This window comes from Rhodococcus sp. IEGM 1305, assembly GCF_030058635.1.
Lineage (GTDB): Bacteria > Actinomycetota > Actinomycetes > Mycobacteriales > Mycobacteriaceae > Rhodococcus_F > Rhodococcus_F opacus_D.
Map to the genome: position 1 here is coordinate 57,672 of NZ_JASHKX010000004.1, position 57,671 is coordinate 115,342.

The 57,671-nt window shown below is 68.4% G+C and carries 47 protein-coding genes and 1 pseudogene (2 of these 48 cut by a window edge); 15 read left to right on the top strand and 33 right to left on the bottom strand.

The window, feature by feature from the left end; translation table 11 throughout:
* From QM693_RS10030 to QM693_RS10060, 7 genes are all read right to left on the bottom strand, one after another.
* Positions 1-1,411, bottom strand: the 5' portion of a protein-coding gene (locus QM693_RS10030; RefSeq protein WP_502942623.1) for a transglycosylase domain-containing protein. Its footprint begins 809 nt before the window's first position; the window shows 1,411 of its 2,220 coding nt (coding positions 1-1,411); its start codon is at positions 1,409-1,411; its stop codon lies off the left edge, out of view.
* 132 nt (positions 1,412-1,543) lie between these two features.
* Entirely contained in the window at positions 1,544-1,735 is a 192-nt protein-coding gene (locus QM693_RS10035; protein WP_105420079.1) for a hypothetical protein, read from the bottom strand.
* A gap of 62 nt (positions 1,736-1,797) precedes the next feature.
* Positions 1,798-2,691 (bottom strand): carbohydrate ABC transporter permease, encoded by an 894-nt coding sequence (locus QM693_RS10040; protein ID WP_005249640.1) that lies wholly within the window; start codon positions 2,689-2,691, stop codon positions 1,798-1,800.
* A complete protein-coding gene (locus tag QM693_RS10045) occupies positions 2,688-3,737 on the bottom strand; it encodes a carbohydrate ABC transporter permease (RefSeq protein WP_283352217.1) in 1,050 nt (349 codons plus the stop codon). Before QM693_RS10045 ends, QM693_RS10040 begins: the two co-directional genes overlap by 4 nt.
* Before the next feature lie 15 nt (positions 3,738-3,752).
* Positions 3,753-5,027 carry an ABC transporter substrate-binding protein gene (locus QM693_RS10050; RefSeq protein ID WP_283352218.1) on the bottom strand — a complete coding sequence of 425 codons (1,275 nt, stop codon included), beginning with the start codon at positions 5,025-5,027 and terminating at the stop codon, positions 3,753-3,755.
* A gap of 159 nt (positions 5,028-5,186) precedes the next feature.
* Positions 5,187-6,260 (bottom strand): ABC transporter ATP-binding protein, encoded by a 1,074-nt coding sequence (locus QM693_RS10055; RefSeq protein WP_283352219.1) that lies wholly within the window; start codon positions 6,258-6,260, stop codon positions 5,187-5,189.
* Positions 6,261-6,595: 335 nt separating this feature from the next.
* Complete coding sequence (locus QM693_RS10060; RefSeq protein ID WP_283333296.1) at positions 6,596-7,525, bottom strand: ferredoxin family protein; 930 nt, start codon at positions 7,523-7,525, stop codon at positions 6,596-6,598.
* A 62-nt stretch (positions 7,526-7,587) separates the two neighbouring features.
* Here QM693_RS10060 and QM693_RS10065 point away from each other — a divergent pair, with 62 nt between their 5' ends.
* The 3 genes from QM693_RS10065 to QM693_RS10075 all read left to right on the top strand — a co-directional run bounded on the left by QM693_RS10065 (position 7,588) and on the right by QM693_RS10075 (position 9,969).
* Positions 7,588-8,556 (top strand): ABC transporter substrate-binding protein, encoded by a 969-nt coding sequence (locus tag QM693_RS10065; RefSeq protein WP_283352220.1) that lies wholly within the window; start codon positions 7,588-7,590, stop codon positions 8,554-8,556.
* A gap of 73 nt (positions 8,557-8,629) precedes the next feature.
* Positions 8,630-9,448, top strand: coding sequence for a DUF2786 domain-containing protein (locus QM693_RS10070; protein ID WP_280779340.1), 819 nt, complete (start codon positions 8,630-8,632; stop codon positions 9,446-9,448).
* A complete protein-coding gene (locus tag QM693_RS10075) occupies positions 9,445-9,969 on the top strand; it encodes a TIGR04338 family metallohydrolase (protein ID WP_041811575.1) in 525 nt (174 codons plus the stop codon). The genes QM693_RS10070 and QM693_RS10075 overlap by 4 nt, the downstream gene beginning before the upstream one ends.
* A gap of 6 nt (positions 9,970-9,975) precedes the next feature.
* Here the strand turns inward: QM693_RS10075 and QM693_RS10080 are convergent.
* Positions 9,976-10,454: pseudogene (locus QM693_RS10080) on the bottom strand (nitroreductase family deazaflavin-dependent oxidoreductase).
* A 237-nt stretch (positions 10,455-10,691) separates the two neighbouring features.
* Here QM693_RS10080 and QM693_RS10085 point away from each other — a divergent pair.
* Positions 10,692-11,486, top strand: coding sequence for an LLM class F420-dependent oxidoreductase (locus QM693_RS10085; RefSeq protein ID WP_005264455.1), 795 nt, complete (start codon positions 10,692-10,694; stop codon positions 11,484-11,486).
* A gap of 68 nt (positions 11,487-11,554) precedes the next feature.
* Here the strand turns inward: QM693_RS10085 and QM693_RS10090 are convergent, their stop codons facing one another.
* On the bottom strand, positions 11,555-12,769 hold the full coding sequence (locus tag QM693_RS10090; protein ID WP_283352221.1) for an acetyl-CoA C-acetyltransferase: 1,215 nt from the start codon (positions 12,767-12,769) through the stop codon (positions 11,555-11,557).
* Positions 12,770-13,024: 255 nt separating this feature from the next.
* Between QM693_RS10090 and QM693_RS10095 the strand changes: the two genes are divergently transcribed.
* The 4 genes from QM693_RS10095 (at position 13,025) to QM693_RS10110 (ending at position 19,116) form a co-directional block, all read left to right on the top strand.
* The gene (locus QM693_RS10095; RefSeq protein ID WP_283352222.1) at positions 13,025-14,491 is read left to right on the top strand and encodes a class I adenylate-forming enzyme family protein; all 1,467 of its coding nucleotides are present in this window, start codon (positions 13,025-13,027) and stop codon (positions 14,489-14,491) included.
* A gap of 64 nt (positions 14,492-14,555) precedes the next feature.
* Positions 14,556-16,376 (top strand): DUF3556 domain-containing protein, encoded by a 1,821-nt coding sequence (locus tag QM693_RS10100; protein WP_283352223.1) that lies wholly within the window; start codon positions 14,556-14,558, stop codon positions 16,374-16,376.
* Positions 16,373-17,806, top strand: a complete 1,434-nt coding sequence (locus QM693_RS10105) for a phytoene desaturase family protein (RefSeq protein WP_283352224.1) — start codon at positions 16,373-16,375, stop codon at positions 17,804-17,806. The genes QM693_RS10100 and QM693_RS10105 overlap by 4 nt, the downstream gene beginning before the upstream one ends.
* On the top strand, positions 17,803-19,116 hold the full coding sequence (locus QM693_RS10110; protein ID WP_477953090.1) for a PucR family transcriptional regulator: 1,314 nt from the start codon (positions 17,803-17,805) through the stop codon (positions 19,114-19,116). The genes QM693_RS10105 and QM693_RS10110 overlap by 4 nt, the downstream gene beginning before the upstream one ends.
* Positions 19,117-19,184: 68 nt before the next feature.
* On the opposite strand, the gene QM693_RS10115 is transcribed toward QM693_RS10110, so the two are convergent.
* Genes QM693_RS10115 through QM693_RS10125 form a run of 3 tightly spaced genes read right to left on the bottom strand, consistent with a single transcriptional unit; the run spans position 19,185 to position 23,059 of the window.
* Positions 19,185-20,876 (bottom strand): acyl-CoA dehydrogenase family protein, encoded by a 1,692-nt coding sequence (locus QM693_RS10115; protein ID WP_283352225.1) that lies wholly within the window; start codon positions 20,874-20,876, stop codon positions 19,185-19,187.
* Between the two features lie 18 nt (positions 20,877-20,894).
* Complete coding sequence (locus tag QM693_RS10120) at positions 20,895-22,400, bottom strand: class I adenylate-forming enzyme family protein (protein ID WP_283352226.1); 1,506 nt, start codon at positions 22,398-22,400, stop codon at positions 20,895-20,897.
* A 23-nt stretch (positions 22,401-22,423) separates the two neighbouring features.
* Positions 22,424-23,059 (bottom strand): TetR/AcrR family transcriptional regulator C-terminal domain-containing protein, encoded by a 636-nt coding sequence (locus QM693_RS10125; protein ID WP_280779321.1) that lies wholly within the window; start codon positions 23,057-23,059, stop codon positions 22,424-22,426.
* Positions 23,060-23,193: 134 nt separating this feature from the next.
* On the opposite strand from QM693_RS10125, the gene QM693_RS10130 reads away from it, so the two are divergent.
* Together QM693_RS10130 and QM693_RS10135 are read left to right on the top strand one after the other, a co-directional pair.
* Positions 23,194-25,005 carry an ABC transporter substrate-binding protein/permease gene (locus QM693_RS10130; protein WP_283352227.1) on the top strand — a complete coding sequence of 604 codons (1,812 nt, stop codon included), beginning with the start codon at positions 23,194-23,196 and terminating at the stop codon, positions 25,003-25,005.
* A gap of 4 nt (positions 25,006-25,009) precedes the next feature.
* Entirely contained in the window at positions 25,010-25,735 is a 726-nt protein-coding gene (locus tag QM693_RS10135) for an amino acid ABC transporter ATP-binding protein (RefSeq protein WP_005249317.1), read from the top strand.
* A 68-nt stretch (positions 25,736-25,803) separates the two neighbouring features.
* Here QM693_RS10135 and QM693_RS10140 read toward each other — a convergent pair whose 3' ends face one another.
* From QM693_RS10140 to QM693_RS10165, 6 genes are read right to left on the bottom strand one after another with little or no spacing between them, the layout of a single operon-like run.
* Entirely contained in the window at positions 25,804-29,196 is a 3,393-nt protein-coding gene (locus QM693_RS10140) for an NAD-glutamate dehydrogenase domain-containing protein (protein WP_283352228.1), read from the bottom strand.
* 43 nt (positions 29,197-29,239) lie between these two features.
* Positions 29,240-30,103, bottom strand: a complete 864-nt coding sequence (locus QM693_RS10145; protein WP_280779315.1) for a 5-oxoprolinase subunit C family protein — start codon at positions 30,101-30,103, stop codon at positions 29,240-29,242.
* On the bottom strand, positions 30,100-30,750 hold the full coding sequence (locus QM693_RS10150) for a 5-oxoprolinase subunit B family protein (protein ID WP_283352229.1): 651 nt from the start codon (positions 30,748-30,750) through the stop codon (positions 30,100-30,102). Before QM693_RS10150 ends, QM693_RS10145 begins: the two co-directional genes overlap by 4 nt.
* Positions 30,747-31,502, bottom strand: a complete 756-nt coding sequence (locus QM693_RS10155) for a LamB/YcsF family protein (RefSeq protein ID WP_283352230.1) — start codon at positions 31,500-31,502, stop codon at positions 30,747-30,749. The genes QM693_RS10150 and QM693_RS10155 overlap by 4 nt, the downstream gene beginning before the upstream one ends.
* Positions 31,492-32,280 (bottom strand): putative hydro-lyase, encoded by a 789-nt coding sequence (locus QM693_RS10160; RefSeq protein ID WP_283333312.1) that lies wholly within the window; start codon positions 32,278-32,280, stop codon positions 31,492-31,494. Before QM693_RS10160 ends, QM693_RS10155 begins: the two co-directional genes overlap by 11 nt.
* The gene (locus QM693_RS10165; RefSeq protein WP_005571253.1) at positions 32,273-33,541 is read right to left on the bottom strand and encodes an MFS transporter; all 1,269 of its coding nucleotides are present in this window, start codon (positions 33,539-33,541) and stop codon (positions 32,273-32,275) included. The genes QM693_RS10160 and QM693_RS10165 overlap by 8 nt, the downstream gene beginning before the upstream one ends.
* 169 nt (positions 33,542-33,710) lie before the next feature.
* Here QM693_RS10165 and QM693_RS10170 point away from each other — a divergent pair, with 169 nt between their 5' ends.
* Positions 33,711-34,409 (top strand): GntR family transcriptional regulator, encoded by a 699-nt coding sequence (locus QM693_RS10170; protein ID WP_144288899.1) that lies wholly within the window; start codon positions 33,711-33,713, stop codon positions 34,407-34,409.
* Between the two features lie 30 nt (positions 34,410-34,439).
* Here QM693_RS10170 and QM693_RS10175 read toward each other — a convergent pair whose 3' ends face one another.
* From QM693_RS10175 to QM693_RS10195, 5 genes are all read right to left on the bottom strand, one after another.
* Positions 34,440-35,306, bottom strand: a complete 867-nt coding sequence (locus QM693_RS10175) for a hydroxymethylglutaryl-CoA lyase (RefSeq protein ID WP_283352231.1) — start codon at positions 35,304-35,306, stop codon at positions 34,440-34,442.
* A gap of 28 nt (positions 35,307-35,334) precedes the next feature.
* Positions 35,335-36,666, bottom strand: a complete 1,332-nt coding sequence (locus QM693_RS10180; RefSeq protein ID WP_283352232.1) for an SLC13 family permease — start codon at positions 36,664-36,666, stop codon at positions 35,335-35,337.
* An 81-nt stretch (positions 36,667-36,747) separates the two neighbouring features.
* Positions 36,748-37,968, bottom strand: a complete 1,221-nt coding sequence (locus QM693_RS10185) for a CaiB/BaiF CoA transferase family protein (RefSeq protein WP_280779306.1) — start codon at positions 37,966-37,968, stop codon at positions 36,748-36,750.
* Positions 37,969-38,135: 167 nt separating this feature from the next.
* A complete protein-coding gene (locus QM693_RS10190) occupies positions 38,136-38,783 on the bottom strand; it encodes an IclR family transcriptional regulator (protein WP_005571245.1) in 648 nt (215 codons plus the stop codon).
* A gap of 172 nt (positions 38,784-38,955) precedes the next feature.
* Positions 38,956-39,651 carry a FadR/GntR family transcriptional regulator gene (locus tag QM693_RS10195; RefSeq protein WP_283352233.1) on the bottom strand — a complete coding sequence of 232 codons (696 nt, stop codon included), beginning with the start codon at positions 39,649-39,651 and terminating at the stop codon, positions 38,956-38,958.
* A gap of 79 nt (positions 39,652-39,730) precedes the next feature.
* Between QM693_RS10195 and QM693_RS10200 the strand changes: the two genes are divergently transcribed.
* The 3 genes from QM693_RS10200 to QM693_RS10210 are packed head-to-tail and all read left to right on the top strand — an operon-like array spanning position 39,731 to position 42,572.
* Complete coding sequence (locus tag QM693_RS10200; RefSeq protein ID WP_283352234.1) at positions 39,731-40,486, top strand: (Fe-S)-binding protein; 756 nt, start codon at positions 39,731-39,733, stop codon at positions 40,484-40,486.
* On the top strand, positions 40,483-41,964 hold the full coding sequence (locus QM693_RS10205; RefSeq protein ID WP_005571241.1) for a LutB/LldF family L-lactate oxidation iron-sulfur protein: 1,482 nt from the start codon (positions 40,483-40,485) through the stop codon (positions 41,962-41,964). Before QM693_RS10200 ends, QM693_RS10205 begins: the two co-directional genes overlap by 4 nt.
* On the top strand, positions 41,961-42,572 hold the full coding sequence (locus QM693_RS10210; protein WP_283352235.1) for a LutC/YkgG family protein: 612 nt from the start codon (positions 41,961-41,963) through the stop codon (positions 42,570-42,572). Before QM693_RS10205 ends, QM693_RS10210 begins: the two co-directional genes overlap by 4 nt.
* 43 nt (positions 42,573-42,615) lie before the next feature.
* Here QM693_RS10210 and QM693_RS10215 read toward each other — a convergent pair whose 3' ends face one another.
* Together QM693_RS10215 and QM693_RS10220 are read right to left on the bottom strand one after the other, a co-directional pair.
* Positions 42,616-43,437 (bottom strand): alpha/beta hydrolase, encoded by an 822-nt coding sequence (locus QM693_RS10215; RefSeq protein WP_283352236.1) that lies wholly within the window; start codon positions 43,435-43,437, stop codon positions 42,616-42,618.
* Positions 43,434-44,450 carry a PHP domain-containing protein gene (locus QM693_RS10220; RefSeq protein WP_133985771.1) on the bottom strand — a complete coding sequence of 339 codons (1,017 nt, stop codon included), beginning with the start codon at positions 44,448-44,450 and terminating at the stop codon, positions 43,434-43,436. Before QM693_RS10220 ends, QM693_RS10215 begins: the two co-directional genes overlap by 4 nt.
* A gap of 157 nt (positions 44,451-44,607) precedes the next feature.
* Here QM693_RS10220 and QM693_RS10225 point away from each other — a divergent pair, with 157 nt between their 5' ends.
* Positions 44,608-46,677 carry a PhoX family protein gene (locus QM693_RS10225; protein WP_283352237.1) on the top strand — a complete coding sequence of 690 codons (2,070 nt, stop codon included), beginning with the start codon at positions 44,608-44,610 and terminating at the stop codon, positions 46,675-46,677.
* Between the two features lie 42 nt (positions 46,678-46,719).
* Here the strand turns inward: QM693_RS10225 and QM693_RS10230 are convergent, their stop codons facing one another.
* From QM693_RS10230 to QM693_RS10265, 8 genes are all read right to left on the bottom strand, one after another.
* Positions 46,720-47,532 (bottom strand): NmrA family NAD(P)-binding protein, encoded by an 813-nt coding sequence (locus tag QM693_RS10230; RefSeq protein WP_283352238.1) that lies wholly within the window; start codon positions 47,530-47,532, stop codon positions 46,720-46,722.
* Between the two features lie 4 nt (positions 47,533-47,536).
* Positions 47,537-49,486, bottom strand: coding sequence for a hydantoinase B/oxoprolinase family protein (locus QM693_RS10235; RefSeq protein ID WP_283352239.1), 1,950 nt, complete (start codon positions 49,484-49,486; stop codon positions 47,537-47,539).
* A complete protein-coding gene (locus QM693_RS10240; RefSeq protein ID WP_283352240.1) occupies positions 49,483-51,585 on the bottom strand; it encodes a hydantoinase/oxoprolinase family protein in 2,103 nt (700 codons plus the stop codon). Before QM693_RS10240 ends, QM693_RS10235 begins: the two co-directional genes overlap by 4 nt.
* A gap of 181 nt (positions 51,586-51,766) precedes the next feature.
* A complete protein-coding gene (locus QM693_RS10245) occupies positions 51,767-52,423 on the bottom strand; it encodes an SRPBCC family protein (protein ID WP_283352241.1) in 657 nt (218 codons plus the stop codon).
* The gene (cutA, locus tag QM693_RS10250; protein ID WP_283352242.1) at positions 52,420-54,918 is read right to left on the bottom strand and encodes an aerobic carbon-monoxide dehydrogenase large subunit; all 2,499 of its coding nucleotides are present in this window, start codon (positions 54,916-54,918) and stop codon (positions 52,420-52,422) included. Before cutA ends, QM693_RS10245 begins: the two co-directional genes overlap by 4 nt.
* Entirely contained in the window at positions 54,915-55,589 is a 675-nt protein-coding gene (locus tag QM693_RS10255; protein ID WP_283352243.1) for a (2Fe-2S)-binding protein, read from the bottom strand. The genes cutA and QM693_RS10255 overlap by 4 nt, the downstream gene beginning before the upstream one ends.
* Before the next feature lie 2 nt (positions 55,590-55,591).
* Positions 55,592-56,503, bottom strand: coding sequence for an FAD binding domain-containing protein (locus tag QM693_RS10260; protein WP_280779292.1), 912 nt, complete (start codon positions 56,501-56,503; stop codon positions 55,592-55,594).
* A 76-nt stretch (positions 56,504-56,579) separates the two neighbouring features.
* Positions 56,580-57,671, bottom strand: partial view of a uracil-xanthine permease family protein gene (locus QM693_RS10265; RefSeq protein WP_283333327.1) — the 3' portion only. 336 nt of this gene lie beyond the right edge of the window; 1,092 of the gene's 1,428 nt are visible here — the last part of the coding sequence; its start codon lies beyond the right edge, outside the window; the stop codon is at positions 56,580-56,582.

A 57,671-nucleotide genomic window follows, 5' to 3' on the forward strand; every position in this document is an offset into this window, starting at 1 on the left:
CGTCGGCGATGGCTTGCGGACCGTTGTCCAGCGACATCATCAACCGGTAGAAGCTCGTGTTCAGCGACCGCTTCGTCGCCTCGGCGATGGTGCACGTGCCGCAGGACTCGCCCTCGACGTTGCCGATCTGCACGCTGCCGACCGTCAGCGGAGCACTGCTGAAGCGGGCGGAGAGGGGGATGCCCTGTTCCAGTGCGGCGGCCAGGCCGAACACCTTGAATGACGACCCGGTCTGCAACGGCGCCTGGGCGTAGTCGAAGCCGGCGCCGTCCTCGCCGCCGTAGTACGCGCGCACCCCGCCGGTGCGGGGATCGATCGACACGACTGCGGTCCGCAGCCCCGGATCCTCCCCTTCGAGGTTGTCGTGGACGGCCTCGATCGCGGACTGCTGCGCCCTCGGATCGATCGTGGTGGTGATCTGCAGACCCTCGGTGTTGAGAGTCTGCTCGGAAATCCCCGCGTCCGACAATTCGCGCAGCACCTGGTTGCGGATCAGGCCGTCGGGCCCCGGCGCGGAGTTGGCGTCGGTGGGCCGGTTGGACGGGGCGGTGACCGGGAATTCGGTCGCGCTGCGGTCCTGCTGAGCGAGCACACCCATCGCGACCATGCCATCGAGGACGTAGTTCCAGCGGGCCTGCAGCTGGTCGAGGTTGGCCTCGGGGTCGAGGTAGGACGGGCTCTGGATCACGGAGGCGAGCACCGCGCCCTCGGCCACCGACAGGTCGCCGACGGGCTTGTCGAAGTAGGCGCGCGACGCCGCCTCGATGCCGTACGCGCCGCGGCCGAAATAGATGGTGTTCAGGTAGGCGGCGAGGATCTCGTCCTTGGACCACTCGCGGGCCATCTTGGTGGAGATCACGAGTTCGCGCATCTTGCGGTACACGTTGCGGTCCGCGCCGACCAGCACGTTCTTCACGTACTGCTGCGTGATCGTCGACCCGCCGCCCGCGCTTTCCTTGCCGAGGACGTTGTCGCGGGCGGCACGCATGAATCCGGTGACGGAGAAGCCGGGGTTGGAGTAGAAGTTGCGGTCCTCCGCCGACAGGACGGCGTCGCGGACGTGCTGAGGAATGGCGTCGAGCGCGATCTCGGTGCGGTTGCCCTCCGGCGGGATCACCTTGGTCAGCTCGGTGGTGCCGTCGGCGGCGAAGACGGTGGCCACCTGATTGGTCTTCATGTCCGACGGGCGCGGGACCTCGGCGCGGACGTAACTGACCAGGAACCCGACGAGGGGGACGACCAGCAGCAACGCGATCACGACCAGGCTGACCCGGCGGACCGTGCGCCACCGGTTGCACTTCTTCTGCCCGTCCGGTGGTGGAGTGGTCGTGTCAGCCGCACCGTCGTCCACGGGCGGTGTGCCCCCCGGTTCGGAGGCATGATTGCCCGTCGCGTCGTTGCCAGAACTCACTTCCACACTCCCGGTCAGTTATCCGGTCACGGAGGATCATCGCACCCACCCGTACGTATGTTATGTGAACGGCCTCGAGTGTGACGCTCGCCGCGCTAACGGTCAGCAAATATCCATACCGACCGTACTGTTTCAGTGCACCCGATTCCGGGCGACGATCGCCAGCCCCGACAGCACCAGGCATCCGAGCAACACCAGCGCGGGGGTGACGCCGGGGTCGCCGCGGACGACCTCGACGACAGCGGCGATGAACGCCATCACCGTGAAGAACCCGAGGACGCCGATCAGAACCTCGAGCCGCTGCCGCTTCGCCACCGGATGCATGGCCGAACCCTATTCCCCTCGCTCCGCTCGACCGACACCTTTCCCCTCGCTCCGCTCGACCGTCAACTCTTCACGCCGCCGGCCGTCAGGCCCGACACGATGCGACGCTGGAACAGCAGCACCATGATCACCAGCGGAATGGTGACGATCGTGCCCGCCGCCATGATCGCCGCGTACGGCACGACGTGCGGGTCGTTGCCGGAGAACCGGGCGATCGCGACCGTGACCGGTTCGGTGGCGTCGCTGGAGAGCTGGCTGGCGAGCAGGTATTCGTTGACGGTCGCGATGAACGCGAGGATGGCGGTGGTGAACAGGGCGGGCGCCGCGAGCGGCAACATCACCAGACGGAACGCCTGACCGCGGCTGGCGCCGTCGATCCGGGCCGCCTCCTCGAGCTCCCAGGGGAGTTCCTTGAAGAACGACGTCAGCGTGTAGATGGTCAGCGGCAGGACGAACGAGATGTTCGGGATGATCATCGCCTGGTAGGTGCCGATCCAGCCGATGTTCGTGAACAGCTGGAACAGCGGGGTGACGAGGGCGACGACGGGGAACATCGACGCGCCGAGCACGATCCCGACCACCACGTATTTGAACCGGAACTCGATGCGGGCCAGCGCGTAGGCGGTGAAGATGCCGACGGCGAGGGCGACGACGGTGGTGATACCGCCGATGATCATGCTGTTGACGACGGCCCGGGTGAAGTTGTTGCCGCTGCTCGTCGACAACGCGTTCTGGAAGTTCTCGAGCGTGACGTGCGTGGGCCAGGGTGTGGTGTCGAACGTGTAGTCGGGGTCGCGGAACGCCGTCACCATCATCCAGTAGAACGGGGCAAGCCCCCAGACGAGGATGATCGCGACACCGATGTAGATGCGGGAGTTCTTGAAAGCGAACCGCTTCGGACGGTTGCGGCGGACGGGCCTGCTCGGGAGTTCGAGCTCCGGGGCGCGATGGGTCACGACTTCGGCCCCTTTCGCTGGGCTTCCTGAGTCTCGACGGCGTTGGCACCGAGGAATTTCACGAGGACGAACGCCACCGCGAAGATCAGGAGGAACGTGATGGTGGAGAGCGCGGACGCGCTGTTGAATCCTTGCCGCACCTGGTCGACCACGAGGATCGACACCGTCGTGGTGGCGGGGTTGCCGCCGGTCAGGATGGCGGGGAGGTCGTACATGCGCAGGGCGTCCATCGTGCGGAACAGGATCGCGACCATCAGCGCCGGCTTCACCAGCGGGAGCGTGATCTGCCGGAACCGCTGCCACGCGGAGGCGCCGTCGACCCGAGCCGCCTCGTACACGTCCTGCGGGATCATCTGCAGGCCGGCGAGGATCAGCAGGGCCATGAAGGGGGTGGTCTTCCAGACGTCCGAGATGATCACCGCGAATCGCGCGGGCCACGCGTCCGACGTCCACAGAATTTCGGTGCCGAGGAGGCGGTTGGCGATGCCGTCGTAGGCGAAGATGAAGTACCAGAGCTTGGCGGTGACCGCGGTCGGGATGGCCCACGGGATCAGGACCGCCGCACGCAGCAGGGCGCGGCCCTTGAACGTCTTGCCCATGATGATCGCCATCCACAGGCCGATCGCGACCTCGAGGCCCACCGTGACGACCGTGAAGAACGCGGTGTTCCCGACGGCCGACCAGAACTGCGAGCCGAGCGTGCCGGGCGGACACGCCACGGCCACCCCGCTCGGGGAGGTGCACTGCTGCAGAATCCAGTGCGTGTAGTTGGTGAACCCGGCCCAGCCGCCCTCGACGAACATGCCGGTCGTCGGATCGAGTCCCGCGTCCTTCTGGAACGACATCACCACTGCCCGGATCACCGGGTAGCCGATGACGACGGCCAGCACGGCCAGCGTCGGGACGACGAACAGCCACGCGCGGCGACTGCTCAGCCCAAAGCGTCGCCTGTTCTCGTTCACCTCACGCGAACCGCGGCCGGGGTCGTTATCCCCGGCCGCGGGACGGGCCGGCGCTCCACTGGTGGTCCCAGTCGGAACGGCCATGTTCACTCCTGTGCTCTACGAGCCTGCGGACTGGATGCCGGACTGCATGTCCGTGATCGCCTGATCCACCGACTTCTCACCCTTGATGGCAGCGTAGGCGTTGTCCTGCACGGCCTTCGACACGGCGGGGTAGAACGGCGTGACCGGACGGGGGACGGCGTTCTCGATCGACACCTTCAGCGTCGGCATGAACGGGTAGGCCGCGATGATCTCCGGGTCGTCGTACAGCGCAGCGCGGACCGGCGGCAGCGAGCCCAGCGCGATGATCCGCTGCGCCTGCTCACCCTGCAGGAAGGTCAGGAAGTCGCGGGCCGTGGCCTTGTTCTCGGAGTACGCGCTGATGGCCGCGTTGTAGCCACCGAGGGTCGAGGCGCCGATGCCGTCCTTGCCGGGCAGCGGGGCGACCGCGAACTTGCCCTTGACCGCGGACGAATCCTTGTCGGCGGTGCCGTACACGTACGGCCAGTTGCGCAGGAACAACGCCTTGCCGTCCTCGAACGCCTTCTGGCTCTCGGGCTCCTTGAACGTGGTGTCCTGGGCCGGGATGTCACCGTTCTTGAAGTTGTCGACCAGCACCTGCAGGCCTGCGCGGGCCTCGGGGCTGTCGACGGTCGGCGTCTTGCCGTCCTCGCCGACGAACGAGCCGCCGTACGCGTTGATGACCTCGGCGGTGTTCACCGTCAGGCCCTCGTACGGTGCGAACTGACCGGCGTAGCAGTCGATGTTGTTGGTCTTCGCGACCTCACACGCGGCGGCCAGCTCGGCCCACGTCTTCGGTGCGGCGGGCAGCAGGTCGCTGCGGTAGTACAGCAGGCCGCCGTTGGTGTTCTTCGGCGCGGCGTATTGGGTGCCGTTGTAGGTGGCGCTGTCGACCGTGGCGGGGAGAATTCCGGTGTTGTCCACCGCGAACTCGCCGGTCAGCGGCTGCAGCCAGCCCTTGGCCGCGAACTCCGCGGTCCAGGGGACGTCGAGCGCGACGACGTCGTAGTCGGACTGCTTGGCCTGCAGGTGCTGGACCAGGTCGTCGTGCGCCTGATCGGCGTCATTCGACTGCTCCTTGAACGTCACCTGCTCGTCCGGGTGCTCGGCGTTCCACACGTCGATGATCTGGCGGACGACACCGGTCTCGGTGGTGTCCTTGCCCTCGACGTACGTGATGGGTCCGCGACCGTCGAGGTTCTCCGACGTGGAGTCGCTGCCGCTGTCGCTCGAGCAAGCGGTGAGCGTGACCAGCGAGGCAGCGGTGGCAAACACCGCGGCGCGCCGGACCGCTCTCGAAATCTGAACCATGGAGTCTCCCCGTAGGTAGATGTGGATGAACCCGTTACCGGCACGACAGAACTCGCGGCACCGGCGCGGTGTCGGAACATACTGTGGCATGGAACACCGTCGAAGTGCCGCATTACCCCCGACCTGAATCGGTCACGAGCCGTTCCGTTCACCGCCGGTTCAGCTCAGCCGGTAGCCCTCGGACGCCGAGAACAGGTGCACCTGGGACGGGTCGACGTGCAGTTTCACCAGGTCACCCTTGCGGGGCGGGTTCCGCCAGTCGGCGCGGGCCACCAACTGCTGCGTCTCCCCGTTGACGGTGCTGCGGCCGTAGATGTAGGCGTCGGATCCGAGTTCCTCCACCACCGCGACCTCCATCGGGATACCGGTGGTCGACAGTTCCAGGTGTTCGGGGCGGATCCCGACGACGACCTCACGTTCGTCGGTATCCGCGCGCAGCTGCCGGGGCAGCGGAATGGTCGCGTCGCCGAGCACGACCCCGTCGGGGGTGATCGGCAGCGTGAAGAGGTTCATCGACGGCGACCCCATGAAGCCGGCGACGAACACGTTGGCGGGCCGGTTGTAGAGGTCGCGGGGCGACGCGCACTGCTGCAGCACCCCGTCCTTCAGCACCGCCACCCGGTCGCCCATCGTCATGGCCTCGACCTGGTCGTGCGTCACGTACACCATCGTCGTCTCGAGCCGGCGCTGCAGCTGCGCGATCTGGGTGCGCGTCTGCACGCGGAGCTTCGCGTCGAGGTTGGACAGCGGCTCGTCCATCAGGAACACCTGCGGCTGCCGGACGATGGCACGTCCCATCGCGACGCGCTGCCGCTGACCGCCGGACAGCGCTTTCGGCTTGCGGTCCAGGTACGGCTCGAGGTCGAGGAGTTTCGCCGTCTCCTCCACACGCGTGCGGATGTCGTCCTTCGCGGCGCCGGCGAGCTTGAGCGCGAAACCCATGTTCTCGGCCACCGACATGTGCGGGTACAGCGCATAGTTCTGGAACACCATCGCGATGTCGCGTTCCTTGGGTTCCTGGGTGGTGACGTCGCGGTCACCGATGAGGATCCGTCCGCTGTGGACGTCCTCGAGCCCGGCCAGCATCCGCAGCGACGTCGACTTGCCGCAGCCGGACGGGCCGACGAGGACCAGGAACTCACCGTCCTCGATCTTCAGGTCGAGCGTATCGACGGCCGGTTTGTCCGAGCCGGGGAACAGGCAGGTGGCACCGTCATAGGTCACTGTGGCCATGAACGTCGAAGTCCCTTCTACCCGGCGCCGCGCACAGGTGCGTGAGAATGTACCTGTTGACGCACTTTCTCACTCACCTACGGGTCGGTGGATGATCGGCTCGCGCAACCGCCGTCAGGCCTCGTCGCGAAGCCACCGATGACGATTCGGCCGAATTAGCCTCGGTCCGAATCATGTTGGTGGCATTCATCTACAGGTTTCTCCACAGCTGGGGATGAATGTGCCGATGAATCGGCGCGGTGAATTCCGCGTGAACACCACGAGTCGCCGGCGCAACCGCAACGAGACCTCCTGCCGCAAGGGGCGCTTCGCGCCCGTGCGCCTTTATGGTTGCCCTAGCTACCAGAACGGCGCACGGGTGGCGGAGCCGCCTCGAACCGGTCCGGGCTGTCCACGACACCCGCGCTGCAGGCGGTCAGGCGGGGTTCGGCGCGGGTCGTGCGAACCCGAACCAGGTCGGTGCCGTCCGGGTGCCGGACCAGGACGTCGGTGTCTCCGTCCGGGCGTGGGACCGCCGACAGCGGGATCACGTCGTCGAGTCCGAGCAGCGACCGCTCGGCCCGCACGGTGTGCTCGGCGAACTGCATCACCGGGTCGTCGGTGCACCGGCCGCGATAGTGCTCGAGCACCACGCGTCCGCGATCGTGTTCGGCGACAATGTGTTCCGCGGACTCCGCGGTGACCCGGCCGTAGTAGATGCCCGACGGCAGGCACACCACGGTCGCGGCGAACCGGTCGCCGCCGACGTGCGTCGACTCCCAGACCCGTCCGTCGCGGTGGCCGAGGCCGGTGACGACGGGGCGTCCGAACGACGCGCAGCAGGCGTCCTTCTTGCCGTGGGTGCAGACGAGGAACAGTGACTCGGTGGGGTCGAGGCGTTCCCCCACTCCGGGTGGCAGGTCGAGATCGAGGTCGAGCAGCTCCCGGTCCTCACGCACCAGCAGACGCTCCGCCCAGCCGTCGGCTCGTCCGGGACGCACGAGGTAGACGTGACGTCCGGCGGCGACGTCGCGGCGCTGCCGGGTGCGGATCAGCACCGGACGCACTCCCGCGTCGGCGCACCGGGCGGCGAGCGCGTCGCCCAGGACAGGGTCGAGGCGGCTCTGCCGGAGCCGGTCGCGGCCCCACGGTCCGGGTTGCTCGATCAGCAGCCAGCCGCGCACCCGGGGCGCGGTGCCGCACAACGGCTCCTGGAGTGACCGGGAGAGCGCCGCGCAGGCCGGTGGCCTCCACCCCTCGGGCGACATCGTCGTCTGCACGCTCACGCAGCAGACTGTATAAGGTTAGGTTCGCCTATCTTCTACCCCCTTCGAGATCGAGGTCCAGGATGCGTTCAGCCACGTGCTCTCCGAATGTCACCGACGTCCAATGGCAGGAGATCGTCGACGCCCTGACGCGACGCGAATTCGGGGCCGGGCTGGGAGCAGCCGCACTGGCCGCCCTCACCGCCGCCTGCGCGCGACCCGACGCGGCAACCGGCAGTGACAGCGGCGCCCAGCGCACCGTCACCCACGCCATGGGCACGACGACGGTGAGCAACCGGCCCAGTCGCATCGTCGCCCTCGACAGCCTGCCTATCGACACCGTCGTCACGCTCGGGAAGACACCGGTCGGGGCTGCTCAGGCCGGTTCCGCCGACGCGCTGCCCGCCTACCTGGGCGGCGGTCTCGACAGCACCACCGTCGTCGGATCGATCGCCGAACCGAACCTCGAGGCGATCGCCGCGCTGCAGCCCGACCTCATCCTCAGCAGCAAGCAGCGGCACGGCGACCTGTACGACGCGCTGTCCGCGATCGCGCCCACCGTCTTCTCCGTGTCGCCTGCGGTCGACTGGCAGGGGACGCTGCGGCTGTTCGCCGAGGCCATGGGTGAGACGGAAGCAGCCGAGCAGAAGCTGTCGGCGTTCCACGCTCGCGCCGCCGCGTTGACCGAAACCAACCGGGGACGCACCGCGCACGTCATCCGCGTGATGGACGACGGTCTGCGCCTGCACGGGCCCGGCACCTTCTCCGGTTCCGTGCTGACCGCGGCCGGCTACACCATCACCGGGCAGCCGTGGGACGCGAAGAACGACATGTCCGAGATCTCGCTCGAGAACGTCGGCCAGATCGACTCCGACATCGCGTTCGTCGCCAACACGTCCGCACCGGGAGAACTGGGGATCGACCCCGTACTCATCGGGCAGATGGGGCCGTCACGACGCGACGGTGTCCGCCAGACCGACTACCGGGTGTGGATAACCGGCATCGGCCTCACCGGCGCAAACCTGATCCTCGACGACCTCGAGCGGCTGTAGGCGGCTCCGCCGCCCGTGCGCCTTTTTGGTAGCGCCGACGACCAGAAAGGCGCACGGGGGCTAGCCTGCCTGGGTGAGTTCCGACAAGATGCTGACCCGCATCGGTGGGCTCCTCCGGCAGGCGGAATCCACCGACAACCCGCACGAGGGCGAGGCCTTCATGGCCGCCGCCCAGCGGCTCGCCACCGCCTCCTCGATCGACCTCGCGGTGGCGCGCGCACACGCGGCAGGCCGGGAGAAGCGCGCCACTCCCACGCAGCGCCTGATCACCATCGGTGAACCGGGGAAGAAGGGGCTGCGCACGTACGCGCAATTGTTCCTGGTGATCGCCGCCGCCAACGACGTCCAGTGCGACATCGCCCAGACGTCGGCCGTCATCTACGCGTACGGGTTCGCCGGCGACATCGACGTCTGCGAAGCCCTGTACGCGAGCCTGCTGATCCAGATGGTCCGGGCGTCCGACGCCTACATCAAGTCGGGGGAGTACCGCGGCGAGACGACGGTGCGGACGCAGGTCGAGACGCGCGGACGCCGCCGCGTCGCGACACGGGTGCGGCGCCCCGTCGCCGGTGTCACCGCCCGGTTGAACTTCCAGCTCGCCTACGCCGCGCGGATCGGGCAGCGCCTCGCCGACGCCAAGAAGGAGGCCGAGGAGCAGGCGGTGTCCGTGCCGGAGTCGTCGGCGGAGACGGCGCTGGTCCTGCGCGACAAACAGCTCGAGCTGAAGGACTACTACTCGGAGAACTCGCAGGCCCGCGGCACGTGGCGCGGAGGGCGGGCGTCCGCAGGACATTCGTCGAGCGCCCGCCGGGCAGGCGACCGCGCCGCCCGGACCGCCCGCCTGAGCAACTCACCCGAACTGTCGACCGCCCGCAAGCAGATCCCGTCGTGAAGCGACCCCGCGACACTCAGCGGACCGCCGTGTACGACGCGGAAGCCCTCGTGCGCACCATGTTCGACCGCGCCGACGAGCGCGGGCTGCGCGTCGTGGACGTGATGGGGTCGCAGGTGACGCTGCCGGTGGAACGCAAATTCGCGTCGATCGACTCGGTGCAGGACTACGTCGACCGGGTGCTCGCCCTGAACTGGGTGCGGTCGACGTGGACGCGGGCGGCCACCCCGGTTCACGTCCGCGCGCGGTCGGGCAACAAGGCCGCCCACTACGAAAGCGATTGCGCCACAATCGCGGTCCCCGAGCATCGGAACGGAAATGCCTGGGCGTTCCGCGAACTGGTGGTGCTCCACGAGGTGGCCCATCACCTGGATCCGTCCGACCCCGAGTACCCGACGGTCGCACCGCACGGACCGGAGTACGTGGACCGCTACCTCACCCTGGTCGGGGAGATCATCGGCCCCGAGGCGGCTTTCGTCCTACGGACCATGCTCCTGGCGGGCGGGGTACGGCTGAACTGAGGTGCCTCAGGCGCGGGGGCGCAGCCGGACGAAACGGATCCCACGGCCGGCCGCCCGGAAGTCGGCCGCGCTGCCGTCGACGTCGAAGCCCATGCCTCGGGCGATCCGCATTCCGAGTTTCGGATGCTCCGACCCGTAGTGCGCCATGAAGTCCGCACCGGTCTCGGGGTCGAGGAATTCGGCTGTGACGACAGTCGCCGGCGGCCCAGCTGGATCCTCGCGTTCGGCTGCGCCCGCAGGTTCCGGTACCAATCGGACTTGGGACCGAACCCGGCGGCCAGCACGTAGCCGTCGCCGACGGCGTCGTGGTTGACCACCTCGAGCACGACCTGCCGCCGGGCGCCGGTCTTGCGCCCGACGTGTTCGAGGAGCAGGAATCGGCCCCCGAGGAGAAAACCGAGGTGGACGCGGTAGAGGTAGATCGGCGCGCGGAAGAACGCCCGCCGGATGCCGGTGGGCGGGTCAGGCCTCTGCGTGACCTTCACACACCCAGTCTTCCACGTCCGCCGTGCAGTCGGGTGGTGATGCGTCCTCGTCCAATTCGGAGACGATGGGCGGAAGACGCGCCGACAACCGGGTGAATGTACCGCTTGGCGTATCTGGGGCGCCGGACGGTACATTCGCCCGCTCAAATCGCCCGCTCGGCGGGTTCGTTGTGCGCCCGACCGTCGCGCGAGCACTATGGATCGAGAAGGCCCAACGTCTACTCCGAGGAGCCACGAATGACTCGTCCAGTTCGCATCGGTGTCCAACTTCAGCCGCAACACGCGCCCGACTACGGGCTGATCCGCGACGCGGTACTGCGCGCCGAGGACGCCGGCGTCGACATCGTCTTCAACTGGGATCATTTCTATCCGCTGTACGGCGACCCGGCCGGCGCCCACTTCGAGTGCTGGACGATGCTCGGGGCGTTCGCCGAGCAGACGGAGCGGGTGGAGATCGGCGCACTCGTCACGTGTGCCGGCTACCGGAACCCGGATCTGCTCGCCGACATGGCCCGCACCGTCGACCACATCAGCGGCGGACGGCTGATCCTGGGCATCGGCTCGGGCTGGTTCGAGCGCGACTACGACGAGTACGGCTACGAATTCGGTACCGCGGGATCGCGGCTGAACCTGCTCGCCGAGTACCTTCCGCGGATCACCGCCCGGTTCGGCAAGCTGGAACCCGCACCCACCCGGCACATTCCGATCCTCATCGGCGGTGGCGGCGAGAAGAAGACACTGCCGCTGGTCGGGCAGTACGGCGACATCTGGCACAGCTTCAGCGACATGGACACGTACAAACGTAAGTCGGGGATCCTCGCCGGGTACGCACGGGATGCCGGACGCAGCCCCGACAGCATCCAGCACTCCACGTCGTGGCCGGGTGTCGACGACGCGGCAGCCCACGTCGACGCCGGCGTCACCCTGTTCACCGTCGGTGTGGGCGGACCCGACTACGACCTCGGCACGCTGAAGGAGGCCATCGCCTGGCGCGACGAGAACACCCCGCCGCCGCTGTCGGGCCTGGCGTAGGCGCTTCGCACCCGTGCGCCTTTGTGGTTGTTCTGGCTACCAAAAAGGCGCACGGGCGGCGGAGCCGCCTACAGCCGCTCGAGGACCATGGCCATGCCCTGTCCGCCTCCGACGCACATGGTTTCGAGGCCGAACTGCTTGTCGTGGGTGGTCAGGTTGTTGAGCAGGGTCGCGGTGATGCGGGCACCGGTCATGCCGAACGGGTGGCCGAGGGCGATCGCGCCACCGGACACGTTGAGCTTGTCCTCGTCGATGTTCAGCTCCCGCGCCGACCCGATCACCTGCACCGCGAACGCCTCGTTGATCTCGACGAGGTCGATGTCGGAGATGCCCAGTCCCGCGATGGCGAGGGCCCGCTTGGACGCCTCGATCGGGCCGAGTCCCATGATCTCCGGCGACAGACCGGACACCCCGGTGGACACGATCCGGGCGAGCGGGGTCAGCCCCAGCTCCTTGGCCTTGGTGTCGGACATGATCACCAGGGCGGCGGCGCCGTCGTTGAGCGGGCACGCGTTGCCGGCGGTGACGGTGCCGTCCGGCCGGAACACAGGCTTGAGCTGGCTGACGGCCTCATAGGTGGTGCCGGCACGCGGGCCGTCGTCGGTGGACACGACGGTGCCGTCGGGCAGGGTCACCGGGGTGATCTCGCGGGCGAAGAAGCCGGCGCCTATGGCCTCCTCGGCGCGGTTCTGCGAACGCACCGCCCACCGGTCCTGCTCCTCGCGGGTAATGCCGGTGATCTGCGCGACGTTCTCGGCGGTCTGGCCCATCGCGATGTAGGTGTCGGGGACCAGGCCCTCCTCACGCGGGTCGACCCACTGCTGGCCGCCCTGGGCGAGCTTCTCGGTGCGGGTCTGCGCGTCGGCGTACAGCGGGTTCTGGGTGTCGGGCAGCGAGTCGGAGTTGCCCGCGGTGAACCGGGACACGGTCTCGACGCCGGCGGAGATGAACACGTCGCCCTCACCGGCCTTGATCGCGTGCAGTGCCATGCGGGTGGTCTGCAGCGACGACGAACAGTACCGGGTGATGGTGGTGCCGGGGATGAAGTCGTAGCCGAGCTGGACGGCGACGTTGCGGCCCATGTTGAAACCCTGCTCGCCGCCGGGCAGGCCGCAGCCCAGGATGAGGTCGTTGATGTCGGTGGGGTCGAGGGCGGGCACCTTGTCGAGTGCCGCCTGGACCATTTGCGCGGCGAGGTCGTCGGGGCGCATGCCCTTGAGCGATCCCTTCATGGCGCGACCGATCGGGGAACGAGCGATGGAAACGATGACGGCCTCGGGCATGAGTAACTCCTACCGATTGACGTGGTGGACGGCAGTCGGTGCGGACCTGCAGCCCCTCAGTTCTAAGCATGTGCTTATTTTCTAAGCGTTCGCATATATTGACCACGCCCGCGGCACGGTGTCAACCCCCGGACGGTCGCGATTGTGCTCAACCGACAACGAACCGCCCGAACTCGAGCCCCCGAGGCCGTTTCTTGCACGAAACCCCGTCGATAGTGTTGTGGATCACACCACAAAGAAAGGGCGGACGAAATCGTGTCGCACATCGGCTATTTCGCTTGGGACCTCGCCGCGCAGCGCGGAGATGCGCCATGCCTGCGCGACGACCGACTCGAACTGACCTACGCACAGTTCGCGGAGCGGGTCGACGCCTTCGCCGCACAGTTGTCCGAGAACGGTGTCGGTCGTGGCGACGTCGTCGCGATCATGCTGCCGAACCGGGCGGAACTGCTCATCGCCCTGATGGCCTCCTGGCGGATCGGTGCGGCCGCGACCCCGGTCAATCCCACGTTCACCGCCAGCGAGGCGGAGTACCAGATCGACGACGCCACAGCGGTTCTCGTCGTCAACGAGGGACCCGGCGCACCGACCGGTGGCCGTCCCGTGATCGCCGTCGACGACATGGCGACCACCCCCGACCCCGCCTGGGCACCCGGCACCACCGCCGGCGGAGACGACCTCGCCCTGCTGATCTACACGTCCGGGTCGACCGGACGGCCCAAGGGCGTGATGCTCACCCACGACAACCTGCAGTTCATGAGCTCCTCGATGGTGCAGCATTTCTCGCTGACCGCCGACGACCACTGCCTCCTGATCCTCCCGCTGTTCCACGTCAACGCGATCTGCGTCAGCTTCCTGACCCCGATGCTCGCCGGCGGTCAGCTGAGCGTCACCGGACGCTTCTCACCGGCCCGGTTCTTCGACGACGTCGCCCGCCTGCGGCCGACGTACTTCTCCGCAGTCCCGACCATCTACGCCCTCCTGGTCTCCCAGGACACCGTCGGCGACACCTCCTCGCTGCGCTTCGCGGTCTGCGGGGCCGCACCGATTTCCAAGGAACTCCTCGACCACGCCGAGCAGCGTTTCGGACTCGTCATCGTGGAGGGCTACGGGCTGACGGAGGGCACCTGCGCGTCCGCGTGCAACCCGCCGGAGGGCCTTCGCAAGCCGGGCACCGTCGGCCCCGCACTGCCGGGGCAGACCATCGCGATCGTCGACGAGTCCGGCGCACCGGTGCCGGCGGGGGCGGTCGGTGAGGTGGTGATCCGGGGCGCGAACGTGATGCGCGGCTACCTCGGCCGCCCCGAGGAAACGGAACGCACCGTCGTCGACGGCTGGTTGCACACCGGCGACGTCGGCCGACTCGACGAGGACGGCTACCTCACCCTCGTCGATCGCATCAAGGACATGATCATCCGCGGCGGAGAGAACATCTACCCCAAGGAGATCGAGAACGCTCTCGCCACTCACGACGACGTCCTCGAGGCGGCCGTGATCGGAGCCCCGCACGACGTGTACGGCGAGGTGCCGGTCGCATACGTCGTCACCTACCCGGAGACCGCCGTCACCGACGTCCTCCTGGCCGACCACCTGAGCAGCCGGCTCACGAAAGTCAAACTGCCAGTGGCCATTCACATCGTCGACGCGCTGCCCCGCAACCCCGTCGGCAAGATCGACAAACCGGGACTGCGGAGTCGCCACCGGCCTGCCGCCGTCAGCTGATCCAGCAAAACCCTGCACCTCGGGACACACCCGAGGCGATGCCCTCTACCCTCAGGAGCCTCCCATGGGATTCAAGACCGGGAACTTCCCCGAAGTCGACCCCGCCACCTTCCTCGACCTTCCGTTCCGCGACCGCCTGCGCGCCATGTCGACCCATTGGGTCGACTACGGTTTCGGAACCCCGAAGATGGTGCACACCATCTACATTCTGAAACTACTCGTCCTCTACCTCGGTATCGGGCTGACGTTGGCGACGTTCACGTCCGGCCTGAACGTCCTCGACGTGGGTGCCTGGTGGAACGAGCCGATCGTCTACCAGAAGCTGATCCTGTGGACGGTGCTGCTCGAAGCGGTGGGTCTCGCCGGTTCGTGGGGTCCGCTCGCCGGGCACTTCAAGCCGATGACCGGCGGCATCCTGTACTGGCTGCACCCCGGGACCATCCGGCTCCCACCGTGGCCGGGGAAGGTGCCGCTGACCTCGGGCGACACCCGCACCGTCGGCGACGTCCTGATCTACTCGGCCCTGCTGATCAACATCATTGTGGCGCTGTTACTTCCGGGCGTGCACACGTCGTCGATCGACGCGGCCCTCACCGACAACTCCGGACTCGTCCGCCCCGCGGTGTTGTTTCCCCTGATCGCGCTGCTGGTGCTGATCGGTCTGCGCGACAAGGTCATCTTCATCGCCGCCCGCAGCGAGCAGTACCTGCCCGCGATCGTCTTCTTCGGGGTCCTGCCGTTCGTCGACATGATCATCGCGCTGAAGCTGCTGATCGTCTCGGTGTGGGTCGGGGCGGGCGTCTCCAAGCTCGGACACCACTTCTCGATGGTGGTGCCGCCGATGCTGAGCAACACCCCGTGGATGCCGTTCAAGAAGATCAAGCGCGCGCACTACCGCAACTTCCCCGAGGACCTGCGCCCGTCGATCGTCGCCGGAGGTGTCGCCCACGTGCTCGGGACGGTCGTGGAGGTGGTGACCCCGCTGGTGCTGCTGTTCTCCACCAACCGCACGCTGACGCTGCTAGCGGTCGCGCTGATGGTCGCGTTCCACCTGTTCATCCTGTCCACGTTCCCGCTGGCGGTGCCGCTCGAGTGGAACCTGCTGTTCGCCTACGCGTCGATCTTCCTGTTCCTCGGATTCCCCGCCTGGGACGGGTACGGCGTCGCCGACATGTCCTCGGTGTGGTTGACCGCGGTGATCGTCGCCGCCCTGGTGTTCTTCCCGATCCTCGGCAACCTGCGCCCCGACCTCGTCTCGTTCCTGCCGTCGATGCGTCAGTACGCCGGCAACTGGGCGTCCGCCACCTGGGCCTTCGCACCGGGCGCCGAGGAGAAGCTCGACGAGCACATCATCCGTCCCAGCAAGAACACGCGCACCCAGCTGCTCGCCACCTACCCGCCCGAGGTCGCGGACGTGGTGATGCACCAGCTGCTCGGCTGGCGGTCGATGCACAGCCAGGGACGGGCGTTGTTCTCGCTGATGATGCGCCACCTCGGCGACGACATCGATACCTACTCGCTGCGCGAGGCCGAGTTCAGCTGCAACTCGCTGGTGGCGTTCAACTTCGGTGACGGTCACCTGCACAACGAGTTCCTGATCGCCGCACTCCAGCGGCGTTGCAACTTCGCGCCCGGCGAGTTCGTCGTCGCCTGGATCGAATCGCAGCCCATCCACAGGGGCACTCAGCAGTACAAGGTGATCGACGCCGCGCTCGGTGTCATCGAGCGGGGAACGTACAAGGTGTCCGACGCGATCAACGAGCAGCCGTGGCTGCCGAACGGTCCCATTCCGTTCGACGTGCAGTGGACACTGGACGGAGACGACTCGAACGTGCGGACGCGGGAGGCGACGATGCAGAAGACAGATCTGGTGGTGCGGCCGTGACCACCGCAGTCGTCGTCGGCAGCGGGCCCAACGGGCTCGCCGCCGCGGTCCACCTCGCCCGGCACGGCGTCGACGTCCAGGTCCTCGAGGCCGCCGACACCATCGGCGGCGGCACCCGCTCCGGCGAACTCACCGTCCCCGGCCTGCTGCACGACGAGTGCTCGGCGTTCCACCCGATGGGTGCCGGGTCGCCCTATCTGCAGACCCTCGACCTCGGCCGGTACGGCTTGACGTGGAAGTGGCCGGAGATCGACTGCGCCCACCCCCTCGACTCCGGTGAGGCGGGGTTGCTGCACCGGTCGATCGCAGCCACCGCCGCCGGACTCGGCGAGGACGGCGGCCGCTGGCAGCGCATGTTCGGCGGACTCGCCGACGGCTTCGACGACCTGGCCGCCGACCTCATGCGTCCGATCGCGAACGTGCCCCGGCATCCGCTGCGGCTCGCCGGCTTCGGGCCCCGAGCCCTGCTCCCGGCCGCGGTGACGGCCCACTGGTGGCGCACCGACAAGGCCCGCGCACTGTTCGGCGGCGCCGCCGCGCACGCCTACTACCGTCTCGACCGGCCCGCGACGTCCGCGGTCGGGATGATGATCGTCGCCGCAGGCCACCGCTACGGGTGGCCGGTCGCCGAGGGCGGATCGCAGTCGATCACCGGCGCACTCGCCGCCCTGCTGACCGACCGGGGCGGCAAGATCACCACCGGTGTCCACGTCCGCGATTGGACCGAACTTCCGCCCGCCGACGTCGTCCTGCTGGACGTCGCGCCGTCCGCCGCGCTCGGCATCCTGGGCGCTCGCCTGCCCGACCGGGTGGCCCGCGCATACCGCCGGTTCAAGCACGCGCCCGCCGCGTTCAAGGTCGACTTCGCCATCCAGGGCGGGGTGCCGTGGGCGGACCCTGAATGTGGACGCGCCGGAACCGTCCACCTGGGTGGGAGCTTCGCCGAGATCGCGGCCGCCGAGCGCGACGTCGTGGCGGGCCGGATGCCGGAGCGGCCGTTCGTGCTCCTCGGTCAGCAATACCTCGCCGATCCCGGTCGTTCGAACGGCGATCTGCATCCGCTGTACGCGTACGCCCATGTTCCGCACGGCTACACGGGCGACGCGACCGAGGCGATCACCGCACAGATCGAACGGTTCGCCCCCGGTTTCCGGGACCGCATCGTCGCCACGGTGAGTAGCGGACCGGCGCGTCTGGCCGCGTCGAATCCCAATTACGTCGGTGGCGACATCATCGGCGGGGCGAACACCGAAACCCAGGTCGTGCTGCGTCCGCGCATCGCCCTCGACCCGTACAGCACCGGGGTCCCCGGCACCTACCTGTGTTCGGCCTCCACACCGCCCGGCGCCGGGGCACACGGGATGTGCGGATACAACGCGGCGCAATCGGCCCTGCGCTATCTGCGCAAGGGCGGAGGGGACGTGCTGTGAGCAGTCCCGCCCCCGGCGACCGCGGCGCCGGTGCCAGGCGCCGCATGGCGCGGGTGCCCGCGATGGCGGAGGCCGAGGTCCTCGACATCGTCGCCGGCATCGCCCGGAAACTCGATGCGCGGCAGGCGGAGATCACCCGCACGATGAGCGCGCTGCTCGCGCACGAGATCGACCAACTCGACGAAGACCCGCAACTCGTCGAACTGCTCGAGGCGAGCGTGAACGGCAACGTCTCGACGATCGTGCACGTCCTCGCCAACGACATTCCCGTCGATCATCTGCAGCCCACCACCGCCGCCGTGGAGTACGCGCTGCGACTGGCGCAACGCGACGTGTCGTCGAACTCGCTCGTCCGCGCGTACCACATGGGTCAGGACGACCTCATCAAGATCTGCTACGACGAGGTCAGCAACCTCCAACTGTCCGGACCGCTGACACTCGCTGTGCTCAAACATATTTCGGAGGTCGTGTACAGCTACATCGACTGGATCACCCTCTACGTGTTCGACGCCTACGAGCAGGAACGCCGGCGATGGCTGGGTGCCCGCGGCAACGTCCACTCGTCGACCATCCACACCCTCCTCACCGGAACCGGCAACGACGGGTCCGCGTTCGAGGCCGAGACCCACTACCGGCTCGAGCAGACGCACGTCGCGATGATCCTGTGGTCCACCGGTCCCGACACCGAGGCGAGCCTCAACACCCTCGACCACTACGTGCGGGATCTCGCCCGCCACCTCGCCACCGACTCCGCACCCATCGTCACCGCCATCGACCGCCGAACACTTTGGGCCTGGCTGCCTTTCGGCCGCCGGAAACCCGTCCTCGACACCACCGAACTCGCCGCGGCCCTGCCCGCGAACCCGGGCATCCGGACCGCGATCGGACTGCCCGCGTCCGGGGTCGCGGGATTCCGGCGGTCACACGAACAGGCGCGTGCCGCCTACTCCGTCGCCACCGTGCCCAACACCCCGGCCCGGCCGATCGTCGGCTTCGGCGACCGCGGCGTCGCCGTCGTCTCCCTCCTCGCCGAGAACCTCGACTCCACCCGGGCCTGGGTGTGGGAGGTCCTCGGCCCGCTCGCGGAGAACACCGACCAGGCCGCGACACTGCGGTCCACGCTCAGCACCTACTTCGCGACCGGCGAAAGCCACCTCCACACCGCCCAGCAGATGAACCTCCACCGCAACACCGTCAAATACCGCATCACCAAAGCCCTCGGTGAGCCCGCCACCGGCACCCACAGCAAGCTGGATCTCGCTCTCGCCCTGCAGGTGTGCGAGTTCTTGGGGCCGACGGTGCTGAAGTAGGCCCTCCGGGCTTGTGCGCCTTTCTGGTTGTTCCAGCTACCAAAAAGGCGCACGGGCGGCGGAGCCGCCTACGCCCGACTGAGGATGGACCCGAGATCGGCGGAGGGGGAGAGGGTGCCGTACTCGTGCGTGCGGTCGGGGCCGAGGCGGGCGTCGACGAATGCATCGGCGACGGCGGCAGGCGAGAACCGGGTCAGCAGCGACGCCTGGAGTGCGAGGGCCATCGATTCGACGACGGTGCGGGCGCGCAACTGGGCGCGGGCAGGGTCCTCAGTGGCGAGTTCGCCGAGCTGGCGACGGACCCGGTCGAGGTGCTCGTCGAGCACCGCGTTGCTGCCGCTGGCCAGGTTCACCTCGGCGTCGAATGCGGCGACGCTGTCGGGTTCGCGGGTCATCGCGCGCAGGACGTCGAGGGCAATGACGTTGCCCGACCCCTCCCACACGGCCATGACGGGCTGCTCCCGGTAGCGGCGGGCGAGCGGGAAGTCCTCGGTGTACCCGTTGCCGCCCAGGCATTCCAGCGCCTCGTAGGCGTGGTGCGGGCCGCGCTTGCAGACCCAGTACTTCGCGACCGCGGTCGCGAGCCGGCGGAAGCTGCGTTCCTGTTCGCTCGCGTCCTCGTCGTGTGCCCGGGCGAGGCGCAGCGCGGTGACGGTGGCCGCCTCCGACTCCAGTGCAAGGTCGGCCAGCACCGATGTCATCGCGGGCTGATCGGCCAGGACCTTCCCGAACGCGGAACGGTGACGGGCGTGCCACACCGCCTCGGCGACGGACTGCCGCATTCCGGCGGTGCTGCCGAGCACGCAGTCGAGGCGGGTGCGCGCGACCATCTCGATGATGGTGCGGACGCCACGCCCCGGTTCGCCGACCATGACGCCGACTGTGCCGTCGAGTTCGATCTCGGATGACGCGTTGGACTTGTTGCCCAGCTTGTTCTTCAGCCGCTGGATGCGGAAGACGTTGCGGGTGCCGTCCGGGAGGATGCGGGGCAGCAGGAAGCACGAGAGACCGTCGCCGCCCGCCCCTTCCGCTTGCGCGAGGACGAGGAACGCGTCGGACATCGGCGCGGAGCAGAACCACTTGTGCCCGGTCAGCAGGTAGTCGGCGCCGGGACCGCCGCGTCCGGCGGGTGACGCGACGGTGGTGTTGGCCCGGACGTCGGAGCCGCCCTGCTTCTCCGTCATGGACATGCCGAAGATCGCGGACGCCTTGCCGGGTGCGTCGAGCGCAGGGGTGTAGCTGCGGGACAGCGCGCGCGGTTTCCAGATCGTGGCGACGTCGGGTTGCAGGTCGAGGGAGGGGATGACGGCGTTGGTCATCGAGATCGGGCAGGAGTGTCCGGGTTCGATCTGCGCGAACATCATGAATGCCGCTGCGCGAGCGACGTTCGCGCCGGGCTTCGGGTCGGCCCACGCCGACGTGTGCGCCCCGTGCGCGACGGCCGCGGAGATGATCCGGTGGTACGCGGGGTGGTATTCGACCTCGTCGATCCGATTGCCCCAGCGGTCGAACGTCTTCAGTTCGGGGATGATCGTGTTGGCGAGTTCGGCGTCGTGCTGGAACGTGGCGCTGCCGACGAGTGCACCGATGTCGGTGAGTTCGCCGGTGGCCCAGTCGGCGTCGTGGCGGCGCACGCCCTCGGCCAGCACCGTGTCGAGGGTGAACTCGTTGACGTCGGCGCGGGGCACCGACTGGTTGAGCACGGTGTGCGTCCGGTGGGGTGCGGGATGGGTGACGTTCGTGTCGGAAAATATAGTCATGGCAGTGTCTTTCGTGAGTCAGCTCGCGGAGCGGATCAGGTGCTTCTGGATCTTGCCGGTGGGGGTGCGGGGCAGCACGGTGGCGAAGACGTAGTCGCGCGGAATCTTGTAGCGCGCCAGCTTGTCCGACAGGTAGTCGCGGATGTCGTCGGCACCCACGACGTCCGGTTCACGCCACACGACGTGCGCGACGACGGTCTCACCCCACTCGGAGTGCGGCCGCCCCACCACCGCGACGTCCACGACGTCGGGATGGCCGGAGATGGCGTCCTCGACTTCCTTGGAATAGACGTTCTCGCCGCCGGTGATGATCATGTCTTTCGCCCGGTCGACGATGAAGAGGTAGCCGTCGTCGTCCTTGCGTGCGAGATCGCCTGTGCGGTACCAGCCGCCGTCGGCGAACACGGCGGCGGTGGCGCCGGGGTCGTCGAGGTACCCCTGCATCACGGTCTCGGTGCGCAGCCAGATCTCCCCGATCTCCCCGGCGGGCACGTCGACGCCGTCGGGGCCGGCCAGGCGCATATCGACGCCGGCGAGCGCCGCCCGGCCGATCGAGCCGGCCTTCGCGAGCTGTTCCTCCGGGTAGAGGACGGCCCCCACGGGACCGGTCTCCGTCATCCCGTACACCTGGTAGAAGCGGGTGGTCCGGTACGACTCGACGAGTCGGCGCGCCACGTCGGCGCCGATCGGTCCGCCGCCGTAGAGCCAGGCCCGGACGCTGGACAGGTCGTAGTCGGCGAAGTCCGGTACCGCATTCATCGCGTTGGTGTAGATGACCGGCGGACCGAAGCACAGCGTAATGCGTTGCTGCTGTATCGCTTCCAGGAAGTGGACGGGGTGGTACTCGCGGACGAGCACGACGGTGCCGCCCATGTACAGCGTCGCCATCAGCCAGTTGTTGAGCGGCGACGCGTGCCAGATCGGGACGGCCATCAGCAGTCGCTCGTCACGGGTGATCGACAGACCGAGGGCCGCCGTGGTCGCCACGAGCACGACGTTGCGGTGGCTGTGCACGCAGCCCTTGGGCGCGCCGGTGGTGCCGGACGTGTAGAGGATTTCGGCGGGGTCGTTCTCGTCCGGCTCGATGCCGTCGATGCCGTCCAGGTCCGCGATTGCGTCGTCGAAGAAGGCGTGGCCCGCCACGGTGGTGTCGGTGGACAGCAGCTGCACCGGCGTCTCGAGTCGCTCGATGACGGGTGCGAGTGCGCCGTCGAAGACGCATACCTTCACCTGCGCGTGCCGCAGGATGTAGTCCACCTCGGGTGCCTGCATCTTGTGGTTGACCGGCACCACCACCGCGCCGATGCGCCAGGCGCCGAGCATCGCGTAGACGAATCCGGGGGTGTTGAAACACATCAGAGCGACGCGGTCGCCGTGCTCGACCCCCAGTGTCCGCAGCAGGGCGGCGGCCCGGCGGCTGCCGTCCTGCACGGAACCATACGTATGGTCGCGACCCTGGAAATGGAGAAACGCCTCGTCGGGCGCCTTCCGGGCGTTGCTGTCGAATACGCGAACGATGTTCATCGCGCTCCTTGGAGGAGAGAAGGTCAGTCGATGGAGGTGTTGCGGACGGTCTCGGGGATCTGCAGGTTCGCGAAGATGACGGCGACGGCCTCCTCGAGCGAGTAGCCGAAGCTCTCACCGGTGGCGGTCTTCTGGATCACCAGTCCGAAGATCGCCGACCAGAACGCCTTCGATTCGACGTCGATGCCGGCGCGCAGTTGCCAGCCGGTGCGCATCAGGGTGCGGATCAGCGCGTCCTCGCCCGACGAGTGCAGGGTCCGGAGGGTGTCGGTGATGAGGTCGCGCAGTTCACTGCGGCGTCCCGTCATCAGCATCGCCGACGTGAAGAGTTCGACGCTGGGTGCGCCGGGCCCGAGCAGGGAGCCGACGAGTTTCTCCGTGTAGTCGCCGACGGTCTCCGCGGTCGCCGCGTCGTCCTCGGCCCGCTTGCCGGCGCGCAGCACGGCAGCACACGCGACCTCGACGAAGAGCCGTTCCTTGGAACCGTAGTAGTAAGTGACCTGGTTGGGGTGGGCCCCCGCGGCGGCGCAGATCTGCGTGATCGGGACACCCTCGCCGTGCTCGAGAAACAGTTCGGTGGCGGCGGTGAACAGGGCGTCGCGGGTCTGGCGACCGGACTCCCGGGTGGCTCGCGCTGCTCGGCCCGTCTGCGGCACCATGACTGCCTCCTACTTGTTTGTCATACAAACAATAACTCGACTTTGTTTGTATGACAAACAAGGAGAGTGACGGCCGTCGCCCCCGACGTCCTCCGACCCCGGAAATACCGACCGCCAGGGTTACGCTGCTCACCATGTTTTCTTCCGTCGGAGCGAAGATCCGTGTGGTGGTGGCGCTACTGCTCACCGCCCTGCTGGCGCTGACCCTGTCGTCGTGTTCGAGTGACGGGGAGACGTCCGGGGCGGCACCGCAGGATCTGTGTTCGCCACCCGGCGTGGGCGCGGCCACCGCCGCCCCGACCAACCTCGCCGCCTCCGGCGCCGCGGCCGAGGACCGCTACACGACGCCGTCGACCACTCCGATCGACCAGATCGACGCGTCGAAGCTGAACCTCATCACCCCCGGTGTGCTCACCGTCGGCACGCTGTCCGACGCACCGCCGAGCATCTGCGTGAACTCGGAGAACCAGTTCACCGGCTACGACAACGAACTGCTGAAGGCCGTCGCCGACAAGCTCGGCCTGCGCGTCGACTTCGTTGGCACCGAGTTCGCCGGACTGCTCGCCCAGGTGGCCGGGCGCCGCTTCGACGTCGGATCCTCCTCCATCACGACGACGGACGAGCGCCGCAACACCGTCGGCTTCACCAACGGCTACGACTTCGGCTACTTCTCCCTCGTCGTTCCCAACGGCGGCCCGATCCAGGGCTTCGACGACCTGAACGCGACCACTCGGATCGGTGTCGTCCAGGGCACCGTCCAGGACGACTACGTCGTGAACACGCTGAAGCTGAACCCGGTGAAGTTCCCCGACTACGCCACCGCCTACGCAAACCTGAAGTCCGGGCAGATCGACGCCTGGGTGGCGCCGTCCCAGCAGGCCGAGGGCGCCATCGCGCCGGGCGATCCCACGTCGATCGTCGAGAACACCTTCAGCGTCAACAACTTCGTGGGCTGGGCCGTCAACAAGGAGAACCAGCCGCTCATCGACGCCCTCAACTCCGGGCTCGACGCCGTCATCGCCGACGGCACCTGGGCGCAGCTGTACTCCGACTGGGTGCCCCGCGAACTGCCCGAGGGCTGGAAGCCCGGCAGCAAGGCGGCGCCGGTGCCCGACCTGCCCGACTTCGCCGCGCTCGCCGCCCAGAACTCGCAGAACACGACCGAAACCCCGGTCGCGGAGCCCAAGTCGACACTCCAGCAGCTGAAGGACACGTTCTTCAACTGGGACCTCTACACGCGGGCGTTCCCCGATCTGCTCAAGACCGGTCTGCCGAACACGTTGATCCTCGCGCTGGCGTCGGGCATCGTCGGCACCGTCCTCGGCATGCTGCTCGCGATGGCAGGCATCTCCCGCACCCGCTGGCTCCGCTGGCCCGCCCGCATCTACACGGACGTGTTCCGCGGGCTGCCCGCCGTCGTCATCATCCTCATCGTCGGACTCGGCGCCGGACCCATCGTCAAGGGACTCACCGGCAACAACCCCTACTGGCTCGGTGCCGCCGCGCTGTCACTGCTCGCGTCCGCCTACATCGGTGAGATCTTCCGGTCCGGCATCCAGAGCGTCGAACCCGGACAGCTCGAGGCGTCCCGGGCGCTCGGCTTCAGCTACCGGAAGTCGATGACGCTCGTCGTCGTCCCGCAGGGTGTGCGACGGGTGCTGCCCGCGCTGATGAACCAGTTCATCTCCCTCATCAAGGACTCGTCGCTGATCTACTTCCTCGGCCTGCTCGTCAGCCAGCGGGAACTGTTCGCCGTCGGCCGCGACCTCAACGCGCAGACCGGCAACCTGTCGCCGCTCGTCGCCGCCGGCCTGTTCTACCTGGCGATGACGATTCCGCTGACCCACCTCGTCAACTACATCGACAACCGTCTGCGCACCGGCCGCGCCGACACGTCCGGCACGCTCGACCCGGTGGAACAGTCCATCGTCGTGGAAAGGGGATAAGGCGATGGCCGTCTCTCTCACTGGCACCGACCTGCATCTCGCATTCGGCACCAACAAGGTGCTCCGCGGCGTCGACCTCCACGTCGACGCCGGCGACACCGTCACCGTGATCGGACCGTCCGGCTCCGGAAAGTCCACCCTGCTGCGGGTCCTCAACCGACTCCACGAACCCGACCAGGGCGACGTCCTGCTCGACGGCAAGTCGGTGCTGAAGGACAACCCGGACAAGCTGCGGCAGCGCATCGGCATGGTGTTCCAGCACTTCAACCTGTTCCCGCACAAGACCGTCGTCGACAACATCGCCCTCGGGCCCCGCAAGCTCAAGGGGATGTCCAAGGACGAGGCGCGGTCGCTGGCGCTCGAGCAGCTCGAACTCGTCGGGCTCGCCAACAAGGCCGACTCCCGGCCCGGCAACCTGTCGGGCGGACAGCAGCAGCGCGTCGCGATCGCCCGCGCCCTCGCGATGAAGCCCGAAGTCATGTTCTTCGACGAGGCCACCTCGGCACTCGACCCCGAACTGGTGAAGGGCGTCCTCGCGCTGATGGCCGACCTCGCCAAGGGCGGCATGACGATGGTCGTCGTCACCCACGAGATGGGCTTCGCCCGCGAGGTGTCCGACACCGTGCTGTTCATGGACCACGGCGCCGTCGTCGAGACCGGGAAGCCGGACCAGCTGTTCGACAAGCCCGAAACCGAACGGCTGCAGCAGTTCCTGTCCCAGGTGCTGTAGGCCGCTCCGCGGCCTGTGCGCCTTTTTGGTAGCTGGAACAACCAGAAAGGCGCACGGGCGCGAAGCGCCTACCGCGTCATCGCCCGGATCCGCCTGGCCGCGACGGAGATCAGCGCCAGCGTGGGTTCGGTGGCGACCTCCGACTCGATCTCCGTCAGCAGCGCACGCGCGCGGGAGAGCCGGGCGGCGTTGTGCTGTTCCCACTGGTCGACCTTGTCGGCCGCGTCCTCGCCGGGTTCGCTCACGGACAGCGCGTCGAGTGTGATGGCGCGCAGTGAGCTGTAGAGGTCGTCGCGCAGGGCCAGGCGGGCGAGGGCGTGCCACCGGTCCAGCCGGGGGAGAGCCGTGACTGCGGTCAGTGCGGTGTTGATGTGCAGGTGCGCCGACAGCGCGAAGTACAGTTCGGCGACGTCCTCGGGGCGGTGCTGCGAGATCTCCGCGATGTCCACGATGTCGAGGAGGCAGTACGTGTGCAGGAGGTCCGCCACGTCCGCGGCCAGCCCGGTCTCCGCCCCACGCGATGTGAGGGCCTCGGTGCGCCGCTCCACCGCGCTGATCTCGTCGCCCCGCAACCATTCCCGCACGCGCGGCCCGAGGTCGCGGACGACCGGCCGGTAGCGGGCGATGGTGGCCTCGAGCGGCAACGGCTGCGGCCGGTGCGTAGTCAGCCACCGCGACGCGCGGTCGATCAGTCGCTGGGTCTGCACCGTCAACGCGTTCGTCCCGGCCGTCGGAGTGGTGTCGGCCGTTGCCCTGATCCGCTCGAAAGTCGCTCCGAGGTCGAAGATCTCGGCGACCGCGGTGAAGGCGTTCACCGCCTCCGCGGAGTCGGCGCCCGTCTCCTCCCGCAGCCGGAAGGCGTACGTCATCCCCGCCCGGTCGACCATGTCGTTGACGACCGACGTCGTGACGATCTCCCGGCGCAGCGGATGCGCGGCGACCGTGTGCGCGAACTCCCGGCCGAGGCGCGGCGGGAAGTAGTTGTGAAGCCGGCCGGCGTAGACCCCGTTGTCGGGGAGGGTCGTGCCCGACACCTCGCTCTTGATGAATCGCTTGACCTGCGCGGTGAGCTGCGCCAGCTCCGGGCTCGTCAACCCCTTCTGCTCACGTTCGAGCGCGCCGAACTGCGCGGACGTCGGGAGCACGTCGATCGCGCGGTCCACGTGTCCGCGCCGTTCCAGGTCGTCGACCATGCGGGAGTGGAAGCTGACGAGGGTGCCGGCCTGCGCCCGGTTCAGGCTCATCATCTCGTTCTGGCTGCGATTGTCGGCGAGGACGAGCCTGCTGACGTCGTCGGTCATGTCGGACAGCAGCGTTCGCCGGTCCTGCGCGGTGAGGGTGTTGTCGGCGGTCGCGCCCGCCAGGGCGATCTTGATGTTGACCTCGTGGTCCGAGCAGTCGACGCCGGCGGAGTTGTCGAGCGCGTCGGTGTTGACGCGACCGCCGTTGCGCGCGTACTCGATCCGCCCGAGCTGGGTCAGCCCGAGGTTGCCGCCTTCGCCGACCACCCGGACCCGCAGTTCGGGCGCGTCGAGCCGGACCGCGTCGTTCGACTTGTCGCCGACGTCCGCGTGGCTCTCCGTCGTCGCCTTGACGTACGTGCCGACGCCGCCGTTCCACAGCAGGTCGGCGGGCGCACCGAGGACGGCACGCACGAGTTCGACGGTGGTGAGGGCCCGATCGTCGTCGATTCCGAGAACGCGCCGGGCCTGCGGTGTCAGCCGAACCGACTTCGCCGACCGTTCGACGATCATCGCGCCGTCACTGAGGACCGCCTTGTCGTAGTCCTTCCAACTCGACCTGCCGAGCCCGAAGAGCCGTGCCCGCTCGTCCCACGACCGCTGCGGGTCGGGATCGGGGTCGATGAAGACGTGCCGATGGTCGAATGCCGCGAGCAGGCGGATGTGGGGGCTGAGCAGCATCCCGTTTCCGAAGACGTCGCCGCTCATGTCGCCGACGCCGACGACGGTGAAGTCGTCGGTGCGGGTGTCGACGCCCATCTCGCGGAAGTGCTGCATGACGCTTTCCCACGCGCCGCGGGCCGTGATGCCCATCGCCTTGTGGTCGTAGCCGACGGATCCGCCGGACGCGAATCCGTCGCCGAGCCAGTACCCGCGCTCGAGTGCGATCGCGTTGGCGACATCCGAGAATGCCGCTGTCCCTTTGTCTGCGGCGACCACGAGGTACGTGTCGTCGCCGTCGCGGCGGACGATGCCCTCCGGCGCGATCACCTTCCGGGTCGTGATGTCGAGGTTGTCCGTCATGTCGAGGAGGCTCGAGATGAACTCGCGGTAGCAGGAGATGCCCGCCGACGCCGTCGCCTCCCGGTCGGCGGCGGCGTCACCGGTCGGCACGGGCGGGTTCTTGACGACGAAGCCGCCCTTTGCTCCCGCGGGGACGATGACGGCGTTCTTGACCGCCTGCGCCTTGACGAGTCCGAGGATCTCGGTGCGGAAGTCGTCGCGGCGATCCGACCACCGGATGCCGCCGCGGGCGACGTCGTCGAATCGCAGGTGCACGCCCTCCACCCGGGGCGAATACACGTAGGCCTCGTATTTCGGCCGGGGCAGCGGCAATTCGTCGATCGACGAGGAATCGAATTTGAACGCGAGAGCGCGCGCTGGCCGACGGTCACCGGCGTAGTAGGTGGTCCGGGTGGTGGCGCGGACCAGGGACAGCAGTGCCCGCAGGATCCGGTCGGCGTCGATTCCGGCGACGGCGTCGATCGCGTCGACGATGCGGCCCTCGAGCGCGTCTTCCGCTGCGGCGTCGCGTTCGATCCCCGGGTCGAGGCGGAGCGCGTGGAACTCCACGAGGAGTTGCGTGATTGCACTGTTGCTCAGCAGGACTCGTTCGACGTTGCTGCGGCTGTACGGAAGCCCGGCCTGACGCAGGTAGGCGGCGTACGCGCGGAGGACGGTCACCTGACGCCAGCCCAGCCCGGCGTGCAGGACGAGCGCGTTGAACCCGTCGACCTCGGTCTCACCCGTCCACGCCGCCCGGAACGCGTCGGCGATCCGGCTGTCCCGGGTCACCCCGTGACCGTCCGTCACCGCGACCAGATCGACGGTGAGGTCGTAGATCCAGGCCCGATGCCCGTCCGGGCGGGTCAGCGCGGCCGGCCGTTCGTCGAGCGCGTTGACACCGAGGCTGGACAAGATCGGCAGAACCTCGTTGAGCGGCGCGGGTTTCCCGACCGCGTAGATCTTGAGGTTCTCGTACGGCGCGGACGCCTCGGTGGTGGTGAACGTCAGCGCCACACTGTCGACGTCGAGGCGCTCCACCTCGGCGACGTCGCGGACCGCCTGTGCCGGATCGGTTTCGGTGGCGTAGCTGATCGGCAGCGCGGACGCGTAGTGGCGCGCGACGCCGGTGTCGAGACGATGCGGTTCCGTGAGCAGCGTGCTGCGCCACAGCTCGTGGGACCAGGGGGTGTCGAGTTCCGTGCCGATGCTGTTCATGACGATGGGGTGATCTCCTGTAGTGGGATCGGAGCGAAGCCGATCACGCAGTGGTGAAGCGAATCAGTTGACCGGGTCGAGCCTGGGCGATCCGGTCGATGTCCTCGTCCGCGACGACGCCGATGACGGGATAACCGCCCGAGATGGGATGGTCCGCGAGGAAGACGACGGGCTGCCCGCTCGGCGGAACCTGGATGGAGCCGAGCGCGACACCTTCGGTCGGGAGTTCGGCCTCGGACGTCCGCACCAGTGCAGGCGCGTCGCCGTGCCGGTTCAGGCGCGCCCCGATGCGGTCGGTGTCCGGGGAGACGGCCCACACCCCCGTGGTCAACGCTTCGGGGTTGGTGAACCAGTCGTCGCGGGGGCCGCCGACGACCCGCACCGACAGCGTTCCCGCCTCCATCGGGGGGACGGGCGCGACCTCGACGTTCGGGAAACTCGTCGCCGCGGTGCCGACGAGCAGAACGTCGTTGGGTTTCAACGCTTCCGGGCCGATTCCGGAGAGGGTGTCGGTGCTGCGGGAGCCGAGCACGTCCGGCACCGCGACGCCGCCTCGGACGCCGACGTAGCTGCGCAGGCCGACCTGCGCGTACTGCAGGCGCAGCGTCTGTCCCGGCTGCATCACGATGACGCTCGCGTGCCCCATCGGGATTCCGTCGAGCAGCGCCGTAGCGGGTGCCCCGGTGACGGCGACGATGGTCACCTGCGGCGCGCGGAGGGCGAGGCCGCCCATCAACACCTCGATGCACGCGCTGTTCTCGTCGTTCCCGACCAGCCGATTGGCCAGCTTCGCGGATCCGCGGTCGGCGGCGCCGGACACACCCACACCTGAACTCAGGTAGCCGGGGCGGCCGAGGTCCTGGATCAGGCTGAGCGGACCCGTTTCGAGTACTTCGAGTTCACTCACAGTGTTTCCTCGTCGACGAATCGGACGCGACGCCCCGGCTGCAGCAGCGCCGGAGGGTTCGCGTCGAGGTTCCACATCGGGGAGTCCGTGGTTCCGATGATCTGCCATCCACCGGGTGAGGACCGGGGATACACCGCGCCGTAGCCACCGGCGAGGGCCACGGACCCGGCGGGCACCACGGTCCGGGACTGGGCCCGCCGTGGCACGGTGAGCCGGTCGTCGCCGCAACTCAGGTAGGCGAAACCCGGTGCGAATCCGATGAATACACAACGCCAGGTGGCCGCCGTGTGCGCCGCGATCACGTCCTCGCGACTCATCCGCAGATGGTCGGCGACGTCGGCGAGATCGGCGCCGTCGTAGCGGACCGGGATGGTGACCGGCTCGGATTCGGTTGCGCGGCTGTCCTCGTGCACCTCGAGGTCGACGGTCATCGTCCGCAGCGCGCGGCGCACCTCGTCGAGGTCGGTGCGCGGAGTCGTGGTCACGAGCACCGTCCGCGCCGCAGGAAGCACGTCCTCCACCCCCGGGACCGGGGTGCGGCGGAGGCGTTCGGTCAGCGACACCACGAAGGGTTCCGACTCCAGTTCGACGAGGAGGCCCCGGTTGCCCGCCGGAAGGATTCGGGTGCCGGCGCTCGGGGTGGTCATGCGAAGGATCCGAGCGTGACGTCGGCACTCTCCAGGGCGTGCCGGACCTGGCGGGCCGTGCGCACGGACCCCGGCGAATCGCCGTGGACGCAGATGCTGTGCACCGACACCGCGACGTCGGCGCCGTCGATCGACTCCACCGTTCCGCTCGACACCATGCGCACGGCCTGGGCGGCGGCGACGTCGGGATCGTCGATGACGGCGCCGGTCACCGAGCGCGGGGTCAACGTGCCCGCGGCGGTGTAGCGGCGATCGGCGAAACCCTCGGCGACGAATTCGATGCCATGGGTTTGCGCCGCACGCTGCAACTGCGAGCCGGGTGGACCCATCAGCGCGAGCGGTTCGGTGAACCGACCGATGGCCGACGCGATCGCCTCGGCCCGCTCGTGGTCGAGCGCGGCGGAATTGTAGAGCGCACCGTGCGGTTTGACGTACGACACGCGGGACCCGGCGGCGCGCGCGAACCCGGCGAGCGCGCCGATCTGGTACAGCGTCTCGTCGCGCAGATCCGCCGGCGACACCGCGAGTTCACGACGGCCGAATCCGGCCAGATCCCGGAAACCCACGTGCGCACCGATCGCGACGTTGCGCTCGGCCGCACCCTCGCAGGCCCGGCGGATGATCATCGGATCCCCCGCGTGAAACCCGCACGCGATGTTCGCGCTGGTGACGATGCCGAGGAGGGCCTCGTCGTCCGCCAGGGTCCACTGCCCGAAGCCCTCACCGAGGTCGCAGTTCAGATCAACGCGCATCGGGAACCTCCAGCACGTACTCGCTGTCCGGGGTGTCGGTGATCAGCATGTACCCGGGCGCGTGGGTGATCGCGAACGGCAACCGGGACGCCATCACCGCCGCCTGCGGGGTGACCCCGCAGGCCCAGAACATCGGCACGTCGCCGGGCTCGAAGTTCACCGGATCACCGAAGTCGGGGGCCGCGACATCGGCGATGCCGAGTTCCGCGGGATCGCCGATGTGCACGGGCCCACCGTGGACGGCAGGCATCCGCGCCGAGATCGCCGCGGCGAGGGCCACCTGATGTTCGGGAACGGGTCGCATCGACACCACCATCGGTCCGCTCATCCGGCCCGCGGGCCGGCATTCACGGTTGGTCACGAACATCGGGACGTTGCTGCCCTGCTCGACGTGCCGCAGCGGGACCCCGGCGGCGGCCACCGGGTGCTCGAACGTGAAGCTGCACCCGATGTGGAACGCCACGAGGTCGTCCCGCCACAGCCCCGACACGTCCGCGGTCTCGTCGGCCAGTTCGCCGTCCTTCCACACGCGGTACAGCGGCAGGTCCGTGGTGATGTCGGCGCCCGGGGCGAGCATCGTCGTGCGGGAGCCGACGTCGCCGACGTCGAGGACGGGGCACGGCTTGGGGTTCCGCTGCGTGAACAGCAGGACGTCGTAGGCCCAGTCCTCCGGTACGGCGATGAGATTCGTCTGGGCGAATCCGGGCGCCAGACCGGCGGTCGGGGTGACACGTCCCGAACGGAACGCGGAGCGGAGGTCGGCCGGTGAGTCAGTCAAGTTGGATCCCGCGGGTCTCGGGGAGGAAGAACAGGGCGAAGACGGCGATGGCGTATCCGAGCGCACCGAAGATCATCGCGCCGCCGATACCCAGCTGGGTGGCCGCCAGGAAACCGACGACCGCCGGGAACACGGCGCCGACCGCGCGGCCGAAGTTGTACGTGAAGCCCTGGCCCGTGCCGCGGGACTGCGTCGGGTACAGCTCGGACAGGAACGATCCGAATCCACTGAAGATCGCCGACGTGCAGAAGCCGAGGGGGAAGCCCAGGATGAGGATCAACATGTTCGCGCCCTCGGGCACCTGGGTGTAGCCCACCATGAAGACGGCCGACAGTGCCGCGAACAGCTGCATGGTCCGCTTGCGTCCCAGCTTGTCGGTGAGGATGCCGCCGCTGACGTAGCCGAGGAACGCACCCGAGATCAGGATGGCGAGGTAGCCGCCGGTGCCGACGACGTCGAGTCCGCGCGAGGTCTTCAGGAATGTGGGCAGCCAGGACGCCAGCGTGTAGTAGCCGCCCTGCACGCCGGTGGCGAGCAGCGACGCGAGCACGGTGGTCTTGAGCAGTCCGCCGCGGAAGATCGCGGCGAACGAGCCGGTCTCCTTGCCCGCGGACTCACGACGTTTCGTGACGACCTCGGGATCCTTCAGATTCCGGCGAACCCAGATGATGAGGAACGCGGGCAGGACACCGGTGAAGAACAGCACTCGCCACGCGACGTCGGGATCGAACAGCTGGAAGACGACCGTGTAGACGATCACTGCCAGCGCCCAGCCCACTGCCCACGCGCTCTGGACGAACGCCACGGCCCGGCCCCGGTACTCGGCCCGGGCGTATTCGGCCACGAGAATCGCACCCGCCGCCCACTCGCCGCCGAAGCCGAGGCCCTGGAAGGCGCGGAAGACGAGCAGCGTCTCGAAGTTCTGCGCGAAGCCGCACAGCACCGTGAAGATCGTGTACGTCGCGACCGTGACCTGCAGGGTGCGGACCCGGCCGATCTTGTCGACGAGGATGCCGGCGAGGGCACCGCCGAGCGCGGACACGACCAGCGTCACCGTCGTCAGCAGACCAGCCTGTCCGGTGGTGAGGCCGAAGTAGGCGGCGATGGCCGCGAGGCCGAGCGGGAGGACCTGGAAGTCGTAGGAGTCGAGTCCGTACCCGCCGAACGCGCCGATGAAGGCTCTCTTTCCCTTCGGCCCGAGGGTGCGGAACCAGTCGAAGGGGCGCGCCTGCGCGACCTCGGTCTGTGTATCTGTGGTCATGGCACCTCGCCTGAAGAAGGGATGTAACTGCCGGAAGAAACGGTGTAACTCCCATCACGGTACAAATCGTTCAACGATCCTGCAATACCCTGAGAGGATCGTTTAACATGGAATTCATCGCGGAACCGAGCTCACAACTATGATTGCGGTCGAGATCGAAACCTGAGGAGTGGACTTGACCAGCTCGAATGCCCTTCGCGGCGATGCGCATTCCCGCCTGGCCGCTCACCGCGGCCTGCTCGAACGCACCAGCAGGACCACCCGGGTGGCTGGCATTCTGCGGGATGCGATCATCGACGGAACGTTCCGACCAGGGGCGCGTCTCTCCGAACCCGACATCTGCGCCGCCCTCGACGTCTCCCGCAACACGGTGCGCGAGGCCTTCCAGATCCTGATCGAAGACCGACTGGTCGCGCACGAACTCAACCGCGGAGTCTTCGTCCGCGTGCCCACGGCCGAGGACATCACCGAGCTGTACATCTGCCGGCGCGTCGTCGAATGTGCGGGCGTCAACGGATTCGACCCCGCCACCGGCGACCTGTCGCGCGTGGCCGAGGCCCTGGACCTGGCCGACGAGCGGTACGCCGTCGAGGACTGGACCGGAGTCGGCACCGCCGACATCCACTTCCACAGCGCCCTCGCGAGCCTCAACAACAGCAATCGCATCGACGAACTCATGCGCAGCGTGTGGAACGAGGCGCGGCTCGTCTTCCACGTCATGGACGACGCCCACCGATTCCACGGCCCGTACCTCACCCGCAATCACGAGATCTACGACGCACTGGTCGCGGGCAACACCGAAGCCGCAGGTCAGCTACTCAAGACCTACCTCGAAGACGCCGAGGCGCAGATCCTCGAGGCGTACTGAGGCGGTTCGCGCTCGCTCACCGGTCGACCATCACACCGAGAGCTGCGGTGCGGCTGCGAGGACACGCTTGACCAACGATGCTGCCGCGGTCACCTGTGCCTGATCGACGCCGGTTTCCACATCATGACGGTGAAAATGCGCGACCAGCTCCTCGGTCGCGAGGTTGCCGTGTGCGCCCGGTGCGAAGGGGCACCCGCCGTATCCGCCGACCGCGCTGTCGAAGTGTGCGATCCCCAGATGGCGTGCTGCTTGCAGGGCGGTGGTGAGTGCTTGGCCGTCGGCGTTGTGCAGGTGCAGTCCGATGGTGAGGTCGGGCAGTGCTTCGCGCACGGCGCCCACCGCGGTGAGCACGTGCTCGGTGGTGGCGGTGCCCAGGGTGTCGGCCAGCCCCAGGGCGCGTATCCCCATGGCTGCGAACTGTTCGGCGACCTCTACCAGACGTGTGGGTGAGACGGTTCCCTCGAACGGGCAGACGAATGCGGTGGATATCCCGCCGAGGAACCGCTGCTCCGGGTAGCCGGCCACCGCCTGGGACAGGTCCTCGAGGGCCTGTGCAGCGGACTTGCCGGCGTTCGCTCGGCTGTGCGCCGAACTGGCCGACGCCGCGATGTGCACGACGTCGACTCCGGCGGCCACTGCACGGTGGACCCCGGTGGCGTTCAGCGCCAACGCGCTGACCTGCGTGGTGGCGCGGTAGGGCTGCAACCGGGCGATGAGCGCGTCGGCGTCGGCCATCTGAGGAACGCGGGTGGGCGAGACGAAGGACACGGCTTCGATCTGCCGGACTCCGGCTGCCACCAGCGCGTCGGCGATGGTGAGTTTGTCGTCGGTGGCGACGAGGACGTTCTCGTCCTGTAGACCGTCGCGCAGGACGACGTCGGTGATGGTGACGGGCATGCGAGAACCTTCTTGGGGTGGCCGGGGATCAGAGCGAGGTGGGAACGACGATCAGGGCCCAGGCCACCAGCGGGGCGAGGAGCACGACCAGGCCGCAGTAGGCCAGGACGCTGCGCTGGAACCGTTGACGGTCTTCGACGTCGGCCTCGGCCACCACGATGGATCCGTTCGTGGCGAAGGGGCTGACGTCGACGACGGTGGAGGCGAAGGCCAGCGCGATGATGAAACCCAGCGCGCCGAGTTCCCCGGCGGCGAGCATGGGTGCGGCCAGCGGCAGCGCGATGCCCAGGGTGCCGATCGAGGACCCGACCGCGGAGATGATCGCGGCGGCGTACAGCAGGATCAGCGCGGCGGCGAGAGGGGAGCCGAGGTGGGTGGCGGCGTCGCCGAGGAAGTCGAGGGTGCCGTTTTGTTTGAGCACCGTCATGTAGGTGAGCATGCCGCACACCAGCACGACCGCCGGCCACGCCACCTTGTCTTCGATCCGGGGCATCTTCTTCGGGGCCATCAGCAGCAGAACCGTGCTGATGCAGATCGAGCTGACTCCGACGTCGACGTTGAAGGCCACCGAACCTACTGCCAGGAGCAGGATTCCGATGAGCGTCGCGACCCGTTCCCGGTTGAACGGGGTGCGGCCGATGACATCGACGTCAGGCAGGACGGCGGTCGCGGAGGCGGTGCCAGATCCCGGGCTGGGATGGGGGCGGGTCGATACGCCTGCGCTGGCGCCGGCGCCGGTGATCTCGTCACGGTCTTCGGGCAGCTCGTGGAGCAGGTCGCGGCCGTAGATGGCGAACAGTACGGCGAGGAACAGGGTGTTCAGTGCGAAGGGAACGATGAACAGCAGCAGCGGGTTCGCCTCGTACCCGGCGGATTTGATCAATCCGTTGACGAAGGCACCGTAGATGGTGATGGGCGAGAACGCGCAGCCCAGAGCACCGTGGTTGATGGCCATGCCCATCAGCAGGGGGTTGATCTTCTTTTTCCCGGCCAGCCGCATCGCGATGGGGGCGAGCATGCCTGCCGCCATCGGTGATCCCAGGGCCATCAGCGCGCCGGAGAGCAGGAACATCATCCACACCAGCGCCCAGCGCCGTCCGTGGACCAGGCGTAGGGCCGATTCGACGATGATGTTGATGGTGCCGTTGGCCTTGGCGATGGCGAACAGCAAGGTGATCCCGGCGACGATCAGGAAGATGTCACCGGGAAATGCGTCGACGATGTCGTCGATCGGGATCCCCGACACCCATCCGCCGACTAGGAAGGCGCCGGCGAAGGCGAGGATGCCCATGTTGATCGGCACCTTGGTGGCGATGGTGAAGATCAGTACGAGGGCGAGGATGGAGATGGCGTAGACCATGGGACCGTGTTCTTTCCGTGCGGGGCAAACGGGAAGGGTGCGGCTGCACCAGGGAGCAGAGGGGCGGCGGATGCCCGCGGGTCAGATGATGCCTGCTGTGCGCAGTGCGTTCAGGCGGTCGGGTGTCAGGCCCAGCATCCGGCCCAGTACGGGCTCGGTGTCGGCACCGAGATCAGGCCCCAACCACCCGACTTTCGTTGCCTGGCCATCGAACTGAGGTACCACGCCGGGGAAGCGCACCTCCTCGGGTGAGCCGTCTTCGACGTCGACCTTGAACGGCTGGATCATCCCGCGGGCCAGATAGTGCTCGTCGGAGACGATGCGGGCGGCGTCGTAGACGTCGCTGGCCGGGACACCGGCGTCGGACAGTTCGGTGACGACGTCTCTCGTGGATCGGGTCGTCGTCCATGCCACGATCGCCTCGTCGAGATCGTCTTCCCGCAGATATCGTTTGGTGCCGTCGACCAGGTCGGGATCACTCGCCAGGTCCGGGCGGCCGACGGCGTTCATCAGCCTTGCGAAGACCCCGCTGGCGTTCCCGGCGATCAGAACCGAGCCGTCGGCACACGGGTAGGAGCCGCTGGGCACCACACCGGGAAGATTGCCGGCGGTGCGCTCGCGCACCATGGCATAGGCGTCGTAGTCAGCGGTCAGCGACTCCATCGCCATGAAGACCGATTCGTACAGTGCGACATCGGCGACCTGGGGCCTCGGGTGGTCGCCGCCGCGGGCTTTGGCCAGAAGCATCATCAACGCGCTGACCGCGCCGTAGAGACCGGCGAGGGTGTCGCCCAGCGGTGCTGCCGGACGCACCGGCTCACGGTCGGGATAGCCGGTCACATAACGCAATCCGCCGAACGCCTCGGCGACCCCACCGAAGCCGGCGCGCTGCGCATAGGGGCCGTTCTGGCCGTAACCGGAGATCCGGACCAGGACGATGTCCGGGTTCGCTGCCTGTAACTGTTCGGGCCCGATGTTCCAGCGTTCGAGCGTGCCAGGGCGAAAGTTCTCGATCACGACATCGACCTGGGCGGCCAGGTCCAGCACCAGCTGCTGCCCCTCGGCGCTCTTCAAATCGAGCGTCACCGATCGTTTGTTTCGGGCGATGGTGCGATACATCATCGAGGTGGTGCCCCTGCTGCGACGCCAACCGCGCAGCTCGTCACCACCGTCGGGACGTTCGATCTTGATGACCTCGGCGCCGAAATCAGCCAGCAGCCGAGTCGCGAAGGGCGCTGCGATGAAGTTGCCCAGTTCCAGGACAGTGATGCCGTCGAGCGGACCTGTGGTGGCGTTGTTCATGACGCTCCGATTCCTGTCGGCGATGCGATCAATCCTTATGGTGGCCCATTATTTGGGTCATTATGGCCCGAATAATGGGGCAACCATAGTGCTCCGCATCACAGAGCGCAACGAGGCATGGCGGCCGGCCCACGTCGAGATGACACGAAAAGACGCACCCGCCGGGGTCAGGAGTCGAGAAGTGACTTTTCGATGCGATGAGCGGCGTCGATGGCCGAGGGACCGAGACGGGGTCCGGGATCGTCACCGAGCCGGTGCAACGGGCCCGACACGCACACCGACGCGACGATCTCGCCGTGTACTCGTACCGGTGCACTGACCGAGCCGAGGCCGGGAACCCGCTCGGAGAGCGTCTGCCACCAGCCGCGGCGTCGCGCGACGGGGTCGTTGTCGAAATCGCCGGCCAGCACGTGACCGCTCGACCCTTCCGCCAGCGGAAATGTGGTGCCGACGGGCATGGTGGCCCGCAGTTCGTTCGACGATTCGACACTGGCGGCGCACAAGCGCAGGTCACCGCGCCGGACCCACAACTGCGAGGACTCACCGGTGCCCTCGCTCAGCTCCCGAAGCACCGGCATGGCGATATCGGTCATCCCCGCTGCAGTGAAGCGATACCCGAGCCAGTATCGACCCTCGGCATCTCGACGCAGGTAGCCATAGTGGGCGAGCTCGGCCACGAGACGTTGGGTGGTCGACTTCGACAAGCCGACAGTGCGCGCAAGCTCGCTCGTGATCATCGGTCGTAACTCGACGGCGTCGATGATGGCGAACGCGCGCGACAAGACACCGACCGTCTTGCGCTGCTCGTCCGCCATGGCCCGATTCTCCCCACGAAACCACGCCCGCGAACTGCATGGTGTTGCCGCCTGTGTCACACGATCCTAGCTTCGAGCACCAGCGACACGACGGATCACCGGTCTGGTCACCTCTCCCACTCGGCGGCGGTGCCGATGCTGTACTCGCCCGATCACCGCCCGCCTCTACACGTCACCCACGCACGGGCGCGAAGCGTCCGTAGAAGCCCTCGATGTGCTCCCGCACCAGGCCGGCGGCCTCGGCGCCGTGTCCGCCGCGGAGGGCGGCGACGATGCCGCGATGCTCGCAGCGGAGGTGGGTCGCGACCGCAGGCCAGTCGTCGAGGAGCGGAACGGCCTGTATGACGTAGCCGTGAATGGAGTCGCGGAGCGAGACCATCATCGCCTCGACGAGGACGTTGCCCGCGAGTCCGGCCATCGCGACGTGCAGGTCGGCGTCGAGCCGGTGGAACGCCTCGGGTGAGAGGTCCTCGTCGTCCATCGCGTCGAGCAGTGTGTCGATGGTCGAGAAGTCGAGGTCGGGGGCCTGTCCGGCGGCTTCCTGCACCGCCCACGACTCGAGCAGTGTGCGCGTCTGGACGACGTCGTGGATGGGCAGCGTGCGCGTCGCCATGTGCAGTCGGATGGCCGCGCCGATGGACGCGGCCGGGTCGGCGGCCACGATCGCGCCTGCGTCCGGTCCGGACCCGACGGCCGTGCGGACGATGCCCATGGCCTCGAGCACGCGTATGGCCTCGCGGACGGACGAGCGTCCGACCCCCAGTTCCTCCGCGAGTGCGCGCTCGGCGGGCAGACGACCGCCGACGGTGAGTTTGCCTGCCGCCAGATCCTGCTCGATGCGATGCAGGACGACCTCGTGTGTGCGCACGACGAAAGTTTACCTGGTGTGGTCTGACCACAGTGCGCTACTGTGGTCAGACCACAGCCCAGCCCGGTTGGAGTACCCGATGAGAATCGCCCTGTTCGCCACGTGCCTGGCGGATGCCCTGTTCCCCGAATCCGCCACCTCGACGGTCCGCCTGCTCGAGCGGCTCGGCCACGAGGTCGTGTTCCCACCGAAGCAGACGTGCTGCGGGCAGATGCACGTCAACACCGGCTACCAGGCCGAAGCGCTGCCTCTCGTCCGTCACCACGTGGAGGCGTTCGAGAGCGGACCGTCCTGGGACGTCGCGGTGGCGCCGTCCGGTTCCTGCGTCGGATCCGTCCGGCACCAGCACGCGATGGTCGCCCGCCGGTACGGCGACGAATCGCTCGCGACGCGCGCCGAGGAGGTCGCGTCCCGGACGTACGAACTGTCGGAACTTCTCGTCGACGTCCTCGGCGTCACCGACGTCGGCGCCTACTACCCCCACCGGGTGACGTACCACCCGCCATGCCACTCGCTGCGGATGCTGCGCGTCGCCGACAAACCGCTGCAACTGCTTCGCGCGGTGCGGGGGATGACGCTGATCGAACTCCCCGCGGCCGAATCCTGTTGCGGTTTCGGCGGAACGTTCGCGCTGAAGAACTCCGAGACGTCGACCGCGATGCTCGCCGACAAGATGGGCAACGTCCTGAGCACGGGCGCCGAGGTGTGCAGCGCCGGCGACTCGTCCTGCCTGATGCACATCGGCGGCGGACTGTCCCGGCTGCGCAGCGGGGTCCGCACCGTCCATCTCGCCGAGATCCTGGCGAGCACCGAGAAGATCGGGAGCAACGCATGACCACTTTCCTCGGCTCGCCCACCTTCCATGCGGGCACCGGAAATATCCGGGGCACAGAATCTTTCCCCGACGCGGCGCGGAAATCGCTCGCCGACACCCAGCTGCGCGCCAACCTCGGCGCGGCCACCACCACCATCCGCAACAAGCGCATCGCCGCGGTCGCCGAGGTCGACGACTGGGAGGAACTGCGCCGGGCGGGCAGCGCCCTGAAGGCGGACGTGATGGCGCGGCTCCCCGAACTGCTCGTGCAGTTCGAGGAGAACGTCACCGCCCGCGGCGGCACCGTCCACTGGGCGCGCGATTCGGAGGAGGCGAACCGGATCATCACCGACCTCGTGCGGGCCACCGGCTCCGACGAGGTCGTGAAGGTCAAGTCGATGGCCACCCAGGAGACGGGCCTCAACGAGCATCTCGAAGAGAACGGGATCGCGGCGATCGAAACCGACCTCGCCGAACTCATCGTCCAACTCGGCGAGGACAAGCCGAGCCACATCCTCGTTCCCGCCATCCACCGCAACCGCGCCGAGATCCGCGAGATCTTCCTGAAATCGATGCCGGGCATCGACAAGGACATCACCGACGATCCACGGGCACTCGCGATGGCCGCGCGGGCACACCTTAGGCGGAAGTTCCTCTCCGCGAAGGTGGCGATCAGCGGCGCGAACTTCGGGGTCGCGGAAACCGGGACCCTTGCGGTGGTGGAGTCGGAGGGCAACGGGCGGATGTGCCTCACCCTCCCCGACACCCTCATCACCCTCATGGGCATCGAGAAACTGGTCCCGACGTTCACCGACCTGGAGGTGTTCATGCAACTGCTGCCGCGGTCGTCCACCGCCGAGCGGATGAACCCGTACACCTCCATGTGGACCGGGGTGCATCCCGGCGACGGCCCGCAGAACTTCCACGTCGTCCTCCTCGACAACGGTCGCACCAACGTCCTCGCGGACGAGGTCGGGCGGTCGGCGCTCCACTGCATCCGCTGCAGCGCCTGCCTGAACGTGTGTCCCGTCTACGAGCGGGCGGGCGGTCACGCGTACGGGTCGGTGTATCCGGGCCCGATCGGCGCGATCCTCAGCCCGCAACTCACCGGGACCACCGGTCACGACGACCCGAACGCCTCGCTGCCGTTCGCCTCGACGCTGTGCGGTGCCTGCTTCGACGCCTGCCCGGTGCGCATCGACATCCCCAGCATCCTTGTGCACCTGCGCGCGGAGCAGGTCGACTCCGAGCGGCACGGGCTTCCCGGCGGCCAGGACCTCGCGATGAAGGCCGCCGGCTTTGTGATGGGGTCGGAGAAGCGGTTCGCCGCCGCCGAGACGGCGTCCAAGATCGGCCGGGTGCTGGGCGGAAAGAAGGGACGCATCACGTCGCTGCCGTACCCGGGGTCGAAGTGGACCGCGAGCCGCGACCTCCCCTCCCCGCCGAAGGAGACCTTCCGACAATGGTGGGCCCGCACTCACGAGGACACGACACGATGACCGCACGCGAAGAGATCCTGACCCGGATCCGGTCGGCGCTCGCCGAAGCGCCCGCCCCCGAACCCGTTCCCCGCGACTACCACCGGCAGCCCGCGTCGGGCCCCGGGGACGTCGAGTTCTTCGCCCACACCGTCGACGACTACCGCGCGCAGGTCCACCGCGCCGAGGAGGGCACGGTCGCCGAGGTCGTCACCGGGCTGATCGCGGAGGGGGCGCGCGCCGTCGTCCCACCGGACCTGCCGCTGTCGTGGCGGCCGCGACGTGACGTCGTCGTCGACGGGGCACCGGCCGAACTGTCGACGCTCGAACTCGACGCGCTCGACGTCGTCGTCACCGGCTGCACCCTCGGGATCGCCGCCACCGGGACGATCGTGCTCGACGGCGGCGCCGGCCAGGGGCGGCGGGCACTGACCCTGGTCCCGGATCACCACATCTGCATCGTGCGCACCGATCAGATCGTCGACACCGTGCCGCAGGCCTTCCAGACCCTCGACGCGACCAAACCGCTGACGTTCATCAGCGGTCCCAGCGCCACCAGCGACATCGAACTCAACCGCGTCGAGGGCGTCCACGGTCCGCGGACGCTGGACGTCGTCATAGTGCGCTGACGCGCCCGTGCGCCCTTTTGGTAGTCCCGGGTACCAAAAAGGCTCACGGGGCGCGGAGCGCCCTCGCGGCCAGATCGGCGGTGGCGCGGACGATCTCCGCGCCACCGAACATCACGTCGTCGTTGTGCCCGGCCCCGGGCAGCACGACGGTTTCCACCGGGCCGAGCGCCGCATCGGCCACGCGAGCGCTCTGCTCCGGCGGGACGACGATGTCGGCGGTGCCGTAGACGACGGTGGTGGGCACAGCGATGCGTGCGACGTACTCCGCGACGGGGAATCGGTCGCGCAGCAACAGCTTGACCGGCAGGAACGGGTAGTGCGCTGCGCCGACGGCGGCGAGGTCGACGAACGGCGACCGGAGCAGCAGGCCCGCAGACGGATACTCGGTGGCGAGTTCGGTGACGACGCCGGTGCCGAGGCTTTCCCCGAAGTAGAGCAGCCGCTCCGGCGGCACGCGACGTTCGTCGACGAGGTGTCGGCGGGCCGCCCGGACGTCGAGTGCCAGCCCGTCCTCGCCGGGGTGGCCGGGGTTGCCGCCGTACCCGCGGTAGTCGAAGAGCAGTGTGGCGAAACCGGCGGCGGCGAGGTCGGACGCCAGCAGCGCCCGGTCGGCCCTGTTGCCGGCGTTCCCGGCGGCCACGAGGACGGTCATGCGCGGGTCCCCGCTCGCGGGTGGGACGTACCAGGCACCGAGTTCGAGGCCGTCCGAGGTGGTCAGCGTGACGTCCTCGGCCCCGGCGATCAGCCGGTCGGCAGGCGGCACCGGGGAGTTGTCGGGGTAGTAGATCAGTCGTCGCTGCAATACCCACACGGCGGCGACCAGCAGAGCCACGACGACGAGCGCGACGATGCCGACGCGGATCATTGCCGGATCGGTGTTCCGGCCCACTCCAGCAACTCGGCGACGGGCAGGGTGTTGATCACGTCCGACGGCTCGACTCCGCGTTCGGCGGCGCGCTCGCAGGCGTACCCCTGCCAGGCGAGCTGACCAGTGGTGTGCGCGTCGGTGTCGATGGAGAACTTGCACCCGCTGTTCAGTGCGAGGTCGATCAGGCGTCCCGGCGGGTCTCGGCGCTCGGGGCGGGAGTTGATCTCGACCGCGGTGCCGTACTCGCGGCACGCCTCGAACACCCGTTCCGCGTCGAATTTCGATTCGGGCCGCGGACCCCGCGCACCCTCGACGAGCCGGCCGGTGCAGTGCCCGAGGACGTCGACGTGCGGGGACTTCACGGCCTGCAGCATCCGCTTGGTCGTCGTCGCCCGGTCGGTGTCCAGGTGCGAGTGCACGCTGGCCACCACGATGTCCAGGTCGGCGAGCAGGTCGTCGTCCTGGTCGAGGGAGCCGTCGACGAGGATGTCGACCTCGATGCCGGTCAGCACGCGGAACGGCGCGAGTTCCGCGTTCAGTTCGGCGACGACGCTCAGCTGGGAGAGCAGTTGCTCCGACGACATTCCGTTCGCGACCGTCAGCCGCGGCGAGTGATCGGTGATCGCGCAGTACTCGTGGCCCAGGGCGGCGGCGCGGCGCATCATCTCCCGGATCGGGCACCGGCCGTCCGACCAGTCGGAATGGGTGTGCAGGTCGCCGCGGAGCGCGTCGAGCAGTTCGGTCCCGCCGAGTCCGATCGGTTCGGCCGCATTGCGCAGGTACGTCAGGTACAGCGGCACCGACGCGGCACACTCACGGATGATCGCGGCAGCCTCGGACCCGATGTCGGGTGGCGACACCCAGCCGCGCTCCTCCAGGTCGGCCAGCGCGTCCTCGTCCGCGTACGTCAGCACGTCGGCCGCCCGCCGGAATGCGGCGATCCTCGGTGCCTCGTCACGCGAGCGCTCGAGCCAGAACGCAATTTCCCGCAGCGCTTCGACGGGGTCCATCTTTCAATGGTGCACGGCTGCCGGGCTGCTGGCTAGGAGCAATTTCTGCCAGAACTTAGGCTCCCCTCGTTGTCCGCACGTTCATACAAATGTTCCCTTCGTCTCGCTTACGACTTCTACGGTGCCGGAGTTGTCCACATTCGAATCGGGAGCCACGGTGAGCTTGAAACCCCTCGCACTGTTCGTCAATCACGACGGAGTGTCCTCGCGCGCGTCCGTCACTTGTCAGTACAAGTGCGGAAACGCGTGCTCCCACGACGTGCCCAACACCTCGCACGGCGAGTATTTCCGTGACATCGCCCGCACCGCCCTGTCGCGGCGCGGGATGCTGCGCGGCACGGGGATGGCCGTCCTCGCCGTCGGCGCGGGCAGCGCGCTGGTGGCCTGCTCGGACGACTCCGGCAGCGGAAGCGTCTCCGGCACGGGCGGTTCGGACGGTTCCGCGCCCACCGGAACGAACTTCGACGCCGTCGCCCCCAACACCGAGGACGCCCTCGTCGTCCCCGCCGGGTACGAGCAGGCCGTGGTGATCCGCTGGGGCGACCCGGTGCTGCCCGGGGCTCCCGCGTTCGACTTCGACAACCAGACCGCCCAGGCGCAGGCGCAGCAGTTCGGGTTCAACAACGACTTCGCCGGACTCCTGCCGGTCGAGGGTCAGCCGAACACCTTCCTGCTGGTGGTCAACCACGAGTACACCACCGAGCCGTTCATGTTCACGGGCTACGACGCCGAAAACCCGTCACCGGAGCAGTTCCAGACCGCGCTCGCCGCCCACGGGCTGTCCGTGGTGCAGGTGAAGGGCGAATCCGCCTCCGGCGCGCTCACTCCCGAGTTCGGACCGTACAACCGGCGCATCACGGCGACGACGGAATTCGTCGTCACCGGTCCCGCCGCGGGCAGCGACTTCCTGAAGACGTCCGCGGACCCGACGGGCACGAAGGTGCTCGGCACGCTGAACAACTGTTCGGGTGGCGTGACACCGTGGGGCACGGTGCTGTCGGGGGAGGAGAACTTCAACCAGTACTTCGCGAACGCCGAACTGGTCACCGACCCCGCCGTCGCCGCACGGCTGAAGCGGTACGGCGTGGAAGGTGCTGCCTCCGAGCGTAAGTGGGAACGGTTCGACAAGCGTTTCGACCTCATCCAGGAGCCGAACGAGGTCAACCGCTTCGGCTACGTCGTCGAGGTCGACCCGTGGGACGCGACGTCCGCACCCGTCAAGCACACGGCACTGGGCCGGTTCAAGCACGAGGCCGCCACCATCCACGTCACCGACGACGGCACCGTCGTGGCGTACAGCGGCGACGACGAGCGCTTCGACTACATGTACAAGTTCGTCTCCAGCCGCAAGGTGATGGAGGGCAGGAGTCAGGCCGCGTTGCGCCACAACATGACGCTGCTCGACGCGGGCACCCTGTACGTCGCGAAGTTCAGCGGCAACTCGGCGGACGAGATCGACGGGTCGGGCACGCTGCCGGCGAGCGGCACGTTCGACGGCACCGGGGAGTGGATCCCGCTGCTGCGCACCGGCGAGGACGGCCGGGGTGAGTCGCTCGTCGACGGCATGAGCGCCGAAGAGGTGGCGGTGTTCACCCGTCAGGCCGGCGACAAGGTCGGTGCCACCAAGATGGACCGTCCCGAGGATTTCGAACCCAGCCCGACGACCGGCAAGGTGTACGTGGCGCTGACCAACAACACCAAGCGCGGCGTCGACGGCGGCGCGGCGGCCGACGAGGCCAACCCGCGGAACAACAACAAGAACGGCCAGGTCCTCGAACTCACCGACGACCACGCCGGCACCGCGTTCACGTGGAACCTGCTGCTCGTCTGCGGCGACCCGACGGAGGCCGACACGTACTTCGGCGGCTTCGACAAGGAGAGCGTCAGCCCGATCTCCTGCCCCGACAACCTGGCGTTCGATCCGCACGGCAACCTGTGGATCTCCACCGACGGCAACGCGCTGAAGTCCAACGACGGCCTGTTCAGCGTCGTCCTCGAGGGCCCGAACCGCGGGGAGACCAAGCAGTTCCTCACCGTGCCCAAGGGCGCCGAGACCTGCGGTCCGATCGTCGGCGACGAGCGGGTCACGGTGTGCGTGCAGCACCCGGGTGAACTGGACGACGCGAGCGCCGACAACCCGGCGTCGCACTGGCCCGACGGCGGCGACGCGCAGCCGCGTCCCGCCGTCGTGGCGGTGTGGAAGTCGGGCGGCCGGATCGGCGTCTGACCCCATGTGAGTGGCAAAGTGTGCCCCAGCACGCTTTGCCACTCACCTGGCGGGGGTGGGCGGGCGCCCGAGCAGCGACTCGAACAGCGCGCCGCCCGCGAGGAACCCGTACCGGTCGTAGAACTCGAACATCGCGGACAACCGGGCGCGACCGTCGTCCGTCAGGTTCCGCCCGTGCCGCGACATCCACTCGTCGACGGACACCTGCTTCACCGACACCGGGCCACCCGCCCGGTCGCACAGGTCCCGCACGCTGAGGGCTTCCGGGCCGCCGAGTTCGTAGGTGGCGCCGTGGTGGATGTCCGGGCCCTCGGCGAGGACGCGCGCCGCGACCTCGGCGACGTCCGCGAGTGCGACGAACGAGAACGCCGCGTCGGGACTGTAGGGCAGTTCGACGGTCGTCGCCGTGCCCGCCAGCACAGCCCCGAAATTCTCGGCGTAGGCGCACGGCTGCAGGACGGTCCACCGGAGCCCGCCGAACGTCCGGAGCGCGTCCTCGCACCGCGCCTTGTCGACGTGGTGGGGCATGAGCGGGGTGTACGGCCAGGCCACGGAGTGGTAGACGAGATGCTCGACGCCCACCGACGCTGCGGCGCGCATCGCGTTCCGCAGCAGCGCCGGCTCGTCGGGGTGCACGTTGGGGGCGATGAAGTACACGCCCCGGCAACCCGACAGCGCCTCTTCGAGTCCTGCACCCGTTTCGAGGTCGACGGCGAAGTCGCCGGGACGCCGGGCGGTGTGCACCACCCGGCGTACGTCGGCGAGTCCCTCGAGCGCCGCCACGACGGCGGCTCCGGTCTTCCCCGCGGCGCCGATGACGGCGATCTCGGCGCCGCGGGAGAGTGACTCGGTCATCGGATCACCGATCGATGAAGTCGAACTCGGCGAACTTCGCACCGCCGGACAGGCGTTCGTAGCCGGGACCGCGGTCGAAGAAGGGCTCGTCGAGGCCGCGGTCCGCGCGCATCTGCTCGCGCAGCGCGTCCGTGGCGTCGACGTCCGCGACCGGTTCCCCGGTCGACGAGGCCAGCACGACACCGTAGTCGACGCGTGCACCCTGCGCGGACACCTTGCCCCACAGCACGTCCCGGACGACCTCCTCGATCGGACGGTCGACCGGGTCGCCCCAGCCGCCGCCACCGGTGGTGCGGATGCGCACCACTTCGCCGGCCTTGATCGGTTCGGCGTCGGTCAGCGCGTCGAACTCGCGCTCGTTCGGGCCGCCCGGGTCGAGGACCACCGAGAACGGTCGTCCGGCCTTGCCGCCCTTGACTCCCCAGCAGGAGAGGATCGACCGGTCGGCGATGGACATGAAGTTCGCGTCCTTGAGCATCCGGATGTGCTTCTCGTAGCCGAGGCCGCCGCGGTAGCGTCCGGCGCCGCCGGAGTCCTTCGCCAGACCGAGCTTCTCGACGATGAACGGGAACCGGCTCTCGGTGAATTCGGTCGGCAGGTTCCGCGAGTCGGGGACGACGTGGATGGTGTCCTCCCCGTCCGCGTAGTGCCTGCCGCCGGACCCGCCGCCGAGCACCTCCCGCATCAGGTACGAGTGCCCGTCGAAGTCCTCGCCGTACACCCCCGTGTAGCGGATGGTCTCCTGGTCGGCGGGCATGTTCCCGTCGACGGCCTTCGCGACGACGCCGGCGAGCACGCCGAGCAGCCGCAGGATCACGAACGTCCGGGCGTTGGTGGGCGCCGGGAAGATCGGGGTGATCAGCGTGCCCTTCTCCGGGAACTTCATCTCGATCAACGGCACGACACCCTCGTTGACGTCGAGTTCCGCCATCCGCTCGGGACTGTCGGCGAGGTTGCGCAGGATCGGCGCGAGCCACTTGATGAGGAAGTTGCCGTCGGCGTAGTCACCGCAGTGGTTGATGGGACCCTTGGCCTGCGGGCCGGTGCCGTTGAAGTCGAGGATGAGGCGTTCGCCGCCCTCGTCCTCGGGGCCGGTCTTGGTGAGCGTGATCCGCTGCCGGTGCAGCATGGGCTCGTCGACGCCGTCGTGTTCGGCGTAGTCCTCCCACGTGTATTCGCCCTTGGGAATCTTGCTGAGGATTTCCCGCCGGTACGTCTCGGTGGTCGCGTCCATCATCGCGTCGAAGCAGGCCTCGACGGTGTCGCAGCCGTACCGCTCGAACAGCTCGGTGAGGCGACGGGCGCCCATGAGGCAGGCGGAGCACTCGGCGTCGAGGTCGGCGGCCAGCGCGTCGGGCATCCGCGAGTTGCGGGTCATGATGCGCAGTGCGGCCTCGTTGGGCACCCCCTGATCCCACAGCTTGATCGGCGGGACCATCAGGCCCTCCTCGTACACCGTGGTCGCGCCGGACGGCATCGATCCCGGGCAGCAGCCGCCGATGTCGTCGTGGTGACCGAACGCCTGCACGAACGCGACGACGGACGGTTCCTCCTCGCCCGGTCGGGTGGCGAACACCGGGACGGTGACGCAGAGGTCGGGGAGGTGGCCGATGCCGCCTTCGGACAGGTAGACGTCGTTGTGGAAGTAGACGTCGCCGGGCTTCATCGTGTCGAGCGGGAAGTCCCGCGCCACCGGATGCACCAGCGCCGAATACGAACGGCCCGTGAGCTTCCGGAGGTTGCGGTCGTGGATGCCGGCCCGGAAGTCGTGCGCGTCGCGGATCATCGGGGAGCGGGAGGTCCGCGAGATCGACGTCTCGACCTCCATCTCGACGCTGGCGAGGTAGCCGGCGACGATCTCCACCAGCACCGGGTCGGGCGTCGTGCCGTCGACCGGGGTCAGCCGGTAGGGCTTGACCGCTTGCACTGCAACGGGTTCGGTGGTGACGGTCATCGGTTCGCTCCGTTCGAGTCGGCGATCTTGGTGATGCGGATGTTTCCGAAGGTGTCGATCCTTGCCCGGAAACCGGGGTGCACGGGGATGGTCGAGCTGAATTCCTCGATCACCGCCGGACCCTCGAGGACGTCGCCGGCGCCGAGCCGGGCCCGGTCGTAGACCTGGGTGGTGACCCACTCGTCGAAGTACGCCGGACGGGTGCCGGTCACGGCGGATTCGGCTCCGGTCCCCGCCGCGATCTCGTTGAGCGTCGGGCGCTTGATCGGGCCGATGCCGCTGACGCGCAGGTTCACCCACTCGACGTGCTGGTGGGGGTCGCCGCGGAAGTCGTAGCCGTACAGCTCCTGGTGCGCCTGGTGGAACCTGTCCGCGGCGTCGTCCATCAACTCCTGCGTGACGGGACCTTCACCGACGGGCACCCGCACCTCGAACGCCTGGCCGAGGTAGCGCAGGTCGGCCGAGCGCGCGTACTTGCGCTCCGCCTCGCCGAAGCCCTCGTCGGCGAGTGCACGTTCCGCCTCGGCGGCGAGCGCGTCCAGCCCCGACTGCAGTTCCTCGATCTTCAGGCGGTCGTGCCTGCAGACGTGGGTCTGCACGTAGTCGTTGCGGACGTCGACCGTGAGCAGCCCGAATGCGGACACGTTGCCCGGGTTCAGCGGGACGAGGACGTCCTTGAGACCGAGGATGTCGACCAGCCGGCAGGCGAGCAGCGAACCGGATCCGCCGAACGTGACCAGGGTGAAGTCGCGGACGTCGAGGCCGCGCTTGACCGTGATCTGCCGCAGCGCGTTGGCCTGGTTCCACGCCGACACCTCGAGGATGCCGGTGGCGCACGCCTCGAAGTCGAGCTTCAGCTGGTGGGCGAGCTGCTCGACGCCCTTGCGGGCCAGTTCGGTGTCGAGGGGGATCTCGCCGCCGAGCAGGTGGGGTGGGATGCGGCCGAGCAGCACGTGGGCGTCGGTGATCGTCGGCTCGCTGCCGCCCTTGCCGTAGCAGAGCGGGCCGGGGTCGGCGCCCGCCGACTGCGGTCCGACGCGGAGCGTGCCCTCGGGGGTCTGCCAGGCGATGGAGCCGCCGCCGGCGCCGACGGTGACGACGTCGATCATCGGGATCTTCGACGGGTACGCCCCCACCCGCCCCTCGGTGGTGAGCGCGGGCTCACCGCGGACCACGACGGTGACGTCGGTCGACGTTCCGCCGCCGTCGCACGTGAGGACCTGCTCCACACCCGCGACACTCGCGATGAGCGCCGCGCCGAGTGCGCCGGCCGCCGGGCCGGACAGCACCGTCGTGATCGGCTGGTGCACGACCTCCTTGGCGGAGAGCACGCCGCCGTTCGACTTCATCACGTAGAACGGGATGTCGCGGGCCTCGCCCTCGTCGGAGGAGAACTCGCGCAGCCGGTTCGCGATGTTGTTCACGTAGTTGCGGATGTTCGGCTTCACGGCCGCGTCGACCAGCGTGGTGATGGACCGCTCGTATTCGCGGTACTCGCGCAGCACCTGGCTGGAGATGCTCACCGTGGCCTCGGGGTATTCCTCGAGCAGAAGATCCCGGACGCGGTTCTCGTGGCTCGGGTCGGCGTAGGAGTGCATGAGGCACACGCCGATGGTGCGGATGCCGCGCTCGGCGAAGAAGCAGGCGGCCTCGCGGACGTCGTCCTCGACGAGGGGACGGATCTCGCTGCCGTCGAACGCGAGCCGGCCGCCGATGGTGCGGACGCGGTCGGCGGGGACGATGCGGTCGGGCTTGACCCAGAAGTAGGAGTTGCCGTAGCCGTCGGGGACGGACTGGCGGGCGATCTCGAGGACGTGCTCGTAACCCTCGGTGGTGATGAACCCGAGGTTCTCGACCTTGCCTTCGAGGAGCTTGTTGGTGGCGACGGTGGTGCCGTGGCTGACGGCGCCGATCGCGTCGCCGGTCTCGCCGAGCTTGGCGAGCACCTTCTCGATTCCGGTGAGGAATCCCTGCGCCGGGTCGGCAGGCGTCGAGGGTGTCTTGGTGGTGACGACGGCTCCGGACTCCTCGTCCACAGCCACGACGTCGGTGAATGTTCCGCCGGTGTCGATACCGACCCGAATCTTTCTGGATTCCACGATTCCTCCTGGGCTCGTCTCTGTAAGGCAATTGCACCGCTTCCGCCGCCCGGTTTCTTTGTCACATATCGCCGAACTCACCGGTCCTCGTTCGGCGCTGCCCGTGCCCGGATGGCCCGGACAGACGACAGCACCCCGAACCGGACGGTTCGGGGTGCTGTGTGACGAGGTGTTCGCGGCGCTACTTCGCGCAGGTGCCCCGCACGAGGATGCCACCGGCGAGAACACCGGCGAGGGCGATGCCGGCGCCGAGCGCGGCCGACGCGAGAACGGTTGCCGTGGAGGTGCCCTCGGGCACCCGCACCCGCGCGGCGGCTGCCGCGGGAACCGGGGCCACCCCCGCGACACCGGGGACCGCCGGAACCTCGCCCGGCGCCGCGGCCACCTCGGCCGCCGGAATGCCGTTGGCGATCACGCCGTCGATGCCCTTGAAGAACACCCCGGCCATCTTCTTCGCGACGCCGGTGATCATCCGCTGCCCGACGCCGCCGACCATGCCGCCGACGACGGCGTCCGCGTCGTAGCTGAGCAGGGTGCCGCCGTCGCGTTCCTCGAGCCGCACCGTCACGTCGGCCTTGACGGTGCCGGGGGCGCCCGCACCCGATGCCGTCATCACGAACGACTCGGGCCGATTCTGCTGCGACAGAATCACTTCGCCGTCATAGGTACCCTTGATGGACGCGACACCCGCCGTGATGGACAACTTGTAATGGTTGTCGCTGAGCTGCTCGAGGGACTGCACCCCGGGGATGGTCGCCGCGAGGACCCGTCCGTCCTGCAGGTTGTCGTACACGGCCTCCGGTGGGGCCGTCAGTAGGGCGGTGCCGGCGATTCTCATTCGTTCTCCTTGCTCTGTGACGACGCGTGTGCGAGGCGAAGCTCGAACAACTCTGAAGGGGATATCGGCATGGAGGTGATCGGGATGCCTTCCGCGTCCTCGATCGCAGCCGCGATGACGGCGGACGTCGGGATCACGCCCGCCTCGCCTGCGCCCTTCATCCCGAGGGGATTGAGACCGGACGGGGTGACGGTGTGGTCCATCTCGAGCGAGTCGGGCATCTCGGTGACGAACGGCATCAGGAAATCCATGTACGACGCGTTGAGCATCTGGCCGTGCTCGTCGTAGACGATCTTCTCGTACAGCGCGCCGCCGACACCCTGCGCGACAGCGCCCATGACCTGGCCCTCGACGATCCGCGGGTTGATGACGTTGCCGCAGTCGTGGATCACGGCGTACCGCCGCACGTGGATCTCCGCCGTCACCGGATCGGTTTCGACGATCGCCGCGTGCACACCGGACGCGAACGTCGACGTCGGGGGCGAGTAGTAGCCGGTGGCCTCGAGCCCGGGTTGCTCGCCCTCCCGGACCGGCGGAATCGTCATGTCGGTGTCGGCTTTCGCGAATCCGGTGGCCTGCCTCGACGCGTCGTCGAACGCGTAGCGCAGCGGATTCGACAGCACCGCGACCACACCCAGCGAGATGGACGTGCCCTCGGCGCCGGGCAGCGTGCCGATCTTGCACACGTGCCCACCGCGAAGTTCCAGTTCGGCGGGATCGAGGTTCAGCGCCTCACCGGCGATCGTGCGGGCCTTCTCGGCCACCATCTGCGCCGCCACGTGGAACGCCGATCCGGACATCACGGCGCCGCGGGACGCGAACGTGCCGACGGCGTAGCCGAATCGACGGGTGTCGCCGGTGACGATCTCCACGTCGGTGACCGGCACGCCGAGGTCGTCCGCGACGATCTGCGCGAACGCCGTCTGGTGGCCCTGCCCCTGGGTGGTCAGACCCGTTGCGGCCTTGACCTTCCCGGACGTCTCGACGAGGACGTGGGCGCCCTCGTACGGGCCGGGCCCGGTGCCTTCCACGTAGGCGCCGATCCCGATGCCCACTGCCCGGCCTTCGGCTTTCGCCTGCTTCTTGTAGTCGGCGAACCCGTCCCAGTCGATGAGTGTCTTGAGCTTGTCGATCCCGGCCTGGTAGTCGCCGGTGTCGTAGATCAGCGGGCGGCCGTCCTGGAACGTGAGGTGGAAGTCGTACGGCATTTCCTCGGGACGGATGAAGTTGTGCTCGCGGACCTCGATGACGTCCTTGCCGAGATACTTCGCGATCGCGTCCATCGCCCGTTCCATCGCGAACACGGCCTGCGGTCGGCCGGCGCCGCGGTAGGGCGTGACGATGACCGTGTTCGTGTACAGCGAGTACGCGTCCACCCGGAAAGATTTCGGCTTGTACGGCCCGAGCACCTGCGTCGACGTGTTCAGCATGACGATGATGCCGTACGGCAGGTAGGCGCCGTTGTCGTGCCAGAACGTGAAATCGAACGCGAGGAGGGTGCCGTCGTCGTCGAATCCGACCGTCACCTCCTGGATCTGGCCGCGCTCGTGCGCGCTCGACACGAAGTGCTCGCGCCGGTCCTCGACCCATTTGACCTCGCTCGAGATGCCCGCCGTCCCGAGCCGCCGCGCGGCCCAGGTGACCATGACCTCCTCCGGCCACGGGTGGACGATCTTGACGCCGAAACCACCGCCGACGTCGGGTGCGATGCAGTGGACCTTGTTGTGCGCCATCTTCAGTCGTGCCGCGATCGCCGCGCGGGCCGACGTGGACGTCTGCGTGGACGTCCAGAACGTGAGCGCCTGCTCGTCGGTGTCCCAGCGCGCGTAGACGCCCTTGCCCTCCATCGGCATCGACGCCGACCGCTCGATCTCGAGGTTCAGGGTCAGCCGGTGCGGTGCGTTCGCCAGTTCCGCGTCCACGTCGCCGAATCCGTGCTGCAGGTGCGCCGCGACGTTGTCGGGGACGTCCGCGTGCACCGCGTTGTCCGCCTGCCGCGCCACGTCGATGCCCACGACCGGTGGGAGCATCTCGTACGTGACGTCGATCTTGGCGCACGCGTCCTCGGCGATGTACCGGTTGTCGGCGACGACCATCGCGATCGCCTCGCCGACGTGGTTGACCTCGTCCTTGGCGAGCGGATACCCGTTGCGCGGGGCGGTGATCGCCGGATGCGGGATCAGGAGGGGGAGGTTCTCCGCCATCTCCGGGGAGTCGTCCACGAGGTCGTCGTACGTGTAGATCGCGTGCACACCAGGCAGATCGAGTGCGGCATCGATGTCGATCCCCGTGATGCGGGCATGCGCGTGCGGTGACCGGACGAACGCGGCGATGAGCGCGTTGTGCCCCAGATCGTCGAGGTAGCGGCCGTTGCCGGACAGGAGCCGGGCATCCTCCGTGCGGGGAATCGGCTTGCCGAACAACTTCTCCGACGCGGCGGGCGCGTCGGCGTCCGTGGTGGGCGCGGGCTCGGTGCGGGGTTTTGTGACGCTCATGCTCGCCCTGCCCTTCCAGCGACCGGGTTGGTCGTGCCGCGGACCTTCGGATCGAGTGAGGCCCGCGACGACTCGTCGTCCTCGCCGAGCGGGAACTCGCCCGAACGCTCGCGCTTGATCTCCGCGGCACGCAGCACGGCCGCCCTGATGTTCTGGTATCCGGTGCACCGGCAGAGGTTGCCCGCGATCGCGTCGGTGGCCTCCTCGCGGGTGGGTGAATCGTTCTCCTCGAGGAACGCGGCGATGGTGGTCACGAAGCCGGGAGTGCAGAATCCGCACTGCAGACCGTGGCAGTCGATGAACGCCTGCTGCACCGGATGCAGGGTGCCGTCGGGTTCGACGAGACCCTCGACGGTGGTGACCTCCCGGCCCTCGAGGCTCGCCGCAAGCACCAGGCACGACCGCACGGGCTTGCCGTCGAGCAGCACGGTGCATGCGCCGCAGACCCCGTGCTCGCAGCCGACGTGTGTCCCAGTCTGGCGTAGATGGTGCCGGATCGCGTCGGACGCGAGCGTGCGCGACGGCAGCACCACCGTCTGCGTCACCGCGTTGAGCGTGAACGTCACCGCGACGTGCTGTTCGCCCGTCTCCTCCTGCAGTTCGGCGAGTTGCTCGTCGATGCTGCGCTGACGCGGGCGGCCTTCGCCGCCACGATGCATTGCCTTTGCCATGGTCACCTTCCTCCCGCCGACGCGTGCACGGCGGCACCGTCGAGTACTGCATCCTGCGCGGCCGCGAACCCGACCCGGGCGGTCAGCGCCGCCACCAACTGCGACCGGTACCGCGCCGTGGCGTGGATGTCGGGCTCGGTGTCGATCCGCTCCCGCGCGAACTCGGACAGATTCCGCCACAACGGGTCCCGGTCGTCCGTCGCGGACGCACCCCGCAGCACGTCCGTGTAGTCGACGACCTCACCGAGTTCGCCGGCCGACACGTACGTCATCCGGGCCTCCGAAACCGCACCGCGTTCGACCCGCACCTGCGCCGCGACCCCGACGAGTGCGTAGTCGCCGTGCCTGCGGGCGATCTCGTCGATCGCCGTCCCGACACCGGGTTCGGCGGCCGGGACGGTGACGCTCGTGGCGATCTCGTCCGCCTCGAGCGTCGTTTCGAGCGGCCCGGCGAACAGGTCGGTCGAGCGGATCTCCCGGACCCCTCGCACCGAACGCACGGTGACCGAGCCGCCGAGCAGCGCCAGCACGGCCGGCATCTCGGCGGACGGGTCGGCGTGGACGATCGAGCCGACCGTCGTGCCGCGGTTGCGGATGGTCGGGTGTGCGACGAGACGCAGTCCGCGGCCGATCAGCGGTTGCACCTGGGCGGCGCCGCGGTCGGCTTCGAGCACCGAGTGGGTGGTCAGTGCGTCGAACGTGACACCGAGCTCGCGTGACGACGACACCGCGTCCAGCCGGGGGATCGATCCGATGTCGACGAGGTGCGCCGGCGCGGCCAGCCGCATGGAGAGCAACGGGATCAGCGACTGCCCGCCCGCGAGCACTTTTCCCTCGTGAGCCACGTCCGCGAGGATCTGACAGGCCTCGTCGATCGACCGAGGTCGGTGATAAGTCAGTGGCGACGGTTTCATTCCTCAGATCCTGCCCGTATCGTGCGCTCGACGTTTCGTGAACTAGTGACAAAACTCACGTCCCACCGATGGCAGATCACGTGAGCTGACCGACCCGATCCGGGGCCGTTCCGTCGTCCGCGGTGGGCTTCGGGGTGTGACCGCCTGCCCCCGCGTCGTCGGCGTCCTTCGGGGCGATGACGCGGCACAGGTGGTACATCCCGATCACCACGATCGTGCCGAGTGCGATGCCGCTCAGGGAGAAGCTGTCCGTGAACGTCAGCTCCGTGTCACCGATCGCGATGATGAGGCCGGCGGCGATGGGCATCAGGTTGAGCGGGTTGCCGAAGTCGACGCCGTTCTCCTTCCAGATCTTCGCGCCGAGCAGGCCGATGATCCCGTAGAGCACCACCGTGATTCCGCCGAGCACACCGCCGGGGGTCGCGGAGATGACGGCACCGAACTTGGGGGAGAAACCCAGCAGCATCGCGATGACGCCTGCCGCGGCGTACGCGGCCGTCGAATACACCTTCGTCGCGGCCATGACGCCGATGTTCTCGGCGTACGTCGTCGTGGGGGATCCGCCGACGCTGGTCGCGATGGTGGTGGCCAGGCCGTCGCCGATCAGGGCGCGTCCCATCATCGGGTCGAGGTCGGTCTTGGTGATCTCGGCGACGGCCTTGACGTGTCCGGCGTTCTCCGCGATCAGGGCGATCACACCGGGCAGCACGAGGACGATGAACGTGAGACTGAACGACGGCGCGTGGATGCCGACGATGCCGTTCGCCTCGTCCGAGAACGGCGGGAGCCCGATCCACGACGCCGAGGAGACGCCGTCCCAGTTGACACGGAAGTGCTCGGTGACTCCGCCGGCCACCGGGTCGTACGACGTGATCATGCCGGTCGTCAGGTCCAGCACCCACGACAGCACGTATCCGAAAAGCAGCGTCAGGAAGATCGCGACCCGCCCGAGGAATCCGCGGAGCGCGACGCTCGCCACCACCAGCACGACCATCACCGTCAACGCGACCCACTGGTCCTGCGGCCAGTACGTTCCGGCGACGACCGGGGCCAGGTTGAACCCGATCAGCATGACGACGGCACCGGTGACCACGGGCGGCAGGATCTTGAACACCACCCCGCCGCCGAGGAAGTGGATCAGCACGCCGATCCCGGCGAGCACGAGACC

Coding starts and splice junctions, on each gene's coding strand:
- QM693_RS10150 (WP_283352229.1), bottom strand. CDS start 30,750: ATGACCACCCCGAGCGCCGGCACCCGAATCCTTCCGGCGGGCAACCGG.
- QM693_RS10035 (WP_105420079.1), bottom strand. CDS start 1,735: ATGCATCCGGTGGCGAAGCGGCAGCGGCTCGAGGTTCTGATCGGCGTC.
- cutA (WP_283352242.1), bottom strand. CDS start 54,918: ATGAGCGTCACAAAACCCCGCACCGAGCCCGCGCCCACCACGGACGCC.
- QM693_RS10130 (WP_283352227.1), top strand. CDS start 23,194: ATGTTTTCTTCCGTCGGAGCGAAGATCCGTGTGGTGGTGGCGCTACTG.
- QM693_RS10255 (WP_283352243.1), bottom strand. CDS start 55,589: ATGGCAAAGGCAATGCATCGTGGCGGCGAAGGCCGCCCGCGTCAGCGC.
- QM693_RS10235 (WP_283352239.1), bottom strand. CDS start 49,486: ATGACCGTCACCACCGAACCCGTTGCAGTGCAAGCGGTCAAGCCCTAC.
- QM693_RS10190 (WP_005571245.1), bottom strand. CDS start 38,783: ATGGCGGACGAGCAGCGCAAGACGGTCGGTGTCTTGTCGCGCGCGTTC.
- QM693_RS10245 (WP_283352241.1), bottom strand. CDS start 52,423: ATGAGAATCGCCGGCACCGCCCTACTGACGGCCCCACCGGAGGCCGTG.
- QM693_RS10140 (WP_283352228.1), bottom strand. CDS start 29,196: ATGAACAGCATCGGCACGGAACTCGACACCCCCTGGTCCCACGAGCTG.
- QM693_RS10205 (WP_005571241.1), top strand. CDS start 40,483: ATGACCACTTTCCTCGGCTCGCCCACCTTCCATGCGGGCACCGGAAAT.
- QM693_RS10185 (WP_280779306.1), bottom strand. CDS start 37,968: ATGAACAACGCCACCACAGGTCCGCTCGACGGCATCACTGTCCTGGAA.
- QM693_RS10090 (WP_283352221.1), bottom strand. CDS start 12,769: ATGCCCGAGGCCGTCATCGTTTCCATCGCTCGTTCCCCGATCGGTCGC.
- QM693_RS10115 (WP_283352225.1), bottom strand. CDS start 20,876: ATGACTATATTTTCCGACACGAACGTCACCCATCCCGCACCCCACCGG.
- QM693_RS10210 (WP_283352235.1), top strand. CDS start 41,961: ATGACCGCACGCGAAGAGATCCTGACCCGGATCCGGTCGGCGCTCGCC.
- QM693_RS10125 (WP_280779321.1), bottom strand. CDS start 23,059: ATGGTGCCGCAGACGGGCCGAGCAGCGCGAGCCACCCGGGAGTCCGGT.
- QM693_RS10065 (WP_283352220.1), top strand. CDS start 7,588: ATGCGTTCAGCCACGTGCTCTCCGAATGTCACCGACGTCCAATGGCAG.
- QM693_RS10120 (WP_283352226.1), bottom strand. CDS start 22,400: ATGAACATCGTTCGCGTATTCGACAGCAACGCCCGGAAGGCGCCCGAC.
- QM693_RS10175 (WP_283352231.1), bottom strand. CDS start 35,306: ATGCCCGTCACCATCACCGACGTCGTCCTGCGCGACGGTCTACAGGAC.
- QM693_RS10180 (WP_283352232.1), bottom strand. CDS start 36,666: ATGGTCTACGCCATCTCCATCCTCGCCCTCGTACTGATCTTCACCATC.
- QM693_RS10155 (WP_283352230.1), bottom strand. CDS start 31,502: ATGCGCGTTGATCTGAACTGCGACCTCGGTGAGGGCTTCGGGCAGTGG.
- QM693_RS10230 (WP_283352238.1), bottom strand. CDS start 47,532: ATGACCGAGTCACTCTCCCGCGGCGCCGAGATCGCCGTCATCGGCGCC.
- QM693_RS10135 (WP_005249317.1), top strand. CDS start 25,010: ATGGCCGTCTCTCTCACTGGCACCGACCTGCATCTCGCATTCGGCACC.
- QM693_RS10215 (WP_283352236.1), bottom strand. CDS start 43,437: ATGATCCGCGTCGGCATCGTCGCGCTCGTCGTCGTGGCTCTGCTGGTC.
- QM693_RS10100 (WP_283352223.1), top strand. CDS start 14,556: ATGGGATTCAAGACCGGGAACTTCCCCGAAGTCGACCCCGCCACCTTC.
- QM693_RS10165 (WP_005571253.1), bottom strand. CDS start 33,541: ATGACCACAGATACACAGACCGAGGTCGCGCAGGCGCGCCCCTTCGAC.
- QM693_RS10055 (WP_283352219.1), bottom strand. CDS start 6,260: ATGGCCACAGTGACCTATGACGGTGCCACCTGCCTGTTCCCCGGCTCG.
- QM693_RS10050 (WP_283352218.1), bottom strand. CDS start 5,027: ATGGTTCAGATTTCGAGAGCGGTCCGGCGCGCCGCGGTGTTTGCCACC.
- QM693_RS10260 (WP_280779292.1), bottom strand. CDS start 56,503: ATGAAACCGTCGCCACTGACTTATCACCGACCTCGGTCGATCGACGAG.
- QM693_RS10045 (WP_283352217.1), bottom strand. CDS start 3,737: ATGGCCGTTCCGACTGGGACCACCAGTGGAGCGCCGGCCCGTCCCGCG.
- QM693_RS10200 (WP_283352234.1), top strand. CDS start 39,731: ATGAGAATCGCCCTGTTCGCCACGTGCCTGGCGGATGCCCTGTTCCCC.
- QM693_RS10220 (WP_133985771.1), bottom strand. CDS start 44,450: ATGGACCCCGTCGAAGCGCTGCGGGAAATTGCGTTCTGGCTCGAGCGC.
- QM693_RS10085 (WP_005264455.1), top strand. CDS start 10,692: ATGACTCGTCCAGTTCGCATCGGTGTCCAACTTCAGCCGCAACACGCG.